Genomic DNA, 57671 nt, shown 5'->3' with positions numbered 1-57671 from the left:
TGATTAGGGTCCATATAGCTAGCTTCCACAGGACTCAGCTTGAAGAACGCATAATCAAATTTATCAATTTCTTCTAAAAAGCCGCCTTCTATAAACTCTTCTGCTCCCTTCCTTTGATCCACAACCGATAAATAATCGATGGCGTCTTGCTTACGTTGAGAGCCTAAGTTCCCGATACAGTCATCGCCTTGGACAATATGATCCCAATACTGTGACACAGATGAAGAACCAGGTAAGTCCAAAGAGAGCCCAATAATAGCCACGTCCTTGCTATGATTGTGATCCGTATCATCCGTAGGAATATGCTGTTGTTCAGAATCAGTAGGGCTCGCTAAAAATTCTGCCAAGTGAGCTATTGAGGGATGATCAAACAAATCGGTAACTGCAAGCTTAATCCCCAGCTGATTTTCAATTTTGTCTGTAATCTGAACCAGTTGTAGGGAATTGGCTCCTAAATCAAAATAGCTGTCTCTCGTATCAACCTCTTGCCTAAGTAATACCTCGCAGCAAATATCGTGAAGTACTTTTTCGATCTCAAACGAAAGTGTAGGCAATTTTTGATTTTTGTTTTCTTGCTCCATAATCCCTTTTAAAACTAATGAAGTCTCCTGATAATGTCCCGCTTCATACTGAGCCGCAAGCTTATACCTCTGCAACTTCCCACTGGTCGTTTTGGGCATTTGCTTAATAGGTATAATATCGTGAACCGCCCATCCTCCATGACGATACAAATGTTTTTTTAATTGAGTTGCAATTGGAGAAAATTTTTCTATCGTCTTTTTGGATACGACAAATACCACAATTTCCTCTGATTCCATCCCATTAACACGAACTCCACACGCCGCCACACGATTAAGTTCGACTCCTTCTACTTCCTCAGCGATACGCTCGATGTCATGAGGGTAAACGTTCTGTCCATTTACAAATATGATATCCTTTGCTCTCCCTGTGACGACTAATTGACCTTCACGGAAGAACCCCAGATCGCCAGTTCTCACCCATCCGTCTAGCGTCAAAAGTTTGGATGTCGAATTCTCGTTGTTATAGTATCCCTTTGTAACATTTTCACCTTTGATTTGTATATGCCCAATAACGCGATCTGCGACTTCCTCATCCTCGTCATTGCATATTCTGATTTCACAATAATCTAACGACTGACCGACTACAACAAATGGCAGAGCATTATGAAAAGTCTTGTCTACCTCCAAGACAGACTCTCCAATGTTTAAGTGCTTACGATCAACATAAACGGTTATATAGTCAGCATCAATTGGCGGGATAGCAACTCCAACCGATGCTTCTGCTAAACCATATGATGCTCGCATACTCGTTCTTTTTAATCCAAAAGGAGCTAATGTCTCAAGAAATGCGTCACATAATTCAGTAGAGATAGGTTCAGCACCATTGATGATGGTACGGATCTTGGACAGATTCCAGTTCATTGCTTTTTCGGGTTTGAAAAATTGCATGAAATACTTATATCCAAAGTTCGGCGAGGATATAATGCTTACTTGATGTTCACTAGCTTTTTTTATCCAAAGTACTGGCTGACGAATGAACAGCGAAGTCGGCATAATGTACTGATTCACTCCAGCAACTAATGGGGTAATATGATTGTAAATTAAACCCATATCATGGGTTAGAGGCATCCACTGCAAGAACGAATCTTGCTCTGTGACGACCGTCCTATTTATAATTCCACTTGTGTTATGAATGAGATTATGATGTGTAAGGATGACTCCCTTAGGATCACCTGTGGAACCGGAGGAAAACTGAATAAATGCTATATCCTCCAATTGAGGGGTGTGTATCTTTGCAAAGGATTGCTTAGGTTGTTCATGGTCTTGAAGAAGTAATTGATGACGATGGCGGATATTTTCGAATAGGTTATTCTGATTGGTTTTCAGGGTATATTTCTCAAGGTCTTTTAATATTTTGGGCTCGATGAGTAAAAAAGGATCGTTAAGAACATCCCAGATTTTAAAAAGCTTCATTCTATGCTCATCATTGTTACCGATGCTGACAGGTACCGGGATCATACCACCAAGAATGCAAGCCCAAAACGCTTTCACAAAATGACGATTATTTTCTATTTGAAATACGATTTCCTGTCCCTGCTTCACTCCTGCATTCTGAAGATTCTCCAGAAACGCTAGAGCTTCCCAATATAAATCTTTATAAGTAAGTGTTGTTTCGTTTTGATCCGACTCAATAAAGGTTATAAATTTATGGTCACTCTTTCCCCGTTCTGTAATAACATCAACCAGGGTTTTGAACCTATTTGTATACATGCTATTCCCCCCGTATATCGTAAGATTTATTAGCTTCCAGTTAATAAATTTACAATTTCCAACATCATTGATGAATCTTATTTAGATCATATTAAGAATCGTCTGTTGTTCTTGCTCGGGCACTTGCTTGGTAGTGAGAATAGTACGAATGAGCTCTAACACCTCTGTATTAACCGCATTATAAACGGTGTCATTTTTATGATTTTGAAGTTGATTGATCCTATTTCGGATCTGCTGACTAGGGTAAACAACTCCCTCCATATGTTGTTTGTAATCCCCGTTTCGATTTCGTGCAATAAGCGCTGCTGCAAAGCCTTCCTCCAGACGCTCAAGTGTAAATTTGCGTGTAGTTTGCTGCTTACTTAGCCACTTGTCCGCTTCTTTTAAAGAAGAACTGGTATTAATAGAAAAAGTAGAGATACTAGGATATCTTTCTTTCATTAGCTGTCCAAGTACTTTTCTCGGACCTAATTCTAGCGCAACAGTAATACCATTCTGGTATAAATAATCCATCGTATCTGTCCAACGTACAGGGCTTATCATTTGCTTGTACAGCAAGTCATAAATTGAGAATTCATCATGTGGTAAGGCTGTTACATTGGAAACAACCGGCCACCTTCCCTTGCGTAGCGGGATTTTTTTTAGTTCTGCGGCAAGCTTATCTGCTGCAGGCTTCATCAGAATACTGTGAAAAGGCCCGCTTACTGTTAAATAGTTAACCTTACTATGTTCTAGACGTTTGATTTTCTCCACTATTCGAGCCATAGGTTCTGTATATCCCGATAGCACGTACTGATTGTTTGAATTGTGACAGGCAATAGATATAACATCACGATCCGTAGATATCTCTTGACATAAGCTCTCCAGAATAGTAGCAGAAACATTCGCAACAGCAACCATAGTCCCTACCCCGTTGGCTGTAGCCTGCTGCATGAACATTCCTCGTTTTCTCACGATTTGAAGTCCATCTTGAAGGGAGAAAAAACCGCTGCACACCAATGCTGAGTATTCTCCTAAACTATGACCGGCCAACAGTTGAGGTTCCAGTTCCAGTATTTCTCTGCTAGCATAGTATGCAGCAAGACTGGCAGTAAGTAAGGCTGGTTGGGCATTCATGGTCTGAAGAAGCTCTTGGGAATCTCCTTCAAAGCAAAGTTTTGAGAGTTTTACACCTAAGATATCATCAGCTTCATCGAATAAACGCTTTACCACAGTAAAATTATCCCATAGTTCTTTACTCATTCCTACATATTGCGAACCCTGCCCAGGAAAAATAAAAGATACTTTATTCATCTGAAAACCTCTTCTCCAGTGAGCTTCCTGAATATGTGTACTTTTCAAATTTAACTTCTGTTGCAAGTTATAACCTTTATAGTATTAAAGCAGAAATTTATGATCGACATAATTAATGAAAAAAAGAATCATTTAAAAACAAATTAAATCATATGTAATTACCGTGCACTAGCATTTAATAAGCTTGTATTAATAATTTATCAATCGTTATTCAAACCCATGTTTTACTCCTTTTACGAATTAAAATAACGATTTATTTCAACAAAGTCAATGAATAAGTCAACCTTTGAATGTTACATTTTTGTAAATAAAAGGTCGCAAAATGTAGAAATTTGTTGATTATCATTAAATAAAGTCGTTTTCTTGAAAGAATAGCTTTTTTCATTATTTTCACTACATAAAAATAAATAAAATTAAATTATGCAATTGTTAAATATTTTTAAAAGATAAACAAATATACACACTTATTATATTATTGTATTTATCCAAATTATGATATTATACTCTTTTTTTAACCTTGCTCTTAAGCTCAGATTGCTCTATGTTTGAAAACATAAATTAAAGACACTACATGAGTCAGATGTCCTTTGCCCCATGAAATTGCTGCTTAAATTATAAATACTATGTAACAATTAAATAACTCTAATAGAATTTTAGAAATATGTGCACGAAAGAATCTACAGATTTTACCAACTGATGAGCTTCGCAGTCTTCCACTTCCGCTCGCTTAGTCTTGAAAAAGTCTGTAGATTTTATAGATACTCGTATTCACGTTGTGATCTCTCACTGCTCAAGACCTAGTTATAATCCTCCCAATAGCGATACTTCATTTCATTCTCACCTTTGGTGACGATGATCATGTTCTCGACATGCCCAGTTTCTTTATTTGTCCGGTAGATCATGGTACGGGTTTCTCCCTCATCGGGAACAGAGAACAGCACCTTGTCACTGATCATACCGCCACCAACGCCGACAACGTGTTCCCCCCAGCCGGAGGCTGCGCCCGAACCTGTTCCACTGACGCCAGTCCCGCGCGACAAAATAAGACCCATTCCATATCCGGTAACGGTCTGGGCCGTTTTACCTAGAGCGTGTTCTCCGGCTGATTGAGTATGCTTTTGGACCCAGTAATCGTATTGGTCCGTATTTTGCTCATAACTTATAATATTTCCTTTTTTATCTATAGATATATCTGTTTTGCTTCCGTCTTTACCTGTCAGTTCAGTGACGGCAACAAGGGAATCGGATGTGATCTTGGAGGTCTCTCCTGTATTGTAATCTGTGCGAGTAACCGAGTCCTCGTATTGCAGCCGCAGGACATTCATCTGGTCGTGGATTTTCTGCATGACTTGCTTGTCGCCGATGGTCTCCGCGTTTTTCAATAGTTCCTCATATTGATGATATTTTTCCGCGTCTGCCTGCTCCCACTCGTCTATATTTTTTGGTGAATTCACGATATCTTCAGCATGATTTCCAGCCTCTCCGCTGCCCGCCAGCGCTGCACTAGCGTTCATCGCTGCTGCCAAGGCTGACCAGAAGCCACGTGTGCTTCCAGCATCCGCATTTCTAAACTTCAAAGCAATGCTTTTCAGCTCAATTTCAATGGATTGAACCTTATTTAATATAGAAGAAAGCGTATATTTAGCTGTACGATAGTCATTATAAAAACGATTTCTCTCCATACCATCCCACTGGCTGTGAAGGCGGTTCATTGTGCTATCCAGACCGTTCAGCTGGTTATACAGTATGCCGTGGGCATTGGCAAATTGGGAGGCCACGTTATCCAGCTGCTCCGGTGTGACTTGGATTTTTGTCATGGTGATCACATCCCATCTTCGAAAATAGGAGATAGACATTAAAGTTTACAGTAATCCTTATTTCATATTGTAAGCTATAGAGGTCGGACATTCATGAGGATTTATACGTATTTGTGTATCCAGAAGCAGTTCCTTTGATATAATGAATCCATATGAGTTTATTTCGACAATATATTATTGAAAGTCAGGTGTAAGGACATGTCAGACAAAAAAATTATTTTTTTTGATATCGACGGTACATTACTGGACGATGAAAAGAAAATGCCGTTAACGGCAGAAAAAGCAGTCTTTGCTTTGAAAGAGCAAGGACATGAGGTAGCCATCGCAACAGGACGTGCTCCTTTTATGTTCAAGGATATCCGCGAGCAGTTAGAAATTGATTCCTACGTTAGCTTTAACGGGCAATATGTGGTGCTCCGTGGGGAAGTCGTCGCTACCAATCCGCTGAATCGAGAAGCCTTGCAAGCGATGACTGATCTGGCACTCACACATAATCATGCTCTCGTATATATGGATCATATGGACATGAAGGCCAATATTCCTAACGATGAGCTTGTGGAGAAATCGGTCCAAACGCTTAAGGCCAAGATTTCGGTTGGGTACGATCCGCTCTATTTCCAAGGGAGAGATATTTATCAGACGCTGTTGATGTGTGCAGCAGAAGAAGAGCCTTATTATGAAGCGGTATTCAAAGCATTTGACTTTGTACGCTGGCATCCAAGTTCGGTGGACGTTGTTCCTCACGCTGGCTCCAAAGCAAAGGGAATTCGCGAAATTACGTCCAGACTGGGCATTGCCGATGAGAATCAATACGCTTTTGGCGATGGATTAAACGATGTGGAGATGCTGACAACTATACATAACAGTGTCGCGATGGGGAACGGTTGTGATGAAGCCAAAGCCGCTGCTAAAATGGTCACAAAACGCGCAGATGAAGACGGTATTTTATACGGACTGCAAAAGCTTGGTTTGTTAAGCTAACAGAATTGTTTGACACGCTGAGCATGTTTCGGGAAAAATCAAGTCGGTTTAATGACTTAGATATGAGAAAATAGGAGGTTGTCGTTGGTATGGAAACGGAAGGCTTACGCAATGTCGAACAGCTAGCCCTGAAGAAGTATAAAATTTACAAGCAAAGCCTGCTCCGGTATTTGGCGCGTTCCATGCTGGCGAGTATGTTTATCGGATTCGGCGTTATTGTCGCCTTCAAGACGGGTAACTTTTTTTACATGGAGCATTCTCCATTCACTTATCCCATGGCGGCGCTCACCTTTGGGGCAGCCATCATTCTGATCGCGTACGGCGGCGGTGATTTGTTTACTGGCAACACCTTCTATTACACCTATGCTGCGCTCCGTAAAAAGCTGCGCTGGGGTCAGGTGCTTCGATTGTGGACTGCCAGCTATGGAGGTAACTTGTTAGGTGCGGGGGTATTCGCACTCCTTATATACCTGACAGGGCTGTTTGACTCCTCCAGCGTGAACAGCTTTCTGCTGAACGTAGTTGAGCATAAAATGGAAGCGCCCGCAATGCAGCTATTCTTCCGCGCTATTTTGTGTAATTGGCTGGTCTGCCTCGCCTTTTTTGTGCCGATGTTTATGAAGGAAAATGGCGCAAAGATGTTCGCTATGATGCTGTTTGTATTCTGCTTTTTCATTTCGGGATATGAGCATAGTGTAGCTAACATGTGTACTTTCGCCATTGCGCTCGTGCTGGACCATCCGGGTACGGTCTCTGTCGCTGGCGTCATCCATAATCTCGTTCCGGTTACGCTTGGGAATCTGGTGGGTGGCGTGCTGCTTATGGGGGTTATGTACTATTCGGTGAATCTCCCGTTTTTGGACGAGGAGGAACATTAAAAAAGAAGCCGTGGAACCTGAGTTCCATGGCTTCTTTGCATTCATTTTGAAAATAGCGTATGCAGTGTCTGCAGGTGCTTCTTTGCTGTTTATTCTGCTTGAGCAGGAAAATGAATAAATTCCTCCAACTCCTTGAACAGCTTTTTGGGATTGACGTTGTCAGGTACAACCAGAGTTAGCGGCTCATCCAGCTTGAGCACATACATGCCTAAAATGGATTTGGCATCTGCCATGCCGCTTTTGCCATGAATCCAGATGTCATACGTATAATTGGATACGATTTGATTGATCTTCTCAATATCCTTAACGTTTTTTACCTTGATCGGTGTCATCATTGCACAGCACTCCCCTGCGTTGAATTAGGGCTTACGAAACAAGCCTTAACATCACTTTACCCTATTTATAAAGAACGTTGCAAAATCTTAATTTAGAAAATAACATGCGGCGCGGAGCTAACCTTCCAGTAGCTGCCGACCTTTTCAAAATTCACGGTGATTTTCTCGTTTGGCTGTTTGGCTTCTGCCGGATAAGGCACGGTCAGCAGGTAGCTGCGCTTCACCGGAGTCATGGTTACCATTTTCGCCGTAGCCCGGCTAAACTCTAGCAAATTGCCGCCATCTGCATTCAACTGAGCTAGTCTGCCATTGACCTCAACAAAAAATTTACTGACAAATTGCTCACTGGCCTGTTTGGTATAGGCCTGCGTCAGATAGTTGATCAATTTGGTCTTCGTGCCGATGTCCTCGGACAAATAGCGGTAGCTTTTACCATTCAACTGGAACGCTTGGCCCAACGATTTGCCACCGCTGGTGGCATACTGATAACGAGACTGTGCCTCCAGCACAAGCGGAATCGCACTCTCATGGTTCAGCTTGTCCAGCTGGATTGGATTCACGCTGGTAGCCGTAGCTGCAGCTGGCGCCGAAGTGGACGGCTGCTGCGGCTTGGACGGCTTGGCAGTCGATGGTACGGACGGGACAGCCGCTGGCGCTACCGACGTAGATGGGCGCGGTGCTGGTGCAGACGGAGCTGCTGGTTTAGCCGTTTGGACGGAACCTGCTGCTGGGGCTGTTGTTGCTGGAACTGACGGCGCTTGCGCAGGAGCCGGCGTCGTAACAGACGCAGATGCTGCTGGTGCTGGCACCTGGGCCGGTACGGTAGCTGACGGAGCGGCGACGCTCGGTTGCGCCGCGTTCGCTGGAGCGGACACGGCGGGCGCAGCGGCGGCAACTTGTGCCGCGCTCAAAAGTGTGGCCGCAACACATAGTGCGGATAGTTTCGTATTTATTTTCATACTTCTATACACCTCCATAATCATATGTCTGCATAAACTGCACACGTCTCTATTATAAGAATTTTGTTTCTCGATTGGGTTGCTAAATTGTTTCTATTTGCCTTTTTTTGTTCATTCTGCGCGAAGTTTGTCCGTATTTGCCGGGAACGTAGGTTCTGACCGCTTCTCCTGCTTTTCCTCGATCTCTTCCAGGGATCGTGACATTTGCTTCATAGATTGGTCCAACTGCTCCAATCTACGGTTAAGGGTGACGAGAATGTATTTTAACAGAATCAGGCTTAATGCTGCAGGGAATCCGACATTAGTTACGAGCTCGATCATGCTTTCTGTCGTTAAAGAACTCACAGATTCCGCCTCCTTTTCCATACATAAATTACCTCGATAAGAACTAATGTTCCCATTATTATGGAAATCATACGTACTCTTCTATGCCCATAACAAAAAGAGCCCCGATTAGTCTGGAGCCCTATCTGATACTATTCATTTAACCTGCACTCACCCCACTATCGAGCTGCTGCACATCAAGGAGTGTATATGTTCGGCTGCTGGGGCTTGGACATCCCTTCTCCCAAATAAAATCCGGTGTGCGGTGGCTGATTATAGGCTACGTTCTGCCAGGCCACACTCAGGCGATACACCGGATCATGCATAAGCGTGTAAAAGCGGTGTTCTGACTCATAAGGTGTTGTATAGATACGAAGCGCCGAATTATCACTTTTGCGCCAAATGACTTCCTCCCGCCAGTCACCGAACAGATCAGCCTGCAGCGACGGCGTTCCTTTGGTCCCGTTATTGGAACTCGTCCCTGTGGCCGTAAGCAAGTTGGAAGTCGTCGAGTTCGTATAGTTCCACTTGTCGATTTTACCAGCGCTTGAGGAGGTATGATCCAGCAGTTCACGGAGGAGATCCCCATCCCACCAAATTCCGAAGTTAATGGAGGACGGCATCGTGTTGGTAATGAGCTCTCCCTTGGCTGAACGTAACTCGATGCCCGGTGCCCACTGTTCGTTTCCTTTGGTACGCGGATCAATGTCTGCCGACATGCCTCGTCCGGTATCCTTGCCTGTTTTTACGCCCCATAAAATGTTGCCATTACGCGGATCATACATGGCGGCTCCGTAAGTGGCATTTTTGTCCTCGTTCACCTTGAACACTTCATAACCTGAACGGTCCGGGTCCAAATCGCCTACATGAAGTGCATCGCCGTGCCCCATCCCCGTGTTAGCCAGCTTCGCCCCGTTATCGTCTACAACCAGCGAGCCATACACGATCTCATCCTTATCATCTCCATCCACATCTGCCACGCTCAAACTGTGATTCCCCTGTCCAGCCGTCCCGGCGTTGGTGGAGCTATTGCTGTCAAAGGTCCAGCGGCGGCTTAGATTGCCGTTCCGCCAATCATATGCGACTAGAACGGTGCGCGTGTAGTAACCACGTGCCATCACTATGCTGGGTCTTACGCCATCCAGATAAGCAACCCCGGCGAGAAAACGATCCACACGGTTACCATAGTTATCTCCCCAGCTGGACACCGTTCCGCGCGGAGGTACATAGTCAATCGTGCTAAGAGCCTTGCCTGTATCACCTGAGAACACAGTTAGAAACTCGGGACCTTTCAAAATATATCCACTCGTGTTGCGATGATCAGCCGATGCGTCGCCAATCTTTACTCCTGTACCATCTACCGTGCCGTCTGCTGTCTTGCATACAACCTCTGCTTTACCATCTCCATCAAAATCATAGACGAGAAATTGCGTATAGTGTGCACCAGCCCGAATATTCCGTCCCAGATCAATTCGCCATTTGCGTGTTCCATCCAGCTCATATCCGTCCAAAAATACATTTCCCGTATAACCGGATTGCGAATTATCCTTAGAATTGGAAGGGTCCCATTTCAACACAATCTCATACTCGCCATCCCCATCGAGATCCCCCACACTGGCATCATTGGCATTGTACGTGTAGTTCACATGATCCGGGGTTGTGCCTCCTGCAGGCTGCTGGATGGGAACGTCCAGATAGTTGTTGTTCCATACCTTTACCGCTGGAGAAGCGGCCTGCTCTGCTCCATTGACCACGGCACGAACGGTATACGAAGATGATGTCGTACCTGCCTTGTCCAGAAAGTTGGTTCTCGATGTAATCGGCGCATCATTCACCTTGCTTGACCCTCTGTACAGATTGAAGCCAACCGAACCCGCTTCCGTACCCAATAAACGCCAGCTCACCAGTATCCCCTCTGGTACCTTCACTGCGACAGTTCCCCTGTTCAGCTTCTCCATTTGCCTCGTAGACGCAGCTGAGATTGGGCTATCCATTGGAGTGACCACTCCACACAACATGACACCGAGACAGAGCAACACAGTATGCCGAAATTTTTTGTTCATCTGATCATTAGCTCCTTTCATGGTTTGTATTTTCAATAAATTTATTTTATATGACTGATAAGTTATGGTTGTTTAAATCTTATGATAGCGCTTACATCATTGTAAAGGGACGATTCCGTCCTTTTTGTTCAAAAATCCGGGCTAATGCTTTAAAAATCAGAGGTCCATGAATAATCGTTCTTCGTCAGCTATGCTTTGGATATCCTCTGAGCTAATACTGATATATTGATAGCCTTCTGCCTGTTGTTTTTTCAATGCCAGTTCCTTCATAAAACGTGGGCTGCCCTCTCCGGCATCCTCATCGTACACAAGCAATAAACCGTCTGTTTTGCGGAAAAGGAGTTCATCCCGTGCCTTGAGTTGCCATATTCCCTGATACGGCTGGCGGCTAACCACTCCCACATAGTCAACTTCGGCACAAATCTGCTGAAAATATTCCTTTTTATCCTCTTTCCATTTTTCCTCCATATTTTGATAAGCCATCATAATAGAGCATTTTAAGTGAGGATATTGCTCCTTTAATGCAATGACGACCTCGCAAGCCCACAAGTCCACCCCGTATTGACCAGGGGTAATTACCCATTCCAGCCCTTCTTCGATCAGGGGAATCAGTCTGCCTGCAATCGCCTTTTTAATGTATGGAATACCTTCGTGCTTTTGACTAAAAATATTCAGCTCATGGGCACGATAGCCAGAAACGAGCAAGTTTTTCATCATCTCATCGTCCTTCTGAAATTATCATAAAGATTATTGTAAAAACGAACCTCTGCCCTATGGGCTTAACAAGGTTCGTTTTTGGGAAGCTGGTGTTAATTTAGCATTGCTTTTTGGTGCTTAATATTTTTATTACCTCCGCATATCACGCCTTGGACGAGTTTACACGCCGATCTTGAATTCTAACATTGCTGCTCAATATACCAGCATCGCTACTTACTTTGAACGATGGGTAACTTGGATCTGCCTCAAGCCGCATTTGGCTATCGAACTGCTGCTCCTGCTGCCGATCTACCCAAAAAGAATACGAATCGGACTGAATTGCTGTGTCGGTTGCATTCGGTGCATCGATCACCAAAACGGTAAGTACGCCGTTGCATCCACAATCCTCTGTATCATAAAACAACTTGAACATGCCTGGCCGTCCTGAAAGGACCATTGCTAGCCTTTCAACCGACAAGGAATCCAACTCTAAATGTATACTCATGAAATGAATTCTCTCCTTTGTAATTGAAGTGTTTGGATATATTAGGACTCTACAACTTCAAAAAGTCTAAATATAAACTATATTTTCATTATAATCATCTAAAAACTTTAAGTACAAGGAGATCATTAATGATCGCATTTACAAAAGGATACACTGCACCTAGCTTGGCAGCAGGTATTGCCTCTCTCCTGTTAGGTATGGTTCCTAGTGAAAAAGAAGCTCTCAAAAGTAGGATTATTAATGGTTAGTGGGAGATGGGATATCTTCAAGACTTTTTGGAGGACAACCGAGGGAAATATGATTTGATTGATGTCAAATTTTTATTTATTAAATATGAAACAGAGGGAGTCGCTCTCTTACTTGTCGATCAGTCAGTCTACTTGCTACAGATACCCCGGCTGGTTAAAACCAGCCTTTAGTTTCAACCATGTATTAAAAAGGGCTCTCCTGGATTTCTCCAGAACCCCCTACTTCTCAATCAATCAGCATTGCAGCTTCAAATGTAGCGTTCGTTTTTTTGAATGAAAACAATTCAAAATTCTGATATGATATCCACTACCTGCCGGGATACCATCAAAAGATCTACTGTACCAGGTACTAGAATCTTTTTCAGAACTGTTTCCAGATACCTTCTGTGGAACACTCCATTCTTTCCATCCATTCCATACATCTTGCACAATCTCATATCTATTAACAGCTTTTACGTCACTAATACCTGTGTCTTGCCATCCTTTGATTGTCGCCGAATGGGATGAACCAACAGAAAATGCGTCGCCCCCAATTAGTACAGTTCCATATTGAACCCCACTAAGTCTATAATAGTCTACAGCCGCATTTGTAGAAATTTCAGATGGATTCAGTGCTTTAACGGTTGCAGGATTGCCATCACCAAGAACTAACTTCCACTCTTCACCATCTTTGATTACTTTCAAATTTTGTTTTTCCCCATCCTCTTTGACTGTAACTGCTACACTCGAATTGGACTCTTTTTGGGCACCAACAACTTCAATTTTGTCAAAATCAGTTCTATTACTGCATCCGAAAAATTCTTTTCGTGCATAGCAGTTAAGTATTTTGTGACAACTTTTTGAGCCTCTTGCTCGGATTGATCGACAGCAGTTTCGGATGTAGCTTGATCTTTTGTTAAAGCTTCAGAAGCAGAAACCGAAACTGAAGTATCAGCCGACGGAACAACAGGTGCAGCGGATACAGAAGTACCTAATGCAGCCACCATTGTAAGTGTAGCAAGTAGCGTAAACCATTTTTCTTCATTCAAAATTCCCTCTTACCATTATTTTTTGATCTTTAGAAATTTAGGAAAACAGTTATACATCGTTTAGGGTCTTAATAAGGAGGAAATAAAAATGGAATTTTTAATCTTAGTACCACAGTTTTTAATCCAGGTGTTTACTATTTTCATCGCTTTAGTGATATAGATACATTTTTCATATGTATTGTATGCCTCCATAATGTCGTAGACTCTCGAATGGTCATTGTTTTCTTCTTTACGCCCTCTGCTAACCATCCCATGATATATCCCCCGATATGTTTTTTATTGTGGTTTTATAACCTTAAAAGCCCCCTCTTGTATTAACAGAGAAGGCTTTTAAGCGCTAACAGATGTTTTTGATTACTTATCGTTTTCCACATTTGCAAGTTTTCTTGATTTTTTTCACTTTCTTCACAACGCTGCTTTTACCACTATTTTTGCGCGAGCTGTTGTTGTTTCCGTTATGGTCTACTCTGCATTCCTCGCAAAGATCCCAGTGGTCACCATACCAGCAAGCTCTGCGACATCTTCTGTGACATCTGTGTTCTGGAGAGTTATATTGCGTTATTTTCTTTTTTACTGGACGACGTGTATTAGCCAATTGGATTCACCTCCCCTCATGCTCTATTACATGCTAAGAGGATGAAAAATGCTTGTACTAATAACAGAAGACAAATCAATCAAAATTGATAACGGATCGCTACTTCAATTGCATTGAGGACACGAGGGAAGTTAACAGAGGCAAAAACGATTTGGTTACAAATATAGGAAAACTACATCATAAAAAATACCTGGCATAAGCATAAGTAAGTAAAATTTTTGGAACTGTATATCTAGTCTAGCGTCTTTTCAATTTTCAAAATCGGCAAACTCGATAAAATAAGTATCCGATTGTCCCCCAAAAAAAAGACAGCAGCAGCCTTGGACGAGAAAATAAAGTCCTAGACTACCGCTGTTTGATTAAACAAACGTTTCCCTTTAGCTTAATGCCAAAAGGAGTAGAGACCGCGACGGAAAACTACTCCTTGGAGTGTTGAACTTTCATTCAAGGATACTATAATTCTCGCTCATCGAAGTCTTAATCTTTTGTTACAATTCTTCCACTCTTGTGTTAGCCGGAAAATATGACCCGGTGGATTGATGGGAAACGTTGAAAAGCAAGCTACTGCCAAGCATCACTCATGCATAACTACACATCTTTCTCCATTAGAAGCATCCCAACCAAATCTGTATGGAAATCTCTAATTTTTTACCAAGCAATCCTTATAAACTAATTTCGCAAAAGTAAGTCTGCCAAATATTGTAAGATACATGCAGTGAAAACCTTCAGCTTTTCTGTTCGAAGTTTTTTTGCCTCCCCCCAATATACACAATTAAGGTGTATGCCTTCCCACATATTGATAAGTACCTTTCGGGTATGCAATCCACTCATTCTGCTGATTAAAAACGGGCGATCCGCATGTTATACCTTGTTTACGAACAAATGTCCCACCTTGAGGAAACAATTGATCCTGCGAATGAGGCTCTCCAAGCACATCTACCACAGTTCCATGATATTTTAGTACATATGCGACCGTATTAAATTCGCTTGGGTTATAAAAATGACCCTCTTGATTAAAATAGGAAACATTTGTAACATCTATAAAATCGTAAAAGATGCTGTTTATGATCAGATACGGTATTAATGGGTTAACCGGATATAGCGCTATGCTGGACACGTTCATGCGGTTCGTATTTTTCATGAATTGGTGAACCTCCAGCTCATATCCTTCTATTTTATGAGAGAAGTCACATTCTCGGTTGTAAAACAATTGCAGCACGATGCGACCGTCTCCACCATCGACATATTGTGAAAAGAACAAAAAAAATGCCTCCTGTGGTTCCTAATGAACCTGAAATATAGTCGCTCTGCCAGGCGGTACCACTAAATACAACGTGAACGTCCAGCTTTGTAACATCTAATTAGATCAAAGTTGAGCTATAAGTAGAGCCAGTGACTGTATAGGTGAAAAACACGCTCGCTCTACCACCTTTCCCATCCTCTGCTGTCACAAACACCTGTGTGCTTCCTGCTGATTTGGGCTTTAACGTAAGCTGTTGACTTGCTACTTCTGCTTTTACTACGTTTACATCTGAAGTGATCGCACGATACGATAGCTCATCCTGATCAGCACCAAAAAATACATTTTTTAAATCTACTAGTGTATCTTCAGAACCTACAATGCCATATTGATCGGGAGGAACTGTGGCTGTAACAGGTACATGGTTAGGTGTGGGTGTTGGATTCGTTATAGAACTGCCACATTCCTCATGACTCACCGGAGCACCCGGGTGGAAAGCTCCCGTTGGGTCCTCAGTCATTAGACCTGCCGCACGCACCGCCTCTATATAAGGAAGGGCCCAACTCCCCTGTGTGTCATTAAAAGTTACTGCTTTCGCCGTTACGGCAAGCTTAAGTACATTAGCCAGCAAAGCGGCCATTTCCTTACCCGTCAGTGGTTGATCTGGCTGAAATGAGCCATCTGGATAACCGGTGATCAGCCCTTGCTTCACAGCCTCCTGTACCACCTGCAACGCTTGGGATGACATATTGGATTGATCGGTAAAAGATACTGTATTCGCTTTACTCACAATTACTGACGTGTCCCCTTTCTTTTCCACATGAACAAAGCTGTGGTCTTCATGCCATACCTGCCAGCAACGTCACAATTAGCGCCTTCTGCCATTCTTTATTGGTTCTTGATCACCAGTTTTTCCTCGTTCACGGTTCATTCTTTTGTTAGTGAAAAGATCTTATCATCCGCTTCTGAACCGATTCTGAACAACATTAAAATTTTATTTATTCACAATTGAAAATTGATAGAGAAAAAAAGAGCACTTAGCCAATTAGGGCTAAGCACTCTAAAATTTTTATAAACATTGATGTAGAGACCGTATCAGGAAGTTGTAGGCTCCCATTGAAAGGTAGCTGCTGACTTGGATGGAAGGGTTGATTTGAAAACGTGATTTCCCTGCCGAACCTTAAAGGTCTTGGTGTTCTCTCCCGTATTGGCGGCAATCAGGACCAGCGTACCGTCGGGGTTACGATAAGCGACTGTTTCGATACTTCCACTATAGTGGGTAGAATCAATACGTACCGCACCTGGACGAACAAATTTGCTGGCATGTCCAATCGCATAGTATTCTACATTTTTTGTAACGGCACCGCTTAACGGGTCGATGGTCACTACACCTCTGCAGTTGGTACATCCACCATTGGCCGGACCGCCGGATGGATCAAGTGCAATATTCCAAAAGAGGACGTTTTGCGACCAGTTTCGAGGTGCACCAATAATCAGCTTGGACATATCCCAGCTTAAATCATCTCCAAAGCCTGGGCTCCATGCTCCTCCGCTGCATTCTGTCATATAAACAGGCTTATCCGGAAAAGCATCGTGCACGTCTGTCATCGCTGTCGGCTCTCCTTGGTAGCAATGAAAGGCTGTTCCGTGCGTATAGCTTCGAGCCTGTTCGTCTCCCAGCACGGTCTTGGCATATTCACTCCCTGTATCCCAGTTATGGTCAAAGGCAATAATGTGGGTAGACAAATCGTTTCGACTTAAAGCAGGGCCTAAGTATTGCTTGATAAATTTCGCCTGCTCCACTGCTCCCATACTCATGCTGGGATACTTGGACGTGGTGAATTCCGGTTCATTTTGAATGGAAATCGCCTGAATTGGGACTCCCTCGTTCGCAAAGGCTTGTATATAACGAACAAAATAGTCAGCATACGCCTGATAGACACGCGGATCGGTATAATCCAAATACCAGCCGTTATATATCTGCTCACCATATTTCATCCAGGGCGGGGCCGTCCAAGGAGTCCCCATAATCCGTAGATCCTGGTTTCTTCTCAGAATTTGCTTCAGCACATCGATCACATCCCGATCCTTGGCAATGGAAAAATGATTTAGCTCATAGTCCTTGCCGGTTGCCACATCATCGTAAGTATAGCTGCTAGGTTGTCCCTGTTCATCCACTGAATAATCTGATGCTCCAATGGTATGGCGAATATAGCTTAATTGAATGCCGCCAGCTGTAAACAAATCATTGAGCAACTGGTCACGTTGATTGGCAGACATGCCATGATTCATCAGATATGCGGACGAACCGGACACGGCTGCACCAAACCCTTCCATCGTCTGGTAACGAATATTGGGTCTAATCTCAACCGTCAGTGTATCCGCACTCGCTGCAGCTTCGTTACTGTCGTCTATTCTCCATGGAATTGGGGCTTGTTGTGTTAGACGATTCGCGGGGTCCGGTGTGGTTAGCCACATACTGACATTCTTTTCGCCTGCCGTGTTCACACCATTCTGCATAGCCAGACTGACCAGAATAGCACCAATCAAGATGATAGCTGCAACTATAAGCAGCAAGAAGTCAGAACGTCGTTGTTTTTGGAGTTTCTTCATCTATATCCTCCTCTCTCTATAATCATCCTGTCTCCATCGTTCCTACTATTACAGCTTTCACTAGGTTTTCCCTTTGCATACCTATTAGATCCTATTAGAATGGTTACCTACTTATAGCAAAAAGAGAGCCGGTGCTAGTGCCCGTGCTCTCTTGAAATTTAACCACTTTAAAAGGAATATAACGGGATTACTTTTTTGCCTTTTCTGTAGAGGTTGCCGGAATCGTAACACTTCCTGTCAGTCTTGTATCCTGAGAGGAGCTGCCTACATAAATCGGAACTTCACCAGATGGCATAACCCATGCTTTGGATTTTTCATCCCAATAAGAGAGAGCTTTCGGGTCAAGCTCAATGCGGACTTTCTTCTCTTGGCCCGGCTTTAATTCCACCTTGGCCCAACCTGCCAGTTGACGGGATGGGGTCTCTACATTGGTCGGGAGCTTACCGCTGTATACCTGTACAACCTCAGCTCCAGCTTTTTTCCCAGTGTTTTTCAATTTAAGCGAAACCTCGACTGAACTTGTACGATCGGATTTCTTTCCACTCGCATGCTGTTTTACCTTCAAATCACTATATCCGAAAGTCGTGTAGGATAAACCGTGTCCAAAGGAGAACGCAGGTTGGATACCCGATTTTTCATATCCACGGTAGCCTACAAAAATACCATCTGAATAGTCACCCACTCCATTGATTCCCGGAAATTTCTCCGGTGAGGATACAGGTGTAGACTGCTCGTTAACCGGGAAGGTTACCGGTAGCTTGCCAGAAGGATTTACATCCCCAAACAAGACGCGCGCTATGGCATTCCCTTGCTCTTGACCAGCAAACCATGCCTGTACGATCGCAGGAACTTTGTCCTGCCAGGTGTCCATTTGCACAGCTCTGCCGCTCATTTGTACCACAATGGTTTTCGGATTGGCAGCGGCAACCGCACGGATCAGCCGATCCTGATTGTTCGGCAGCTCCATATCGGAACGCTCCACATAGCCTTCACTCTCATACGTACGCGTGACCACAATCGCAACATCCGATCTTTTGGCCAGCTTTACAGCATTGTCAATCAGCTTGTCTGTCGTATCTGCTGGAGGCTCCCAGCCCAGACGAACCATACCGCCAGAATCGCGACCATTTGTCGGATAATCGGCACGATATTCAATACGTATCTTATGTTTTTCCCCCGCTTTGAACGAGATGTTTTTCTTCGTTGTTTCCAGCTTCGTACCCTGATTATCTACAAATAGCTTGTCATCAATATACAACTTGCTTGATCCCAAACTGGTTAATGACAATGCATAGTCACCATCCTTGGGAGCTGCAATAGCCCCTGTCCAGCGTGCAGATATCAAACCGTTCAGGGTCGTTGGTGTATTGGGAACTTTAGGGGACTTCGCATTGAAACCCTGATAATTATAAAAGCCAAGGTTCATATTGACTTGATCATCATTGCGCACAAGAACCGGATTGCCTTCCATCTTGTTATTCGTCCAGTATTCGCCTCGCAGTCCCTGCTCAGCATCGCCATAAGTCGCATATCCAACACTGATATTCTCTTTCTGATCGGATGTGGTCAGCAACGATGACGGAACAGCTGATGGACCTGGCATAATGTCCCCCGCAGAAATAGGATCCGTGCCCGGTGCATACTGGACGGTAACTCCTTTGCCTACACGATTACGAATGCCCTCCAGCGGACTCACCGTGTACGTCGGGTTCACCAACGAACTGCCTCCGCCTGCCACGGTGCCGTTATCTGCATCTGGACCAATCACAGCAATGGATTTGAGTTTATCTTGAGACAACGGTAATACGTTGTTTTTATTTTGAAGCAGCACCATACTTTCCTCAGCCAATTGACGGGCTGTTTTACCATGGTCACGGGCATCAATTTGATTATTTTGAGCCGGGTGATCAAACAAACCTTTACTGAACATCTGCACCAGAATACGCTTAGCCTTATCATCAATCGTTTGTTCACTTACTTTACCAGTCTTGACCGCATCCAGCAGCTGATCTCCCCATTTACCATAAGGGGTTCCCGGTGTTTCCAGGTCCAAGCCGCTATTTGCCGATTCGACTGTACTCAGATTCGCGCCATAATCACTCATCACGAAGCCCTTGAATTGCATTTCCTTTTTCAAAAGGTCTGTCAGGATGGTCTTGTTCTCACATGCCGATTCGCCGTTGACCTTGTTAAAGGAGCACATAGCTCCGCCCAAATCTGCCTTGGCAATAGCCTCCTCAAACGGGCGTATGTAAATTTCATGCAGCGCACGGTCACTGACTTTGACATTTGTCGTGAAACGCTCCGTCTCCTGATTATTCATAAGGTAATGTTTCGCAGTCGCCAAAACAGGATGGCTTTGTACACCTTTGACATAAGCGGTCACCATTTGCGATTGCAGTAGCGGGTCCTCGCCCATAGATTCAAAGTTTCTCGATCCCCATGGAATACGGGCAATATCCATCCCCGGTCCAAGCACCACATTATGAGTTGTATTAAAAGCCTCGTCTCCAATCAAATCTCCATACTGTTTGGCAGCCTGAGTATCCCACGTTGCAGCCAGTGCAATAGGGGCCGGCAACGCAGTTGATTGCTTGTCCTGCACATCCGGATTGGCGATCCGCACACCCGCAGGTCCATCTGCCATCTTTAACGCTGGAATACCCAACCGTTCCATCGAATTATTATAAAATCCATAATAATTGTTGACCTTACCAGTCACCAGATCTATTTTTTCTTCCAGCGTCATTTCTTGTAACAGCAATGCTGTCCGTTTCTCAGCCGACATGGACGTGTTCATCCAAGGCCGATCTGTCCGGCTTCCTGCCGCTCCTGCAATATGCATAGGTCCGATCACAACAGCCGCAATGACTGTCATCATCACCATACGGAACACCCATGTTGATTTTACTTTCACGTTTGTAATTCCTCCTTGATGTTTGGTCATGAGGTGAATGCCTATTCAACGCTCACAGGCTTGCAAAGGCTCTCGACCCTGCGAGCTCCAACAAAAATCCAGAGCCACGGGGTAAGCAAGCAAATCAGCAAAAGCCGCAATGGCTCAAGTGACACGTTTACCACCCTACCGCACATTTTCGGAAATTTCATTGAAAGTTTTTGGAAGGAGAACACTAGGACCTTCATTCTTTCTCATAAAAAGAGAACGCTAACAATTCAGTTAACCGATCACAAGATTACACTTTTGTAACTTTTTAATGACGTATTTTTAACTATTTATAATCATAAAAAATGATTCATATGTCCCACACTTTGACATGCTTCTATGGTCTTTTTTAGCGTGCGACCAAAGCCTCTATTTAGGAAATTGGGAATACTTATGTATAAAAAAAGTTTGGGTAACAAAAAAATCCAGGAACCTGAACGGTCCCTGGAAGCACTGTGGATTCAATGTGATTATTCAAACGGATACCGAAGTCCCCACTGTGAACGAATCTGATCCATCAATTTCATAATTCCTAATGATTCATCCAAAGAAATAGTAGAGCTTTCGAGCAAACCTTCGTTCAAGCAGCGCCCAACTTCTTCTGCCTCAAAAGCATAGCCTGTAGAGGAACGATCATCCTGAAAGTTTTGCGCCTCTTCACCGTCCACAACTAAAGTAGCCGATGTACCATTCAGGAACGACGGAATGTGAATATAGCCCTTGGTTCCATGGATATAAGCTTCATTCGTCAGTCCGAGACGAACTGCCCCATTAAGCATAGCTGTACGTCCTTTTCCATAATCCAACATGATTGAAAATGTCTCATCAACGCCAGTTTCCCCGATATAAGCAGTACTCCATACATGCTCTGGTTCAGGGCCAAAGATCATCGAAGCAAAAGAAACGGGGTAAATTCCCGCATCTAATAATGCCCCTCCGCCCAGCTCGGGATTCAATAATCTTCCCTCTGGGTTCCAATCTATGCGAAAACCGAATTCCGCCTTCACCAACTTCACTTCACCAATACGTCCCGCATGTAGCCACTCCTGCACTTGGCGTATCGGAGGCAAAAAACGCGTCCACATGGCTTCCATCAGGAATAGCTTATGGTCACGGGCGTAACGGATTAGTTCCTCCAACTCTTTGCTGTTGACGGTGAAGGGTTTCTCACACAAGACGGCTTTGCCCGCTCGTAGAGCTGCTAGAACATTTTCTTTATGAAAAGGATGAGGAGTCCCTATGTAAATAGCATCGACCTCGGAATCTTGCACTAATTCCTCATAGCTACCATAAGCCTGTGCCATTTGATGCTTGGCTGCAAATTCGGTAGCGCTTTCAATGTTGCGTGATCCAACGGCGTATCCTTCTCCATTCGTAACATGTTGCAGATCGGCAACAAACTGATCTGAGATCCATCCCGTACCGACAATTCCCCATTTAATCTTTTTGCTCATACTTGTATCCCTCCCAGTTGTATAGTTAACATTGGCTTACACGGTCTTCTTCATTCTAGCAAACACCTGTCCTAAACAAAAGGAATTCCTGCTCGGCGGCAGTTTGTATTGCAGCTCGGCAGGAAGGCAGCGAGGCGAGCACGAAGTCAGTTTTGAGCAGGAATTTCCTTTAGGATCGTCTTGGTTCAGGCCATTTATTGAATGGTGTATTTGTAAAACTTTTTATCTACTTTCATAACTGGAAAGCCCATTGGCAATTCATCAAGAGCTATACTAACAAATCCATTCTTCTCATAAAAACGATGAGCGGCTACGAATTGCGGTGTTGTTCCAAGATAGATTCCCTCAACAGACCGTTCCTTGGCCCATCCTATGGCATGCTGAAGTAATTGATTTGAAACATTAAAGGCTTTGCCTCTATAGTTTTGTTTTACAAACATCTTTCTGAGCGCCGTCTTATGGTTTTCGATATCTAGTAAGGCAACCGTCCCTACTACGATTCCTTCATGAAGAGCCACCCAGAAGTTGCCGTTACCATGCTGATAAAAGTTTTTAATATCAAGCAGATCAGGCTGATCTTCTTTAGTGATGACGATATTATATTCGTTCTGTTGAATATGTAAAATTAAATCGACAACTTGCGATTGATACTCGGTTGCGTACTCTTTTAAAAGGATGCTATTTACCATCGCTGTATTCTCCTATTATCGTCAATTGTGATGTCGTAAGCTTCCCTTCAAAACCAGGAACAACTTTTTACGCATATCTCCTTATTCGAGCTCGATTCATACCTGATATTAAATAACTCAACCTCCGCAGCTAAACTTAGCTTCCACTTGCACAGTCGATGATTTGAAGCCTTGTCTAGATGCGAACGTTGAGTTAATTATGATTTTCTTTATATTACAATTTCTATTCTACGCTTGAAGCTGTTCAAGAATTTGTGGGTCCTTGATTTTCTGATCATCAGCCAGCAACGCTATTTTGGATAGAATCTCGGCTGTTCTTGGATCCTCATCCAGAAACGGCAGGAAGATGCGACCACGATGCTGCGAATGCACCGGAATAATGTGCAGTGCTCCCTTGGCTTGCTTGTAGACCCCACCGCTTCCGAGGTGCACCGCATACTCGCCAAGATTCCCATCTATACGTGCGTAATTCCCATCTAAGCGTACATTGCTAATTTTCAGCAGACGAAGGGATTCCTGTACAATGACCTTACGCATTTCAACGGTTGTCAGACTAGCCTCTGGATCAACGCCGCCTACATGAGCAACACTGACGACCAGATCCACGTCCCGCATAACTTCAGAGAACAGAACAGGTGGAACCTCCTCCAAAGGCACGCTCTTATATGTTGTCCGATCAAAGAACTGCACGGTCTCCAGTGTAGGAGCCTCAGTATCCGCTGGTGAGAACCAATCGGCCATGGCATACAGGTTCGCAATCAGATTCTCGGCATAGTACACCTTCTGGAGTCCGTCTTCATAGCTGACTGTCCATTGGCGACTTTTTAGTAAGGATACCGTTTTATTCGGCTGTACCTGATGTCCCGCATACCGACGGGAAACTGTCGCGTTGGCACGTTCATCAGCATTCAGCAGATACAGCTCACGGAACACCTGCTTAAATGGCTGGCGTATCTGGCGGTCGAATAAGTCCTTCTGGAATTCGCTCCAACGACCACTTTCGTACAAATGAAGTGGATGTGCAATAACCAACTTATCCTCTTCTCCAATAGTATGCTGTTCAGCAGAAGGAGCAGTCAACACCAACGTATCCCCATTAAAATAACCGAGGTGATCACCAGCTTTGAAAACCAGTGTCCTCACCAGCGGAGCAAGCACAGGATTGCCTAACAATCCTCTTAATTCCTTCACCATAAAGGTCGTACCAGACTCCATAGAGCGTTCCAATTCTTTGCGAGCTCTGCGATATTGGTCTACCAGATCTCCTTTAAGCTCTTTCAACGCCGTAACATACTCATCCTTCTTGAAACGAGCCGGAATGGATTTCAGCGTCTTCCCTTTGCTGACAATTTCAATATCTGCCGTTCCTTCATCATCAATGACCAGTTGTATCGTTGTAGCCTCATCTAAGGCATGGGGCTCAAAATAAGAGCGGAGATCATCCAGCTTGCGAGCTTCCATGTCCCAGACGAGACGGGTTACGTCATCATAACCTGCATTACGTGCCAAATTCCCGAGCGCAATCCGTGAAACCAGTGCCTCACTAGCCTTACGCTGTGCCCCGAATTTCTTGCTTTGTTCCAGAAACTTCTGGATAAAATCATAACGTTCGCGGACATCTGGTTCAGGCGGCTCGGCAAGTGGAATCAAACTGTAGGTCAACAAATGGTCTTTGTTTCGCTTGTCTTCCACTGATTTTTCCATTTCACTTCGTTTCAGCTTACCCAACGTCGCATCCGCAAACAATTGGGATCGACGATGATTGGCTCCAGCCGAAATATACTTGGCACAGTCGTACAGCAGATCAAATCGTTCCTCGCCCAGCGTCTCATAGGCCTCATGAAACCAGTGAATATCAAAGGCACCATCATTAAAATCCTGCGGAGCTATCGGTGAATAATGAGCTACAATCGTTTCCTTCTCAGCCGAAAAGCCTTCATTGATATGCGCATGGAAGTACCATGCTGCACTGCGAAGTCCTTCCCACCCGAGATAGCCTGCTACAATCTCAATCCATTGTGGGGCATACATTGCCGCCTCCAACAAACGTTTATCTGTAATTTTAGTTTTCTTCAGCTTCTCCTTGAGTAATGCAGCATCCTCGCCATCACTTGGATAACATGCCTTGAGCAAGTGGCTGAACGATTCTTTTTTGGTAATACGATCACCGTAGCCATACACATAACCACGCACGAACGTTTCCTTGTCGAGCCCCTCCAGAATACGGATAAAATAATCCATGCCTTCAATCCGGCTCAGACCCATCACCTTTGACGTGGCTTCGGTAGGCAAATCGCCTCGAACCAATTCAACCTCCAGCAGTCGATCAATAACCGTACGACGTATCTCCAAAAATTCTGGCTTGCTGGAAATCCATGTATTACGAGCATTGGTTAAGGTGCTCATATGCCTTCTGCTTTCACTACCGGCCAGCAGCTCCCGATACACTTCACCTACACTGATCAGTCCTTTTTCATAGGCTTTGAAGTGATCCTCCAGATCCAGCGGAGAATAAAAACGATTTTCCATGCCTGGCCATTCTGCGTAGTTCACAAAGGTATGGAAAAAGCGCTTAAAGGACTCATTATCATGGACTCGCCCTTTCTCCAATGCCAACCACGGGCCGGACAATAAATGAAACATTCCCATATCCTCTACAGGTCTATCCTTAGGCATACTTTGCATTAGTGAATTGAAGGCAAGGTCGATTACGTCAAATGTTTCGGAACCGGCTGTGTCCATAAAATAAGCATTAATTAATGTGCTTACCTGATCGGAATAGGTCAGCTCTGCCATCCACTTTTGAACCTCGTTAATCCGCTCTAAAGGATACATTTGTTCGGCGAAGTCTTTACGCCATCCTTCTAGCAGCTTTTGCTTGCTTTGTTCTGAATAGCCAAAGTTAAATGAGAAATATCGATAGTAGCGATCCAACGTTCGGTCCATTGGCTCCAATCGATCATAAAAAACAAGCTCCAGCAGATCACGCGCTTCTATGCCGCTTTCCTGCAAATAACGTTCCCATTCCTCATAAAGAGGATATAAAGACAGCCTGGAATCTACTTCTTCATCGACCTGAACCAGTCGTAGAGGGCGAAGATTCGTCCCAATAAGCAATGTATCTTTGTAGCCTGAATAATACTCCGCAGTATATTCCACATCACGATGATGATGAACAAGCTCATCCAGTCCACTCAAGAACTGCTTTAGCTTCTCCAATGGACTAGCAAAAACATCGGCCATTCGGAAATCACCCAGATCAACCTTCTCTTCCAACCAAGCTTCCTTGACATTCGGATCGTACAAGCCAAAGCCGTTTGTCCCTGTATAAGCATCCTCCTGTCCCAGCTTGGACAGCAGTTGCTCCTCTTTGGCGGTGGGTTGCTGAATGATATCCGCTAAAGCCCGCAGATTTTCATACTGCTGGGCACGATCCGGGTCTGCATATATCTTTGTCAATATTTCCAGTCCACCCAATCGTTGCAGTTCCGCCTTCGCACGAAGCAAGCGTTCCAATGAGCCAGCGAGCGGATCTTCCGATTGTGAAAGCAACACACCAATGACACTTTGTCGCAACGAGCCTGTCTTGAGCTTTAATAAAGCTTCCATTTGCTGCATTTCTGGTTCCGACAGCGTCAGCTTGCGCGCCTTGGCCACAGCGAACTCACGGATACTCATACTTTTGTCAGACAAGCTGGAAAAAATAAAATCACGCTGTACCGCATCCTCAGGGTTCTGCACAAAATGATTCAATATCTCGCCGCGCAGATTAGGGCTAATCTGATCCTTTAAGGCTATAATTTCCCCAATCCAGGAAGCATCCATATCATAACCAGCGAGATACAGCATTTTTTGAATAGGTGCATCCGAGCGGTGATACAGGTTTACATAATCCAGCACCTTGGAAGGCTCGGTAGACTCACTCTTTTTCATATGTACAAACAGGTTATGAAGTCGTTCAAAATCCTTACGACGCTCCTCTTTGCTATCCAGCAAAGGAGTGCGCGCCACTTTAACGATTCGATCCGCGACCGTCCCGCCTTCTACCCATTCATAAAAATAATCAGTTGTATAGTTCGTCAGTATCCAATAGCGAAGCTCCGGGTCCGTCTCATCCAGATATTCTCTCGCAATTCCGAGGCGCAGATCCTTGTTTTTAGTATTAGACAGTACATACTGTGCTACAATCTTCTGGTATGCTGCTCCCTGCTCCATAAGTTGGCGAACCTGTCCATATAAATCACGTTCCTCATGTACTGCCGTAGCCCACAAGCTCATATACAGTTCGTTAGCATTTGAACTGGTCAGCCATTCCTGGCGCAGTTCAGTGCGAGTTAATGCTTCATATGCCTGCTCGATCAGCTGGCGAACGACCCGCTGATTGGCAGATTCCAAGCCCATGCCCGTCCACACTGCAAGTGCCCGCACTACCGAACTGTATCGAATGAAGCCTTGGTCGATGATCACCTTTAACAGATAAATGAGAGCCTGAGGAGTTCCTTCATCCATTTGCTCCACAATGCTTTGGCGTAATCCCTCTTGAAGCCTGGCCGCTGCCAGCAGCTCGCCAATCATGTGATAATTCTCATCTTGATGGCTTAGCAGCATGCCTTTAATCATATTGCGCGTAAGTAGCGCCGCCTGATTATCCCCATAAATAATAGCTTTTAGCGCCTCTAGCACCTGTGAATTGCCGTTGTCTAGCTCGTAAGCAATCCATTCCCCAATCGTTTCCTGAATCCGGTAATCCCTGCCTGGTTCGTAATCCTTTTTCGTTAAATAATCCATTATAGAGAATCCGATACAGTCCATTCGGATCAACTGCACCATTTTTTTATAAACCCGGGAAGTATGAGCGGTAATATCCGAAGTGCGAAACGGTCTGCGCTCATACCCAGTGCTGTAAGGATATTCGGTCACATGCTCGGTTAGATGTGCAAACACATCGCCAGCTGTTTGTCCAATTAGAGAACGCAACACTTCTGCCAGTGGCTTGAACAGCGGTTCTCCGCTTTCTGCCGCCCGTTCTTTCAGTATTTGCTGACATTTGATAAATGGCTCCTCAACCTCTTGTATGTAATGAAGCTTACCCAGTTCCACAACATACTGAGCCAACTCCTGCTGTTGTCCACCCAGTTGCGCCGCGCGCTCTTTCAGTGTGGCGAAATATTCTTGCTCATTGTTCTCCTGATGCATATTTCGTCTCCTCCTCTACCATAGGCCTCCAGCCAACATTGTGAAGCGTATAAATACAATCTCATCCCCTGCATGAAGTGACAAAGGAGCGTCCAGTTCAATCGCTTCCTCATCACATACAAAAACCCTGTATAAACCATCCTCAAAGGCCTGCATTGCCGTGTTCACGGCAGCCTCAATATTAGGAACACCATCATTATATATGGAACCGAATCCAACTTTGCCTGTCTCGCCTTGTGCCTGAATTTCCTCTTCCGTGAGGAACGGAATCAGCGCGACACTCTCCTGCTTTTCCCGTAGCTTTTGAACATTCAGGGCAACGGTTGCTGTAATCAAATCTCGCAATGTTTCTGGAGTAGGGCTCAGCTCTATTTCCTGTTGTGCGAGTGCGGGTTTACGCTTTCCCAAACTTTTTACAGTTACAAACAGCTTCATATTGTTTCCCTTCCTTTTTATTGACGCTTTTGAACCGTTGTCAGCTGAATTTCTCGACCCTCCTACAAACATCGTTAACAAAACATAAAACGAATGTTTGTTCGTATATTTATTTTAATAGGTTCCTTATCATTACTCTATCACCCTTTATGACCAAAATTCACAGTGCTGTAATACACTAAAATCTTAAAAAATAAGACTTTGTACCCTGATTTCGATGAATTTTACCCATATTAAGGATGAAAAAGAAAAAGACCTGCACAAGGGAGACCATCTGCTCTTCACAGACTGCACTCCATTATACAGGTCAAATATCATCAAAAATAATGTTTCAATACTTATTTATTTAAAATGCTGGAACAACGCTATCCTTGTAATTGTCCTCAAAAAATTTGCGTACTTCCGGTCCGGTCATTCGTTTTGCTAGCTTTTGAATGGCATCGGAATCTGCATTATCCTTACGCGCTACCAAATTAATGGCAAAGTGCGTATCATCTTTTTCGGTAATCAGCGCGTCCTTCTTCGGTGTCAGACCGAGCGGCTTGGCATATGCGGGATACATGGCAGCCATGTCCACATCATCCAGCGACCGCGCCAGCATCAACAAATCCACTTCTTTAAACACAAACTTTTTCTTATTCTCAATAATATCAGCCTGTGTAGCATTATAGCCTACACCTTCTTTAAGCTTGATTAGACCGTTTTGCTCCATCATTACCAAAGAACGTCCGGTATTGGCCGGATCATTGGCAATGGCAATCGTCGCACCTTCGGGCAGGTCTTTAATGTTCTTGTATTTTTTGGAGTACGCGCCATAAATGGCGTTGTAAATCGGTTTTACCGCTACCAAATCAGATTTGTTGCTTTCATTATATTGTTGCATAAACGGAGCATGCTGAAAGAAGTTAGCATCCACTTCACGGCTTGCCAATGCGTTGTTCGGTTGGATATTGTCTGACAGCACAACAATTTCCAGATTGACTCCGTCCTGTTTAAGCAGTGGCTTCACGATATCCAGCACATCTGTCATCGGTGGGATCAGCGTGGCTACTTTCAAGGTCACTTCTTTTTGGGATGTTGCTTCTTTAGTTGTTGTTTCTTGTGTAGCCTGCTTCTGACCACCGCATCCGGCAACCAGCAGCATAACCACTGCAAATAGTGTAAGTAATTTCAAGTTCGTTTTCATGTTGTTTTTCCGACTCATTCGATGATGAACCTCCAAATTAGTTGTGATTGGGAAGATAAAAAATGAGTTACAGTGGGAGGTCGAGCCGCTTCGCGTGCAGATTGTTCTTCCGATCGCTGTTGAAATGGGATTCTCTCATTTAAAGTGATGATAGGTTAGAATCCCATTTCAAAGGCGAACGCTAACGCTTCTCCAGAACAATTCTGCCCGCTCCGCTTTTGAGATACTGTAAGGTCATTTTTATTTCCCATAGTGGGTGTTGCAAGTGAATTGCCATACAATCTGCCGTTTACCGCTTGTCGATCCGGCGGGATATGGTGCTTCCGGTGAACTGGATCGTTTGTACGAAAATAATCATAACGACGATGGTGAACGCCATCAAGCCTGTTTCAAACCGCTGGTAACCATAGCGAATGGCAAAATCGCCTACTCCGCCGCCGCCCACTATGCCCATCACCGTGGAGTAGGAGATGAAGCTAATGGTGGACGTGGTCAAACCCAGTACAAGTCCGGAACGGGCTTCCACGTATAGAAATTTAAAAATAAGCTGGAGGGTGGATGCTCCCATAGACGTAGCGGCTTCAATCACACCCTTGGGCACCTCAAGCAACGATTGTTCCACCAGTCTCGAATAATAGGCGATAGCTACCACTGACAAGGGAACCGTAGCTGCCATCGTGCCCAGCGCCGTGCCTACCACCAAACGTGTAAATGGAATCATAAACACCACGAGCAGCAAAAACGGAAACGAGCGGATAACATTGACCAGACTGTTCAGTATGGTGAAGAGCAGTCGATTTTCATATTTTTGCCCTTTACCACACAAATATAAAATCGTTCCTGCCGGAAGCCCTAACAGTACAGCTGCTGCGATAGAAATCCCCACCATGATAAACGTCTCCCCGATGGCTTTCCATATCTCTGACTGATACTGTGCAATGATGTTCAACATGTCATTCATCAGCTTCACCTGCTTCCAAGGTTGAACCTACCATAGGGTCAGCTACATGTTTCGTTGAAAGTAATTTCCCGTCCCGCATTTCGGATACACGGGTACAAATATCGCGTACCACGTCCATATCGTGTGTGACGATTACAATCGTAACTCCCAGTTCACGGTTGATCTCCCTTAACACGCCCAGAATATCAGCGGTCGTCTGCGGGTCAAGGGCTGAGGTCGGCTCATCACAAAGCAGCACCGCAGGGCGATTCGCCAATGCTCTGGCAATCGCCACACGTTGCTTTTGGCCTCCGCTCAGTTGTGCCGGATACTGTTCTGCCTTATCCGCTAAACCAACGAATTGCAGGCATTCGCGCACGCGTTCCGCTCGCTCTTTTTTCGCGACACCTGCCAGCTCCAACGGCATTGCTACATTTCCACTTACCGTCCGATTATGAACAAGATGATAATGCTGAAAAATCATCCCTATGGATCGCCGCGCTTCACGGAGACGTTTTTCCGGCATGCGAGTCAGATCTTCCCCGTTCACAACCACGTTTCCCTCATCCGGCCTTTCCAATACATTCATCAACCGGAGCAACGTAGACTTGCCGGCACCGCTGGCACCTATGATACCGTGAATTTCCCCTTCCTCCACTTGAAGAGACACGGATTGAACCGCATGAAATGGGCCGCTTGAGGTGGTATAATGCTTGTTTACCTGATGCAGCGTAATCATGAAACTTGGCCTCCTGATGATCCATTACTGCGGGAAAATGTAATAAGCCCGCCAGCCCAGGCGGGTCTGTACGAGCCGTCAATTCCCATTGCATTAATATACCACAGAGCAGAAATCGGGCAAAGCCTTTTGACAACAATTAACGTACATCCCATACCCCCACATAAGGAAAGCAGGTACCAAGTCCCCAAGCTAGCATCAGCAGCACCACAAAATACAAAATAAATATAATATCTACAGCCGAATAGCCGATCGCATAATAATACGTACGCTTGGTTTCATTAGCAAAGCCCTTGGCTTCCATGGCTATAGCAATGCGCTGCGCACGCCGGATACTTTGAGCGAGCAGCGGAATTGCGTACCTGCGCAGCGTGGCATACATATTCCATTTGGACACATGCTGGTGCAAACCTCGAATACGGTGGGCATGTCTCAAAGCCTGAAATTCCTCCAGCATCATCGGCATCAACCGCATAGCTGCCAAAAAGCTGTACGCATACTTGGGAGGGAGCTTCCATTGCTGCATCAGTGAATAAAAAAGGCTCACCGGACGAGTCGTTAAACCAAACAGCAACCCTGCTGCGGCCATACTCAGTGCACGAAAACCCAGATGCATCCCTCGGAAAAAGCTTTCCTGCGTAATATGGATCAGGCCCCATGTCCACCAGGTCGTCACTCCCTTGCCAAACATCATCATGCCTGTTGAGGTTGAAATAAACACCAATATAAAGGGAGATCCGTACAGCAGCAGCCGCTTCCATGGATGGCCTGACCAGACAAGCAACAGCAGCATAGTACATGTAACATTAAACATAACGTTCGGATCATGGATGACTATAACGATCACAAACAGCAGGGAAAACATCACTAGCTTTAGGCCCGGATTCACACGATGCAGCCATGTTTCATGATGAGGAAAGGACAGGCTCATACCGTAGCTCTCCTTTCTGAATCCGCCATATATCGGTACAATATCGACGGACAATTTCCGGGTCATGCGTAACCATCACAATGGCCGTGCCTGCCGCTCTCAGCTGTTCCAACATATCCAGCATGACAAAGGTATTACGCGCATCCTGCCCAAAAGTCGGTTCGTCCAGCAGCAGCACTTTCGGCTCACGGATCATAGCCGTAGCAATACTCAACCGCCTTTTTTGGCCCAGCGAGAGCTGATACGGATGGCGTTCATCCAGTCGCTCCAATCCGAACTGCATAAGCATTCGATCCACTCGTTCCCTGCACTGTTCAGCGGTAAACAAACTCTTGGGTAACGAATACTCCAGTTCACTTCGCACGGTGTTTGCTACAAATTGCAGCTCTGGATTTTGAAACGCGAACCCAATGCGCTCAGCCAGTTGCTCCGTATTGCCTGCCTCAGCTCCGCACACGCGATAACGCCCCTGCGTGTGAAGTAAGCGCATCATAGAGAGCAGAAGCGAGCTTTTGCCAGCCCCGTTTTCACCGACCACACCAATCCAGTCGCCAGGCTTCACCTGCGCTTGCTCCACATAAATGACTGAGCTCCCTCCCCGAAGTCCGCTAAAATGTTCCAACTCCAGCAAATTTGTTGTACATGCTGAAGTGGACGGACTATCCGCAAGCAACGCATCATTCTGCTGCGTCATAGAATCATTCCAACGTGGTGAAGACGATTCATCCCATACTCCCGGATACCACACGCCATACTCGGATAATGCTTGTCGGTGTATATGAAATACTTCTTCCGCCCTTCCGTCCGCAATAATCTCCCCTTGAGCAGAAAGCACCACAATCCGATCCACATCCTGGACAATTTCATTAATTTTATGCTCTACAATCACCAGCGTCTGGTCTGCCGAAATGTTGCGAATGGTATCCCACACCTGTGTAGTACCTTCCTCGTCCAACAAGGCTGTCGGCTCATCCAGAAAAAGCACTTCCGGCTCCATAGCCAGCACCGATGCAATCGCCAGCCGCTGTTTCATTCCTTGTGACATGCTGGCAATGGGCAGATGTATATCATCCGTTGGAAGACCAACCTGCATTAGCAGCTCGCGAATACGGGATGGCATCTGCTCCCTTGGAACCTGCTTATTTTCCAATACAAAAGCCAGTTCCTCGTCTGCATATGACATACAAAATTGTGTGTCGGGATCTTGAAATACAATACCAGAGAGACTCGGGATCACGGCAGCATCGTATTTCATAGGCACTTCTATCGTGCGTGGAATCAGACCGCTCAGCACCTGAAGCAGCGTTGATTTGCCGCATCCGCTCGGCCCCAGTAGCAGCAGCTTTTCCCCTTTGCGAACAGATAAGGACATATTGTGAAAAAGCAGCTCTTGCTCACCGGGGAATTTCAACCGAAGACGGGTGATCGAAGCCACCACATCTTCGTTGGTCGGACTCATCAATCCAGCCCCTTATAATCTTGTTCCGTTGCCGGTCTCAAACTTCGCGTAACGCCGGTTACTTCCAATGCCTTAGCCAGATAGAAAGCGAATATTCCAGCAATCACAATACTGCCAATCATCCGAAATCCAATATACAAAACATAGTTCCAGGTCGATAGCTGATCAATATACCCATAGCTGAAGTCTAAAATCAGAGAAGTGACAGCCGCTCCTGCCGCAGCTAGTGAAGCAACCCACAGGTTGGCGTTCCGATACAGAAAAATCGCAAAGAACAGCTCCGCTCCCAAGCCTTGCAGCAAACCGTAGTACAAGGTGGACATGCCCCATTCACTTCCCAAAAAAGCACTGACGGTTGCCGCGGCCACCTCTGCCAAAATCGCGACTCCCGGTTTGCGAATGATAAGATAAGCGAACGTGCCAGCCATAAACCACATGCCATACATCAGTTGCTCGGCGTGCAGACCGAATGGTTTCATCAAATCATAGGCAGGTCCCCATATTTTGTAGACCAGCCCGAATACCACGGAGATTACAATCGTGACCAAAATATCAGTCAGCTTCAGCCCTTTGGACGCTCTTACATTCGTATTCATTGTTGATACGCTCCCCTTTTTCTTTAAAATAGGCCATTTGGCCATAAAAAAAAGCCTGTCCGGAGCTGAATCTCCAGGCAAGCTTTATGCGCAGTCATAAAATGATCACCATACATTATCAGTTGTCGACATATCTCATATAGCACAGCATTCTACTGCACTGAAACCAAGCCAAAGTCAGGTACAGAACAAGACACGCTTGTCCGTCTGCAACTTTTTACAGACTGTAGCTCATTAACTTGATATAGGATATGAAACGTATCCATCGACTAGCCGCCGCTAATCGGCGGTATTCCTGTTTCTTGTAAGGTGTTCTAGGTTTCTCTACGCTGGCATTACCCAGATCAGATTTCACGGTCGGCGGCAAGGGCCACCCTCTCAGCCTGACTATCTCAAGCTCCCGACAATGCTTTTTAATTCACTATAATATATACCACATCCATGGCTTTGACAATCCTATAATCCGAAGAAACGTTTGGCCGTTTCCGTCGTCGCAATTTCGATCTCCATCATGCTGCGGCCTGTGCACTCGGCAATCGTAGCGGCGATGTGAGCGAGATACACCGGCTCATTACGCCCTTCTTTGGGCTTCACGGGCAAATTACGCGGGGTCAAAAATGGAGCGTCCGTTTCAATCATCAACCGGTCCAATGGAATATCCCTGACCAGCTCCCGCAGATGCTTGCCGCGCCGTTCATCACAGATCCAGCCCGTAATACCGATATACAGTCCCATCTCCACATACGTATGCAATTCCTGTGCAGTACCGGTAAAACAATGCACCACCGCTTTATCAACAAGCCCCTGATGCTCTCGCAACATAGCGACAAAGTCCTCATGCGCATCTCGTTCATGCAGGAATAAAGGCATATGCAGCTCCCCCGCCAGTTGAATCTGCTCTCCAAACCATCGGCGCTGTACATCACGCGGAGAAAAATCACGGTTATAATCCAACCCGCATTCCCCTATGGATACGACCTGCGGCTGAGCCGCAAGTTGGCGGAGCTGCTGAATTGTATCGGTGCTGCAACTTTTGGCATCATGGGGATGCACGCCAGCCGTCGTGTACAGTTTACCCGGATAACAAGCCGCATACTGAGCAGCCTCCCGACTACTGCGGACACTGGTTCCAGTAATAATCAACGGTGTAATTCCTACAGCCGCTGCTCTCTCTACCACCTGTTCCCGATCTGCATGAAACGAACGGTGCATCAAGTTCACACCAATATCAATTAACGGTGTACTCCTATCCATCTCAATCCCTCCTTCGCAAACTACAATCTCGGATCAATCGGCTCCGATTCCAGAGATAGCGCAGCAAGGACGCATTCATGAATACGATCCACCGTATCCTTGCGGACAAAACGTTCTACGCCCTCCATACCAAGCGCTCCTTCCATCAGGGCATGACGCTCCTTTTTGTTCGTTCGGCGCTGCTTCAGACGCTTTAAATTCTCAGGGGCAAGATAATCCATACCGTAAATGATATGCAAATACTTCCGGCCTCTCACCTTGATTGCAGGCTGAATCATCTTGTCCCGATTTTTCATCAAAAAGCGTTCCGGCTTGATCACAATGCCCTCATGACCATCCTCTGTCATCTCGTTCCACCAGCGGATAACCTCTTCCTCGCTTGCTTCGTCCGTGATGACCCGATACTCTGTCTCCATAAACAGCGAGGACAGTCCTGCTAGCTCCCGGTTGTGCTCCATATGCCAAAGATGAGATTGGTCAAAAAACGTCCGGCCGCTGTGGGCCAGTGTATGAAACGGTGCAATACGAATTTCATCCAGCCCGTCTACATCCCAGCAATATTTTTGAAAAGCTTCTTGGAACGTTACGGCATTGCCATATTTCCGTTCCATTTCCTCTAGCCAGTCTCCAACCTCCCGGCCTGCAACCTCCGCCTGCTTCAGCTTGTCTACCAGCTTACTGCGATCCAGCAGAGCTGCCTCACCCACATGCGCATACTGTGCAGCAATCAGTTCCCGAGCCTTGAGATTCCACGGTACTATTTCCGCATCCAGCAACACGAAATCCGTCTGATTCCGCTCAAAATACCTGGCAGTCTGTAGATCGGCATTCAGCTTTTCCAGGACCTGCTTCGCAAGGCCTGGTCCAAAGAAAGGGCGGCCGCTGCGGCTGTAGATCGTGCCTAATGTCGGGTATCCTACATATTCGACAGCAGCCTGTTCGTTTTTGAATAATAGCAAAATCGCCCGGCTACCCATATGCTTTTTCTCCGCTACCATCGTTTGTACGCCTTGACCACGATAATAAGCCAGCGCCTCACGCGGATGCTCCAGATATCCTTCTTCTGCGGAAACCGTGGGAGCAGGACTCATAGTTGGTGGAATGTACACCAGTTCCTCCATCGGTACTGTCACATGTGACACGGTATCTATAGCGGATTTGACCCATTCTCCTTGTACTCGCACTTCGCCATACGATTCCGTTAGTACGCTGTAACCAGCGATGAGCTTACGTAAATTCGGCGGGGAAAACCGTTTTTTCTGCCACCTGACAAGTGGGCTATCGGGGTCATTCGCATAATTCTCATGAGCCGGAACGCTGACAAATTCCTTTTCCGGATAACGATAAGCGGTCAGCATACCGCCAAATACCACACCCTGATCAATATTCACCGTCTGGTTCACAATCGTAGGCTGCGGTCTCGGATCATGTCCCCATACTACTATTTCTCCCGATTCATGGTCTACGAACCAATCTTTGCGGATTGGTTTTCCGTCTGCATCCTGACCATCCGTATCTCCATAACGACAGTAATCAGAAATACGTGCCGACTGTTTGCCAATAAAATGATCCTTAATCCCCGCATGAGTCACAACCAGGTGTCGCAACCCATTTCTGCCGAAAATTAGATGAGAGGGCGCATTTAGCAGAAAATCCCTCAGCTCGCCTCTAAGCTGTTCCGCTGCTGCCTTGCCCACCTTTTGTTCATATTGAACCAGTTCCTCTGCGAATCGTTCATCTCCATGATTGAGAGTTACTTTTCTTCCATCAAGATAACGACCGATTTTCCAGCCATGATTGCTATCAATCATGTAGGCGAGTCCGGCATCCACGTGCTTTTTCCAAAACTGCACCGCTAGTAACGATTCTGGGCCACGGCTCATCACATCCCCAACGGATACCAGTCTTCTGCCTTCTGGATGATGGTATAGTCCTTCCGTATCTTCCATATATCCGAGCCGCTCTAACACCTCCAGCATCTCCCGGTAGCACCCGTGGATGTCACCAATGATATCAATGCCTGCACCTATATCATGAAACAGCGGCTGAGCACGGCGGGCGAAGTTAAGCTTTTCTACATCCTTGAGGACATAACAAGCGTTAAAACCTTCTTCCCGAATACCGCGCAGGTTCCGCTTTAACAGCTGTGCCTGCTGCTTGACCCGTTGGCGACCACGCGGATGCGCCCTACCTGCATCACGTTCCAGCAGCACAGATTCGGGTACATCCAGCACCAGAGCCATCACAGGTACATGCGCCTTGGCTGCCAGCTGTACATATTTCTGGCGATCCTCAGCATACAGATGGGTGGCATCCACAACCGTCAGCTTATTCAGACGACAGCGCATAGCCAGAATGGTATCCATCGCCTCAAACGCCTTGGCTGACATTTGCTGGTACTCATAAAACAGCACGTCCGATTCCAGCCTTGGAAGTCCGCTCCAGTCTATAAATTCCGTATCTCCGACCAGCTGGCGAAAATGATCTGAGGATACCACTTCCGTTTTCAATAGAATCCCTTCGCTCACCAACCTGTCCAGTAAAGTGGTTTTGCCACTATTCGAGGCCCCTACCAACACAACCAGTCCAGCATGCGGTAGATTAATCGTTCGTTCGGATGAAATGCTCATGAATTCTTCGGCTCCTTTCTGCGCGTAAATACAGCCATTTGGGTCGGTTGTCCAAAGCCTTCGACCTCTTCTCCGATCCCTTCCAGCGCTAATGAATAGGGAGCTTCCTCAATCCATTGCTCGCATCGTTCACGAAACTCGCTTCTGCTCCATTCAAAACGGTGATCGCCATGCCGCAGCTCTTGCTGATCCATACGATACACCTCATTATATTCTCGATTGGGAGTCGTCACGATCAGCACACCCGGCTGATATTCTGTCACAATCGTATCCATCACCCGGTTCAGACGATGCTCATCCACATGCTCAATGACCTCACACAGGATCATCACATCTTTTCCCCGCAATTGTTCATCATAATAAAAGAGAGAGCCCATCATAGGTGTAGGGCGAATTGCATCGGCATGCCTTTCCAGCTTGGCAAAACGCTCCACAGCCCTCACCTGTGCATATGCAGACGGCTCCACAGCCCAAATCTCTTCAATGCCCTTGATTCGAGCCATCCGAGCCGAAAGCTTCCCTTCCCCAGATCCAAAATCTACGATTTTCTGTCTTCGGGGCAGCTTGCGAATCACATCCATAATGGCTTGATACCGCAGCTCATTTAGCCGCATTACAGGCTGTTGCTTTCCTTCCTCCAGTGACTGATCTTGCTGCTGATCCTGTTCGTGATTATGGTTTTGTTCTTGGACAGCATGTTTTTCAGTCTGTGTAGCAGCAGAATCAGATTGCTCAAATTGCTCAATCAGATTGGTAAAATGAAGCGTGCGTCGAATGATGAGCTCGCGCATCGGATGCTCTTGCAGCCAGCCTTCACCGTAACGTTTCAGCTTATCAAACTCTTCTTCGCTAATATAGTAGTGCTTATAATTATCCAACACTGGAATCAACAGCAATAACTGACGCAGCGCATATTGCACCGTCTGATGACCACTTAGCGTGACATATCTGACGGTGCTTCGATTTTTCAGCTGAAAAGAATAATCCGCTTTCCCTCGTTCGATGGTCACTTGATAGCCCAGCGGCGCAAATAGTCCCTCCACCACAGCATCTGGCAAATCTGACGCAACAGGCCCAAACGATAACTCCAGCGCAAAAGGATGCGTCACCCACGCTGTATAGTCTTCCTTGGGTTTGCCGTTCAGGGCTGTGCCAAGCGCGCCGCGAATATAGGTACAGAACAAGCTGCTGGTTACAAACTCCCGGTCATTAATATATTGTGTAATGTCATAGCTATCTGGACTGTTTTTGACCAAATCTATTGAATCTGGTGAAGCCTGAATGGCGATTTCTGCCTCTTCCTCTGTAAAAGTGGTGTACACCATGCGTACACGTGCACCCTTTTCCGTGCGATCATACGTATTGTAAGGGTTCTTGGCGAGCAAATGCGAAATCATCCCGGCATTGTTTCCGGTTGCTTTTAGCGTGATGTGCATACTCCACTTCTCCTTCCCTGCTTATGTTTTCCATACTTCATTCACCGCAGCGCGGAACATCTCGTCCAATTGCTGATCCCGTCCGCCCTCCATATGCTGAAGCAAAGGCGCCTTCTGTTCAAAATAAGCAATTTGCTGTTCAATAAAGTCATTCACCACCGAAAGCTGCGGCTCCATATCCAGCTCCTCACCCGCTTTTTTACGCTCCAGCAAATGCTCGATCACCTGATAAAGTTCGGTACCTACCGGAATGAATTCCGCTAGCAAGTCTACGAATTTGATAGGAGGCATACTGTTGTAACGTTCAATCCAGCCACAGGCCAGCAGCGGACGCAGCACGTAAAAATATTTTTTAATTTTCACCTGTTCACTTTGCAAATAGTCCCGATAGTTTCCCCGTGCCATATTCAGATAGTGATACATACAGGACTTCGGAGAGAAGGTTAACGGCGAGATTGCACGGATCTGATCGGCCACTGAATATTGCTCCAGATAGGGAATCGGAGATTGCAGCCATTCCAGCAAAGGCGGATTGGATTTGCGAAATAAATGGAGCGCCTTTTTCAAATCCCAACCGTTTATATCCAGCATATTGCTGATTGGCCGCTCAATCACATCCCGCTTATCAAAAATAGATAAATACCATTCTATGGGTCTTACATAAATAAATCGTACATCATAGTCACTGTCCTGTGAAGGAAACCCCCATGCCCGACTGCCTGATTCACAGGCGTACACAATGCGCACCTGCTCTTCCTGCTCCAACGCGCGCAGCTCACGCAAAATCGTGTCGCGCATTTCCGGTTGAATGAAACCCTGCCCATGCTTCACATCTGTCATGTTGTTCCCTCCCTTATCCTTAAAGTATTTCCCGAATCTGTTCTCTGATCGACTCCTCCGTTTCAGCTTCCGATAAGCAGCGAAGGCGCTCTATCGTTGCCTCTCCCAACATCTCAGAAGGCCATTCCTTGAGTACATGAAGCGCTGCACGGCGATTGGAGGTCACCGGGCTCCAAAGTCCGGTAGCAACTAGCTTTTGTCCCATTCCTTCGTAAGAAGACAATAGTTGCAGCAGCATCCCTAGACATTGATGCGCTTCATACTCCGGTCCAAAGCCCGGTACATCAGCAGGACCGGAAGCTATCTCTCCCAGAGGCAAGTGCTTTTCTGCAAAAGCCACCAGCTTATATGCCCGCTGTTCATCCTCTGTCTTGCTAAGTTCAAAGTAAAGATTAGGCTTGACTGGGTGTTTGCTTAATTGATCAAATAGCACGGGCCATACATCTAGTGCTAGCATTCGAGCTGCGCGAATGGCACAGTGAAGATGCGGTGAATCTGCATGATGTAGTTCCTGCTCTACCAGCTTCATCCACTGCGGATCGTCCATCATCTGCTGGCATATCGACGCGTAACGTTTACGTAATTCCGGCGTCCATTCATGCTCATAACGTGCCTCCCATGAATCGTCTTCTTCATCGAGGAAGTCCGCAATATCCATGATGATCGTAAGATGCTTCACAGTCGTACACATAGTCTTAGCATGACGAAGGTAGTTGCCTATGACCATAGTGGCATGCTCATAATCGTCTATACTTTCCGCAGGTCCGCCTGCTGCCAGCAAAGCCGACAGTATATCGCCTGCTCCGTCAAACAACTCCCGATCAATATGCGGTACAGCGATGGCTGTATGCAGCTCGCCTTTATGAGCGCATTCATAAGCAAGGTACTCATACATGACATTGTTACGGAATCCTTCCCGTAATAACCAATCACGTATTTCCTGCCGCGCCGGCTCCAGTCGTTCCACGACGTGAATACGTCCCCAACCATGTACCTGTAAGGCTAAATTATACAACTGCTCATTGGCCTGATCCGAAATATTACGGATAGCTACAGCCGCATATAGCGTGAATTCATCATGCTTGGCTAGCGTTAAAATAAGCTCGTGGTGCTGCTCTGTCTCCAGCAATCCGAGCAGCGCAATACCGACCTTCACCACATTGCGATGTGCTCCGTGTTCGGCCAGCCAACGCGCTTCCTCATACAATCGATCCGGCTGAATTGCTGGATGTTCGCGCACCGCATCTAGCAGCGGATCAATCAGGCTGAGCGCATTTTCCTCCATCAAGCGTACATATGTCTCACGTCTTGTTTTCATCCCTGGCTTGCGGCATTGTCTGGACAACAAGTGTGCTAGCTCCTTAATTTTCTCAGTCTCTCCATCTCCGCCAGCGCCGTGATGCCCAAACGCTCCATCCAGCCCCCCTGCCACCCAACGCATCGTATGACCTGCCCAGTATTCTTCATCATCCGGCAAATGATCATCCGTAAGCCTTCCCTGAGGGTCCAGTCCCTGCTTAATCGTTTCATAAATCGAAAGCTTACCTACCCATGGATATAACACTTCATTTTTGAATCGTCCAAACATGTTGCATCACCCTTCTGTTATGTATTGCTTCTTACTTATCGTGCTACCTTATATCCCTATAATCCTTTATTTTGGAAGTCATGAACATGGTGAAAGTATTACAAAGATGAATAAATTACCTTTTTCCTGCATCCCTTCCCTGTTAGAATAAAGGGATACTTGTTTTCGGAGAACGGCTACAGAAACGGGGAATGCATCATGGCGAGAGAGAGTTTTGATAAAGAAATTCAATTCCTGCGTATGCTCACACTAACCAGCGGCGCTTATAATCGGCAGCAATTTGCAGACAGACTTGGCATTTCGGTACATACCTTTGATAAGACGATCCGGCGCCTCAAGGAAATCGTCCAATCCGTACAACAGCAGCTTCCTGCGGAACAGGGACATGATTTTAATGAGATGCTGCGCTTTAATTATTACGAATCCGCTGACCCATTATTGTTATTCCTGTTTCGGGCCAAATCGCTCAAGGAATCGGAAAGCGTCCGCTTATCCCTTCTGCTGACAGCGCTGCAATCACAGCCTATGACCACCATGGAACTGCTGGACGCTTGCTGCAATGGGCTGCCTTCCGACAGTGCACTGCCGGATGAAAAAACAATCCGTTCTGATCTGAAATATCTGGTCGAAGTCGGCGTAGTTCGTAAGGAGCCTGGCGGCAGACCCTATCGCTATGCTGTCCGTAACGATCTGGTGACAGAACTGACGGACGAGGAATTACTGGACTTATATGATTTTGTGGACATTATGGCCAACACTCAGCTCCCCTCTGTGCAGGGATATCTGTTGCGAGATCATCTTAAAAAGGCCATGCGCCGTCAGCTCGGAGATCGGGAGATGGCAGAGCCTTTTTTATATAAATACCATTATTATTCACGCATTCTGGACGAAGCCCATATTCATCCGCTTCTGCATGCCATTCGGCAACGCCGCTGCGTAAACTTTTTATATTTTTCGGCATCCAAACGAAGCATGTACGGGTCACAGAACACCAACCCACGATTTGAAAAAGAGACTGAAGGCCGTGAACATACCATTCTGCCCTTGCAAGTCATCTATGATCATCAATATGGACGTTGGTACGTGCTTGGTCATGTGGGCGGCAAAGGAATCATGAAGTTTCGTATGGAGGGCATGACCCAATTGGTGGAGGGCAAGCCTGTCCCAGAACAGCTTTATGCCGACCTGTTAGCCGTGTTGGAGGAAAAAATGCGATACAGCTGGCTTGTTGATACGGGTCGTCCCGTGAAGGTAAGGGTACGTTTTTTTAATCCCGAAGGGGCAAAACGCAACTTTATTCGGGAACGTGTGCTGTCACAAGGACAATGGGGTACGATTACGGAGGAAGAAAGTGAATCCTTTATCTATGAAATCACAGTGAATGGAATCACTGAGATTAAACCGTGGATTCGCAGCTTCGGATCAAGCTGTGAGGTATTGGAGCCCCAGCGGCTGCGTAAGGAATTCAGACAGGAATGGAAGGAGCTGCAAGCCTATTATGAGCCTGTTCGAGAAAATATTTAACTATCAGATCGTCTCACGACTGGATGAATCGGGCGCTTTTGCTACCACATCGCAGGAAAGAGTCTGGCTTAAGTCCATGCTTGCAGACTCGGCAGCGACAGAGGCTTTTACCCCCTCTACACTTGATAAGCTTCGGCAATTACTTGCAGATGACGAGCCTCTGGAGGCTGATGGCAGCCTGCGCGAAAAAGCAGGGGTCCCTGCTGCTTCGGTTTATCATCCACTCCTGCGTGAATTGCGTTCCATTCTGCGATCCCGTTCAGGCATCTGTATGACCTACAAACTGCGCAACGGACGCCTGCATGAGCGAATGTTCGGATTCCCATATAAGCTGGAGTTTTCCATGGTCAAAAAAGAATGGAGTCTGCTGTGGTATAATCGCCGCCACCGCGCATTTATGTCCACCAAACTGTCCAACATCGTAACCGTTACGGAGGATGAGATCCGACCTGAAGAAGCCGAGACGTTTACCCAACGAATACTCGGTATACTGGAGTCACGCAAAGAACAGGGCATCATCGAAATTATTCCTATATATAACGGTGAAATGTCTCGTATTTTATATGCTTTTTCCTGTTTTGAAAAGGAGGTCGAATATGATCAGGAAGCAGATACCTATCGTATTACGCTCACTTTCCAGGCAGACGAATGTGAATATGTGTTATCCAAAATCCGCTTCCTCGGCAAACGTGTCAAGGTCGTTCAAGGCTCTCGATTAATATCGCGAATGAAGGAAACAACTGCCAAGGCCCTCGCACGATACGAAGAGGAATAGCTGCTGAAGAAATATAGGATGAATCCACGTAAAGGCCCTCCCTCCGTCTGCTAATGAGACGAAAGGAGGGCCTGTTAAACGAGTTATGGCAAGGCTTGTCCGCGTGCACTGACATACAATTGATACCATTCCTCACGGGTCATCAGCTCGCTCTGGCGTTCTGCATCCTGACATGCTTTGATTCGTTCAGGATTGGCGCTGCCAATGACAGGCTGAATCCGTGCCGGATGCTTCATCAGCCAGCCCAGGACGATCGCTTCACGTGTCGTCCCCTTTTCAGAAGCCAGCTTCTGCACCAGTTCTGCCGTCTTACGGATATGCTCAGGCTCTCCTTCCAGAGAACCTCCGCTAAAACGTCCATGCGCCAGCGGTCCCCAAGCCTGGAGCTGAATATCCTCAGTTTGGCAATATTCCAGCAATCCTTCGCCAAAATGTACATTCGTCCCTGCCTGCTGGTTCACGTGTACGGTCTGATCTATAAAATGCAGATGTGCCAGGCTCATCTCCAGCTGATTAACAATCAGCGGCTCCGTTAGGCTACGCTCCAGAAAACAAATTTGGCTTACATTCATATTGGAAACGCCAAAATGCCGTACTTTGCCGGATGTCCTAAGCTCGCTGAACACCTTCGCTACTTCTTCCGGCTCTACCAGCGGATCGGGACGGTGCAGCAGCAGGATGTCTAAATACTCAGTACCCAGACGCTTCAAGATACCATCTACGGACTCCATAATATGATCATATGAGAAATCAAAACGGCCTGGGAGCGTGCCATCCGGCAAAAAAATGCCGCATTTGGACTGAATTACGATTTGTTCACGCAATCCGGGCTGTCCCTTTAAAATCCGACCGAAAATTTCTTCCGCTTTTCCCATACGATAGATATCCGCATGATCAAACATCGTAATCCCGATGGATTGTGCAGCTTCTACAGCTCTCTCCGCTTCAACGACATGCTCCTGTGTATACGGTGCATGGCTCCATTCTCCACCAAAAGGCATGCAGCCAAGTACCAGCCGACTATCGGAGATTCCACGTTTCTGTAAAGGCATAATTTTCATGCTGCTCCTCCTTGAACCCTCAAAGTATTCCTTGCTTCATCAACATTCGAATAGTTCGTCAAACCGCAAAAATCAGACGGAAAACATGTCGTTTCCCGTCTGATTTTATTTTAGTTACTTATTAGACAGCCCTTCTTATATGTAATAATCAATAGCCAACTTCAGCAGATAAAGCGCGAGCAAATGCAGCGGATAAAACAAATAGAAGAAGGTTCGTGGGCCTTTTCCCCTCTCTCCGTTATATCGGGATAGCAAAGGGAGTGCAAAAATACAGGCCCCGCCGATCGCAAACGGATAAAGATATTCGTTCATTGTGCTGGCGTTGATGCCCATGATGCTGAGCGAATCGGGAACAGCCCATATAATGATGACTCCGAAAATGAACATAAGCGCAATTATTGCAATAATCCATCCGTTGTAAATCTTCTGTTGTTTGCGAGCCACATAGAAAGCCAGAACCAGGAACACTCCAATCACACTCCAGTCTCCCAAAAGAGAGACTACGCAAAGAGCCGAAATAGCCAAGTATTTAAGCACAGGATTGGTCGTGTTGTCATAGAACCATATTGCCAGTAGGCCCATCAACAACGTTAGCATGATGTTTCCCGAAGTATACCAATCTTTAAATACCAATCCGTAAGGCACCACACTGGCTAGCCCGGTTAGAGCAAGGCGCATTGTATATTTTTTGAAGCTTCTGGTATGGATATATCCTTCGGCTACAAAAAAAGCCATGATAGGCAATGTAATTCTGCCTACCACCTGAAAGCCCAAAAAATCGGCAAAAAATAGCCCTCCAATATGATCAATTAGCATTGCCAATACTGCAATTAATTTTAAACTGGTGGCATCAATGCCTTTCACCTCTGCTTGAACGGATAATCTTTGTTCCATATTCCTCCCCTTTTCTTCCCGAAGAACTATGCCCTCCGTATCTATTCTATTCGTAAACAGGTCTGTTCAGGAGGCTCCGGTCTCCCATCTTATCTAAGAGGTGCTTCAACAATTGGCGGGAAACGGGAATAATGCGCCTTGCTTCTCCGGAATTCTGATTGGTTTGAAAAATGATCTCCTTCTTGCTCTTATCTATAGATTCCACCTTCATCAGGTTTACGATAAATGCCCGATGACACCGGAACAACCTTGGGTCCTTAGCCTCAATATCTTTCAGATCGCCGTAAAACTCAAGAGTTCTGTTTTCGGAAACCAGACGGATTTTGTGGGGAACACCGGTTGTTTCAAAGTAATAAATGCTGGAGAAGGAAATTTGAAATTTCGTAAATTTATTGTCGAGTATAAACCAATCATTGACATCCAACACAGGCTTTCTTTGATGGGCAACAACAAGAACTTCTCTGACCTTTTTTTCCATTTCATCCTGAGTAGCATCCTTGATAATGAAATCAAGAGCTGCTACCTTATATTGGAAGGTAAGCGGAGACAGATGACCGTGGGTAGTTACAAAGACAATATGCCCATACATATCATATTTTCTGATTTCCTGGGCAACTTCCAGTCCCTTCATCTGACAACCAGAGATTTCAATATCAAGGAAATACAAGTTATTCGCACAAGCTTTAGATTCAAAAAGCAGGAGATCCGGCTTACTGGTGGCAATGAGATTGCTGCAGCAGATGCCAAGTTCCTCGCAGCTTTTACGGACCATCTTTTCCATTATGCGCTGCTGGATAAACTGATCTTCCAGAATAAAAATATTCATGATGTCGCTCTCTTTATAATTAATGTTTGCGTGAAAAAATCCGGTTCCTTTTTGGTATCCAAAGTTACATACTTGTTGCTGCGCAGCACCTTTGCTATATTGTACAAGCCAAGACCTCGATTGTCCGCTTTCGTTGAAAAGTTCCGTTTGTAGAGATCATTCACCTTAATCCCGTCAAGTGCAGAATGATTATAAGAGTTTCGTATCGTCACCGTCTGAATATCGTCTTCATGGATCAGCACAATATTTATGGACGGATTGCAGGTCTCTAGTGCCGCATCGATTGCATTGTCCAGGAAACAAGAGATTACTCTGCAAAGGTCTATAATATCCATATACATTTCACTGATACCGCTATCAATTTCCAGTTTTACGTCAACTCCACGCTTCTTTGCCACCAGCACCTTGGATGTAATAATACTCTTGAGCTCACTCACGTCCAGATTAATCAGGTTATCCAGACTATAGGAATATCCGTTCAACTGTGAGGCAGTAGGTTGGATAGAACTCTCATATATCCGCTTGATCATCGCCAAATCCCCAGTTCTGATCCCCTCGTCCAGCATTAACAGGATATTGGTATAGTCATGTCTGAAGCCGCGGATGTCTTCGTACATTTTTTCAATCTCCATAATATAAGCCTCCAGCTGCAGGTATTGTTCCGTCTTGTTCTTCTCTAGCTCACGTTCACGCAGGAAGCGATACAGCCAATTGATCGTCATCAGGAAGATGGAGGTCAAGCCGATCAGCATCAACACAATCTTTAATCTGCTTGGATACGGATTGTTGCTTTCACACTCCGAATAGATAATCAGTCCTAGTCCGATGATCCCCAAGACTAAGATTAAAGAAGCTCCGACGATAAGCTTAATCCGATATATCTTCAAAAGCCTGACCGCCGGAGTAGGAAACAAATAAGACACAAGCTTTCGGAGCGCCAAGTAGATCAGCGGAGGTGAACAAGCGGTTAGGAAGGGCGCCGTCCATTTGTTTTTATATTCATAAGGAACCGCATAGCTGATTACCGTTATGAAATAACCCAGCAGTGTCGTAATGAAGATGGTAAGGATGGCGTAGAAGCCTATGACCCACAAGGATTCATATTTGTCGGTCAACCACCCGTATAATGCCAGTAGCACAAATAGAAATAGGTAAACAATCAGTCCGAAGTTATTCAGAGCTGTTATTCCGATAAAATAATACATGACTAAAAACAGCAGCAGCTTATAATTCATACGGAAAACGCTTAGACCATTGCCGCTGACCATATGATATATTACAAGATAGCTGGTGTATTGCAAAAAATAAATGCCGGATGTAATCATTTTTTGTTCAATTTCCAAACTTTTGGGTTGACTGGTTCATAGAACAACCCGAAACAAATCCCTCCTCCTTCACCTCTTTTACTCATATGCTCCAGTAGCTTAGCCTTGAGTCTCTGAGTATGGTTATTTCTGTATTCTTTAATATTCTTGATATTGTTCATAATTGGCATAACTCCTTCTCATTATGGAATAGAATACTGGTGTGATGACAACTGCTTCAAGAAACAGCCCAAATATTAACCAAGGATAAAAATCTAGTGCGATGGCCATGAAAACAAACACTATACTTAAAAAGATAGCTTGTAATCTGCATGCTCTTCTGAACTTCGGATCTACCAATGGATTGCACTCCGTATCGGCCGGAGCGTATCTGACAATCAGAATGATAGAAAGCAGACAGAGCGTCGCCAAAAAAAAGCGGTTCCATTCTACTTCCTTTAAGAGCCAGGGAACAAACACAAAGGTCAGTAGACTGACCCAGGTGCAATGATGCGACTTGCGAGCATGCCAGCCAAAGGACTTTCGCCGGACCACTGTATAGGAAAGCAGCATCGCAGCCGTTTCGGCTAATACACCGAGCAAACAGGCACTGATCAATACAAGAAGTATTTTTTCTGTGCCAGCCAGTATGTTCTCCAGATAATAAAGCACATAAGCACGCTTCTCCGCTTCCAATTCTTCGTCTTGAAAGTATTTATCAACGATCCACGTTGACAATTGATGATACAACGCCACCGCCCCTCCCTAACTTAATTGTGCGGGAAGCTGGAATTGAACATAATCACGATATTTATCATGCCAACTCATTAATTCGTGATGCGTGCCTACCCCCGTTACTTCTCCTTTATCCAAAAAGATTATCTGGTCCGCTTTGTAGATGGTTGACAAACGATGAGCGATAACAATGGTCATTTTATTCTTGGAGAGAAGCTTGATTACATCATGGACGAGCTGCTCTGACTCGCTATCCAGGTTGGCGGTAGCTTCATCAAACAGCAGAATCTCATGGTCTGAAAGCAAGCATCTGGCAATCTGGATTCGCTGCTTCTGTCCCCCCGATAATTTGACTCCCCTTTCTCCAACAAAGGTATCCAAACCATCCGGTAATTGATAAATTACCTCCTTCAAGCCTACTGTATCAAGAGCCGCATAAATCTCATGGTCATCCGCGTCTCTGTTTAGGCCATATACCAGATTGTCTCTCACTGATCCTACCAGTAAGTCACTATCCTGCATAACATAGGATATTTTGCGACGCCATTCTTCTGTCCTAATCTTATCCAAATATACATTATTGTAATAGATTTCTCCATTATATTCTGAGTAAAATTTCTCTATTAAAGAAAATATTGTTGTTTTTCCCGAGCCGGAAGGCCCTACGATCGCTGTAGTGGTACAGCCTCTGAAGGTTAACTCCACGTTGGATAATACCGGTTGGCCCTGGTTGTACGAGAAAGAAACATTGGCAAAATGCAGGATATCCGAATTCTGATCATGACTTTTCATGTCCGGCACACTGCCTAACTTTTCTTGCTTCTCATCTCGCTGGTTATATATGGTATAAATTTCCTTACTTGCTCCCTTGGCCTTTTGATACTGCGAGAAAAAACTGCTGAGCTGGGTCAGAGGCGAAACCATTGTAAACAAATAAAAGATCATGGATACCAGAGTACCTGTAGTGATATGTCCAGCGGCAATGCCGGCGCTTCCATACCAAAACATTCCTACCAAAGCTAGCATGATGATAATTGTGACAATCGGCTCAATGACAGCTGACAATATTCCCTCTTTGATGTTCAAGCGAAAGATACGTCCAAGTATCTCCCGAGTATATTTCATTTCAAGCTTTTCCGACGTCGTCGCTTTAATGAATCTGATGTTATAGAGAATTTTGGATAACTCACCGGAAAAGTCTGCGGCTGCATCCTGTGCCTCAACCGCTACCCTATTCATCCTTCTTCCAATGGGATAGATTAGTAGCGCCGTTATAGGAATCAGAGCAACGAGTACACTCATTAATCTCCAATCCAACACAAATAACATGATGATGCAACCAGTGACCATCAGGACATCAGCCAGAATAGAAGGCAGAGTGATAGCTAGAAAATTACTTACAATAGCAAGGTCGTTCGTCATTCTGCTGATGATTTTGCCGTTCTCGTTGTTATCAAAATAATTAACCGGCAAATGGATAATTTTTTCCCAAATTTTCAGTCGCAGTTCCTGAAAAAACTTGCTCCCCACATATCTGAGGAGCAGAGAAGACACGGCGTTTAAAATCCCTCCGGCCAGAAACAGCGAAATAAGCACAGCTGCGGTCTGGATCGTCAGCTCCATAGCTGAGATCTTATCGACAAGCTTGCCTGTCATGATCGGCAATACTAATGAAAAAGCGGCGGAAATCAGTGTAAATACGATGCTCCAAGCAAGCGCAAGCTTGGGCCATCTCGCAATTTTGATTAACTTCAGCAAGGAATGGGCCGTTTGTTTTTCTTCACCGATCTTTTTATATGCCGTGCTCTCCATATTCAATTCCATTATGGCTTAATCACCTATTTCTCTTTGTGATTTTCGTATTCTAGCAAAAACTTCATTGCCATTGTATAGACACCTGCGGCTATCGCTACCATGACAATATAGGAGAGCGACAGCTTGGTTCCTATCCAGTCCGTTTGGTTGCTTAACTGGAACAGTAAGAAGCACACGGCGCTTCCGGCAAGAAACTCCAAAGAGTAGGAGAATTTCCGCCCTCTCTTCAACCTATCTAGTATAATATCCACTATAATTACAGCGGATGTAAGCATAAAAGAAATTTTATACAGCATAATCTTATCTTCAGCAACAATCTGCTGATCCTCAAAACTTGCAAAGTATCTGGCCAAAATTGTACCGATTACTAGGTATAATACGACAACTAGCACATTTATTCCGACACATTCGGCTGTGCTGTAGGTAATAGTCCCTTCGCTTCGTTGAACCAGGGTCGCTGCCAAGCTTGAAATAAACAGGACCAGAAACCAAATATAAAAATATGCATCCAGTTGAAAAGAGAGAAAATCGGTAATCAGTCCCACCATGACTGTAATAATTTCTTTTAATAAAATGAACATTACCGTCTCCTCCTGTTAGCTAAATACCAGCATCTGCTTCCATGTACTCAAGTTCTCATTATCACAGGTCAGCAGTGTCAGCAATACACCTGCACATCCATCGAGCAGCCCAACTTTATCGAGAGATAACGGATCATCGACGCTTCCCTCAAGGTCTATAAAAGGTACTCCCTCACCAGTATTTCGATATGATAACAAACGATGCAAAAATTCATCCTTAAACGGCATGGCTGCCGCACGGCTGAAATGGTGCTGAATCAGGACCAAGCCTGCATAGCCGTGACAGATCGTCGGTGAAATTACCTTTCTTAGCGAATCTGGTCTGGAGTAGACGGTATTGAACAATTGCAGAGCCTGCTGCTGCAGTGCTTTGTCCTCCAGGGCCAATCCCAGCCGGAACATAGCCACAGAAGCTCCCGGTGTGCCGTAACACCATGCATCTCTGTGATAACCTGGATTCCGACTAGTCTCTGCGGATTCATCCGGTGTGAACATATTAGGTATGACAAGGGTGCCGTTCCACTCCCTGATACTTCCGTGTAGAAAAGTCTTGGCAACTTCCAGTACTTCTCTCAATCCAGTTAACGGGTAGCGGCGGAGATGTGCAACGGCCAGCAGATTAATGGCTCCTGTAATTCCGTGCGCCATGCCAAGATTATAATAAATGGTCTGTTCGGGAAGTTCCTCGAAATGTCTCAGCTTGCCTACAGCATCCGTAATCAGTTGAAGTATCTTAAGGAGCACTGCATCCAGCTTCCCAACGTATCTGTCCTGGCGTTCCTTAACCTCCATTAATGTAGCTGCAATCCCCGTCCAGCCTGAAATCAAATCCAAGTCGCTATCCTCAATCAAAGAGTCTTCCAATTTCCCTCTTGTCTCCTCATAGAACTCCCCGTAGCTGCTAAGAAACATATCCAGCGTCTGCGAGAGCACATTTGTATATCTTGTTGAACCTCTTGAACACTCGTTGAACAGATAAATAACGCCTGCTAATCCGGTATACAGTGACAATGAATGGAACGGTATATTACCGATTAAACGCACAATCTCCTGATTGTACTTGAAAGCAAGCGCAGCCCACCCTTCCCCCGGGTAAACTTCATCTAGCTTATCCAGAAGAAGGCTGATCCCGGGGTATCCTGAAGCCAGCGATATCAGCTCCATTTCAGGGTAATCATGCATGGCGTGCTTCTTGATTAGCAGGGTTACAGTATCTATATCTTTGTAAATTTCTGCGCTTTGCCTGACTATTTCAGATAAATTTCCCGGGACTTGTTTGACCGCCATAAGCTCCTCCTCAATAGGCAACATGATATTTGCTTACCTGTAAATAATCTTCCAAACTGAAGTAGCATAGGTGTAGGGCAAGCTCTTCTTTTTCCCGGTCCAGGCCGAACACTCTGTTGCAGAACATGTGCATGATGCTGAACATAATATCATCGTAGTAATTGGTTCTGTCGTCAGCTTCCCGGATAGCCGTGAAATATGCAGCGTATTGCCGCAACCTGTCGTCTTTATCGCTTGCTGGCATGGATATGGAACGGGTCTGTTGAATCCTTTGGAATAGCGCTTCTTTGTGTTCCCGGTACTCCTGTCTGAATTTCTTTGGATCAATAATCGCAGCCATAGCCTTCAATTGATCTTCTACCAGCGGATACGCGCAGTTCACAACCTCAAAAAGTCCGGTGCAGCAAAATAACATCTGATCGGTTGCATTAATTGACCTCTTCCCTGCATAATAGCCTGAAACTAGATAAGAATCGATAGCAAATAACCTCTCCGCTTGTTCAATGAAGGCTGTGCCGCCATACCGCAAAATTTCAGGCCGGTAAGGAACAACCGAATAGGAACTAACCAATCCGGACGAGGTTACAGTATTCAGGAAATCAAAAACATAGTTCAAGGCCGTGAAACGCTGATGCTCTACGCTTCCCGACATTTTGCACCTTAGCCTGATATGCGGCTCCTTATCTGCATACTGGACAAAAAAAACCTGGTCAATGAAGTACTCGGCGCTATTGTCCATGAATGTCTTAAATGCACTGCCCAGCAAATCGGTTAGCAGTTCCTGATTGTAATATACCTGCAGGGATATCCAATCCGAACCTGGATAATAAACAGCATTCACCGAAGAACTCAGCACTTTATTTAAGCTTTTATCGGTAGCCTGTGCAGACAATCTGTCTATCGGCAAGTACTGAAACATCGGGCTTTTGCAAAAAAATACGCACTCCTCCATATACCGGTTAACGGAAGCGAACAATTCTTTCTCCGTCTCCATAATAACAGCCGCCTTGCCTTCCGGATTCCGCGTATATTCTTTGTGCAAAAGCTTTCGATGATGATGGCGATCCAAATCCAGCAATAGCTTATTGTCCAGCTCCACCAAATATACATATCGCGGAATGTTATACTTTATGATCCAATCCTCCAAAAAGGCCAAAAACTGTTCTTCGCTCTGGAGCCGTTTATCCGCATATAATGTCCATTTTTTAGGGCAGATGATGATATTTTTATAGGTTACTCTCGGTGTAAAAGAAGAATCATAGAGATACTCCTCCAGATGGGACCATCCGGTCTGATACTGCAGATTAATATCATTCAGAAACCGGATCAGATAAGGAGCCAGCTCTGTATTGTACATGCTACTGAGTTTTGGAAATACCAGTTCGCCTGTTTCCCTGTGCTTTAGATAAAAGTATCCCGAATCCTCCACACCTACCAATAATTGGGAAATATCCAAATTCCGATTCTCGGGGAACGTGGCCATATCCATGGATTGATCCGGTGTTGGGCCTGCCGTCATAATATTAGTTATTTTGGGGCTGAATGGGTAAAATGAGATTTCAGCGGCGCTCTCCCCTGCTTTCTGATCCTTCGGGTTCCTGACAAAACGGAAGATTTCATCACGGCTATCTTTGTCAAACATGTAGGCAAATCTTCCGAAGCTCTGACACGCTTCCAATGATCCGGCTCTGTTGTTTAAATAAAACGTAACTTCACCTTGTTCATTCTCCATGCACGAATAATACAAATCGAACGAGACATGGACATTCTCCAGACTCAATTCAGACAGCTGTTGGATTTTGGCCTCGTCAAGCACGATATCCGAATGATTGGCAAGCGCTTCAGTCTGCCACTCAGCAATTAGCGCCTTGAGCTGTCGGAACCTGCCTTCATCCTTATGCCTGTGCTTATCTCCATTCTGGTAGTGGCTCTTGTACTCTTCAGGTTTGCCGAGCCCCAACGTCTTACTGAACAACTGCAATAAAGGCACTTCTTCATATACTCCGTACTTCTCAGTAAATTGCTGACGATAGTCGGAAAGTGTATCCTCTTTCCTGTACGTAGAAAGCATGCTCAATATTGAAGCTACTTGGGCCAACGCTTGCCTATCGCTGTCCGATAAGTGAATTTCATTTGCTTGATTCAGCCTTACGTCTATTTTGACCAAGTCGCCCTGATACTCGGGAAGGATAAGCTGGACTAGTTTTCGGACAGCCTCAATGCCTTCGCGTTTGACCGCAGCAACTGTGATGTCCTGAATGGCATGTCCAACTCTCTCCAAAATATCTGCGTAATATGCTGCCTTGGGAGCAGCGAGCATCTTTAGTGTACGGATCAGATGCTCCAAAGGAGCGCTATCCCGAGGATTGGGAATCATCTCACTTACCAAAAAGCCTTGTTCTATCAATTGCTGCAAAAAATCTGTGCTGATCGTGTCATCCACGCCGAAGGCATCTTTTATAGCTTGCATAAGCTGCAGAAAAGTCTGCTGCTCTTTATCAAGGATCTTCATGATGAAATCTATGACCGGGGTTTTGAGAATAGATATATTTTCAGTGCTTCGTTCCTCCTGATCTGCTGCAAACAGAGTCTGATAAGAGATGACGAGCCTGTGATGGTCAATGTAAGAGGTGTTATTTACACTCAGTCTCAATTCATTGCGGACATCCGCATCCCCATGGAAAAGCCCTATTAAGCGGTAAATTAGGCTATAATCCGGAGTTGCCCAGACGACATGTTCTCCGGCGCCTCCCGTGTTTCCAAACCGGGAAATGCCTACTCCCGCGAACAGTCCAAACGGTGTTGGTCTACAAATTGCCCGCGAAATGAACTTGCTTAGACTAAGGATAAGATTCCGCTTTTTTTTGGACTTCAATGTTCTGCCTTGTTCCAGGCTTTGCAGTGCAGCGTAGGTCGAGGGGCTGGAGACATAAATGGAATCCATCAACCCCTGCTTCTGAACGAACCGTACAAGTCTTTCAAGATATTCATCATCGTCTAGTTGTTCATGATCAAATATCCGCGTATAATACTCCATGCCAAGCAACGTCTTCCGGTACATGTAATTTTCCGAGATTTCAAAGTTTTCCAACATGCAATCAACCTCTCATCTGTCTTAAAGCACGAATTGAACCGGCAAGGCTTACTTCATAATAATTCCGCTGAACATCAATCGGTCTCGCGCCTTGACGGAGCAGACACTCCATTTCTCTGCGCCCGGCATTCATCCCCTGCGCGATAAGCTCTCCGCTAAGAGAGGCAACAACTCCGCTGAATAAGGCGCTGGCAATACTCGTACCGATACCTACTGTGTATGCTTTGTCAAATCCCAGCACTTCGTATAAATAATCCTCTGTGTCGAAGCTTGATTTGGCAACCATTACCCAATCATTGTTGTAATTGATTTCATACTCATCACCACTAGGCGCAAAAAATTGGCCGCTGAGCGTATTACTGAACCCGGAGATATCCCCGTTCTTATTAGTTGATCCAATTGGGTATACTCCCTTTAAATTCGCAGGCACTCTGTACTCCTGCGTAATATCGCGTCCATCGTTTCCTGCGGAACAGACTACCCAGATGCCTTGCGCATTAGCGCAGTCAACCAAAGCCTGAAACCGATTGAACTCGAATAAGTCGACCTCATATTCTGTACGATAGCTGATGTTGATAATTGGATATCCTTTAGCAATACCCTCTTCCAGCGCTCTATACAACCATTCAAGCTTGCTTATTCCTTTTTTGTCCGTAATTTTGTAGACAACAACCCGAGCGAAAGGGCATATCCCCTTCAATATATATTTGCCGGTAACAGAGCTAACCATTTTTGTACCATGCCCGACGTAATCGCTTAGACAAGGCTCATAAGGTACAAATGACTTGCATTCTGCCTCAACTAGATTACCTTGGATCTCTGAGTGGGATTTATCGACGCCTGTATCAATAAACAGGATAGTAAGCGGCTGACCAACAGTTGCACCACAACTAAAATGATCGGTCAGCCGGGCTACATGCCAATTATATATATTAGGTTTTATCATGCAATCTCCATAATGTAAGTAGGGGTAGCCCATTTCACTACCCCTGACTTACGAATCGCTTATGAATTATTTACAATTGGAACAAGAACCGGTACAGATACAGGTAAGAGTTTTACATACTGCTTTGGATACCTTAATGGTTGTCTTGATGATTGAAGCTTGTGGGCTAAGCTCACTGGCCTCATAGCTCTTTCTTAAATCAAGGTCAAACATTTGATCTACTTTCATTTTCCTCTTCCTCTCTAAATTAAATTCTAATAAACATGATTTCAGTGGTACCCCTTAATCATGTTTATTGTGAGTGACTGTATGTCATATCTTGCTGTCGATGAATAAAGAATATATCTAATTCTCCCGTTTTTTAAACTTTATTCCTAAAAGGTATTCCAAACCTCCTAAATTGCAGTCATTTTGCTTCCCATGCGGCATGACAAAAAAAATACCGACACAGAGCGGAACGATTGACGCTTAGAGCATGACGGATGCTTGCAAGAATCCGGTATGTTCCTATACAGGTGTCTCGTATAAGTCGGCTGAAGAAGAGATGCTTAGCAAAAAGCGCTCGCCCTATGTTTACGATACGCTGGATCTTGTGGACGAACTGCGATTTTTTTCAAACAGGACATGACTGTAAAGGAATTGACCG

General features: G+C 45.3%; 45 protein-coding genes and 1 riboswitch (1 of these 46 cut by a window edge). Of the genes, 4 read left to right on the top strand and 41 right to left on the bottom strand.

The genetic code is table 11. From position 1 onward, the window contains the following. The 3 genes from ACH59B_RS05020 to ACH59B_RS05010 all read right to left on the bottom strand — a co-directional run. Window positions 1–2291: the beginning of an amino acid adenylation domain-containing protein gene (locus ACH59B_RS05020; protein ID WP_404303436.1), read on the bottom strand. Its footprint begins 13459 nt before the window's first position; 2291 of the gene's 15750 nt are visible here — the first part of the coding sequence; its start codon is at window positions 2289–2291; its stop codon lies beyond the left edge, outside the window. A gap of 81 nt (window positions 2292–2372) precedes the next feature. Further along, a complete protein-coding gene (fabD, locus tag ACH59B_RS05015; RefSeq protein WP_103042208.1) occupies window positions 2373–3584 on the bottom strand; it encodes an ACP S-malonyltransferase in 1212 nt (403 codons plus the stop codon). A gap of 797 nt (window positions 3585–4381) precedes the next feature. Further along, the gene (locus ACH59B_RS05010; RefSeq protein ID WP_103042207.1) at window positions 4382–5401 is read right to left on the bottom strand and encodes a WXG100 family type VII secretion target; all 1020 of its coding nucleotides are present in this window, start codon (window positions 5399–5401) and stop codon (window positions 4382–4384) included. A 198-nt stretch (window positions 5402–5599) separates the two neighbouring features. Between ACH59B_RS05010 and ACH59B_RS05005 the strand changes: the two genes are divergently transcribed. Further along, window positions 5600–6382: a Cof-type HAD-IIB family hydrolase gene (locus ACH59B_RS05005; protein ID WP_404303433.1), complete on the top strand. Its 783-nt coding sequence runs from the start codon at window positions 5600–5602 to the stop codon at window positions 6380–6382. An 89-nt stretch (window positions 6383–6471) separates the two neighbouring features. Next, a complete protein-coding gene (locus ACH59B_RS05000; protein WP_016819917.1) occupies window positions 6472–7260 on the top strand; it encodes a formate/nitrite transporter family protein in 789 nt (262 codons plus the stop codon). Window positions 7261–7349: 89 nt separating this feature from the next. On the opposite strand, the gene ACH59B_RS04995 is transcribed toward ACH59B_RS05000, so the two are convergent. The 27 genes from ACH59B_RS04995 to ACH59B_RS04865 all read right to left on the bottom strand — a co-directional run bounded on the left by ACH59B_RS04995 (window position 7350) and on the right by ACH59B_RS04865 (window position 42183). Further along, window positions 7350–7595 carry an HPr family phosphocarrier protein gene (locus ACH59B_RS04995; RefSeq protein WP_016819915.1) on the bottom strand — a complete coding sequence of 82 codons (246 nt, stop codon included), beginning with the start codon at window positions 7593–7595 and terminating at the stop codon, window positions 7350–7352. Between the two features lie 92 nt (window positions 7596–7687). After that, window positions 7688–8554 (bottom strand): DL-endopeptidase inhibitor IseA family protein, encoded by an 867-nt coding sequence (locus ACH59B_RS04990; protein ID WP_404303430.1) that lies wholly within the window; start codon window positions 8552–8554, stop codon window positions 7688–7690. 111 nt (window positions 8555–8665) lie between these two features. Next, the gene (locus ACH59B_RS04985) at window positions 8666–8899 is read right to left on the bottom strand and encodes a hypothetical protein (protein ID WP_103042204.1); all 234 of its coding nucleotides are present in this window, start codon (window positions 8897–8899) and stop codon (window positions 8666–8668) included. A 176-nt stretch (window positions 8900–9075) separates the two neighbouring features. Beyond that, a complete protein-coding gene (locus ACH59B_RS04980) occupies window positions 9076–10872 on the bottom strand; it encodes a rhamnogalacturonan lyase (RefSeq protein WP_103042649.1) in 1797 nt (598 codons plus the stop codon). 225 nt (window positions 10873–11097) lie between these two features. Further along, window positions 11098–11655, bottom strand: a complete 558-nt coding sequence (locus ACH59B_RS04975) for an SLOG family protein (protein ID WP_025364125.1) — start codon at window positions 11653–11655, stop codon at window positions 11098–11100. Between the two features lie 145 nt (window positions 11656–11800). After that, a complete protein-coding gene (locus ACH59B_RS04970) occupies window positions 11801–12142 on the bottom strand; it encodes an iron-sulfur cluster biosynthesis family protein (protein WP_025364124.1) in 342 nt (113 codons plus the stop codon). A 482-nt stretch (window positions 12143–12624) separates the two neighbouring features. Further along, window positions 12625–13074: a hypothetical protein gene (locus tag ACH59B_RS04965; protein WP_025364123.1), complete on the bottom strand. Its 450-nt coding sequence runs from the start codon at window positions 13072–13074 to the stop codon at window positions 12625–12627. A 35-nt stretch (window positions 13075–13109) separates the two neighbouring features. Next, complete coding sequence (locus tag ACH59B_RS04960) at window positions 13110–13418, bottom strand: hypothetical protein (RefSeq protein WP_225164846.1); 309 nt, start codon at window positions 13416–13418, stop codon at window positions 13110–13112. A 1367-nt stretch (window positions 13419–14785) separates the two neighbouring features. After that, window positions 14786–15274, bottom strand: coding sequence for a hypothetical protein (locus ACH59B_RS04955; RefSeq protein WP_025364121.1), 489 nt, complete (start codon window positions 15272–15274; stop codon window positions 14786–14788). Between the two features lie 100 nt (window positions 15275–15374). After that, window positions 15375–16043, bottom strand: a complete 669-nt coding sequence (locus ACH59B_RS04950; RefSeq protein ID WP_025364120.1) for an S-layer homology domain-containing protein — start codon at window positions 16041–16043, stop codon at window positions 15375–15377. Window positions 16044–16348: 305 nt separating this feature from the next. Then, window positions 16349–17866 (bottom strand): glycoside hydrolase family 30 beta sandwich domain-containing protein, encoded by a 1518-nt coding sequence (locus ACH59B_RS04945; RefSeq protein WP_025364119.1) that lies wholly within the window; start codon window positions 17864–17866, stop codon window positions 16349–16351. 187 nt (window positions 17867–18053) lie between these two features. Then, window positions 18054–20783, bottom strand: a complete 2730-nt coding sequence (locus ACH59B_RS04940; protein ID WP_025364118.1) for a beta-glucosidase — start codon at window positions 20781–20783, stop codon at window positions 18054–18056. Between the two features lie 497 nt (window positions 20784–21280). Next, window positions 21281–22264, bottom strand: a complete 984-nt coding sequence (locus ACH59B_RS04935) for a Gfo/Idh/MocA family protein (protein ID WP_025364117.1) — start codon at window positions 22262–22264, stop codon at window positions 21281–21283. A gap of 194 nt (window positions 22265–22458) precedes the next feature. Beyond that, window positions 22459–22953, bottom strand: coding sequence for a GNAT family N-acetyltransferase (locus ACH59B_RS04930; RefSeq protein ID WP_102998713.1), 495 nt, complete (start codon window positions 22951–22953; stop codon window positions 22459–22461). Between the two features lie 228 nt (window positions 22954–23181). Next, complete coding sequence (locus ACH59B_RS04925) at window positions 23182–28149, bottom strand: DUF4132 domain-containing protein (protein ID WP_404303425.1); 4968 nt, start codon at window positions 28147–28149, stop codon at window positions 23182–23184. A 15-nt stretch (window positions 28150–28164) separates the two neighbouring features. After that, the gene (locus ACH59B_RS04920; RefSeq protein ID WP_017426280.1) at window positions 28165–28584 is read right to left on the bottom strand and encodes a hypothetical protein; all 420 of its coding nucleotides are present in this window, start codon (window positions 28582–28584) and stop codon (window positions 28165–28167) included. A gap of 346 nt (window positions 28585–28930) precedes the next feature. Next, window positions 28931–29788, bottom strand: coding sequence for a MetQ/NlpA family ABC transporter substrate-binding protein (locus ACH59B_RS04915; protein WP_016819898.1), 858 nt, complete (start codon window positions 29786–29788; stop codon window positions 28931–28933). A gap of 271 nt (window positions 29789–30059) precedes the next feature. After that, window positions 30060–30731: a methionine ABC transporter permease gene (locus ACH59B_RS04910; RefSeq protein ID WP_016819897.1), complete on the bottom strand. Its 672-nt coding sequence runs from the start codon at window positions 30729–30731 to the stop codon at window positions 30060–30062. Then, window positions 30724–31449 (bottom strand): methionine ABC transporter ATP-binding protein, encoded by a 726-nt coding sequence (locus tag ACH59B_RS04905; protein WP_017426279.1) that lies wholly within the window; start codon window positions 31447–31449, stop codon window positions 30724–30726. Before ACH59B_RS04905 ends, ACH59B_RS04910 begins: the two co-directional genes overlap by 8 nt. A 139-nt stretch (window positions 31450–31588) precedes the next feature. Continuing rightward, window positions 31589–32380, bottom strand: a complete 792-nt coding sequence (locus ACH59B_RS04900) for an energy-coupling factor transporter transmembrane protein EcfT (protein ID WP_240753557.1) — start codon at window positions 32378–32380, stop codon at window positions 31589–31591. Further along, window positions 32355–33839, bottom strand: a complete 1485-nt coding sequence (locus ACH59B_RS04895) for an ABC transporter ATP-binding protein (protein WP_240753556.1) — start codon at window positions 33837–33839, stop codon at window positions 32355–32357. Before ACH59B_RS04895 ends, ACH59B_RS04900 begins: the two co-directional genes overlap by 26 nt. Then, window positions 33839–34435, bottom strand: coding sequence for an ECF transporter S component (locus ACH59B_RS04890; protein WP_016819893.1), 597 nt, complete (start codon window positions 34433–34435; stop codon window positions 33839–33841). Before ACH59B_RS04890 ends, ACH59B_RS04895 begins: the two co-directional genes overlap by 1 nt. A gap of 304 nt (window positions 34436–34739) precedes the next feature. Beyond that, window positions 34740–34849, bottom strand: a riboswitch (TPP riboswitch). 42 nt (window positions 34850–34891) lie between these two features. Then, complete coding sequence (locus tag ACH59B_RS04885) at window positions 34892–35689, bottom strand: TatD family hydrolase (RefSeq protein ID WP_044787130.1); 798 nt, start codon at window positions 35687–35689, stop codon at window positions 34892–34894. Between the two features lie 20 nt (window positions 35690–35709). Continuing rightward, window positions 35710–38319: a polynucleotide kinase-phosphatase gene (locus tag ACH59B_RS04880; RefSeq protein ID WP_044787131.1), complete on the bottom strand. Its 2610-nt coding sequence runs from the start codon at window positions 38317–38319 to the stop codon at window positions 35710–35712. Beyond that, the gene (locus ACH59B_RS04875; RefSeq protein WP_044787132.1) at window positions 38316–39755 is read right to left on the bottom strand and encodes a 3' terminal RNA ribose 2'-O-methyltransferase Hen1; all 1440 of its coding nucleotides are present in this window, start codon (window positions 39753–39755) and stop codon (window positions 38316–38318) included. The genes ACH59B_RS04880 and ACH59B_RS04875 overlap by 4 nt, the downstream gene beginning before the upstream one ends. A 21-nt stretch (window positions 39756–39776) precedes the next feature. Beyond that, the gene (locus tag ACH59B_RS04870) at window positions 39777–40595 is read right to left on the bottom strand and encodes a nucleotidyltransferase domain-containing protein (RefSeq protein ID WP_044787133.1); all 819 of its coding nucleotides are present in this window, start codon (window positions 40593–40595) and stop codon (window positions 39777–39779) included. A 19-nt stretch (window positions 40596–40614) separates the two neighbouring features. Beyond that, window positions 40615–42183 carry a hypothetical protein gene (locus ACH59B_RS04865; protein ID WP_044787134.1) on the bottom strand — a complete coding sequence of 523 codons (1569 nt, stop codon included), beginning with the start codon at window positions 42181–42183 and terminating at the stop codon, window positions 40615–40617. A 198-nt stretch (window positions 42184–42381) separates the two neighbouring features. On the opposite strand from ACH59B_RS04865, the gene ACH59B_RS04860 reads away from it, so the two are divergent. Together ACH59B_RS04860 and ACH59B_RS04855 are read left to right on the top strand one after the other, a co-directional pair. Continuing rightward, window positions 42382–43707, top strand: coding sequence for a YafY family protein (locus ACH59B_RS04860; protein WP_038978103.1), 1326 nt, complete (start codon window positions 42382–42384; stop codon window positions 43705–43707). Next, complete coding sequence (locus ACH59B_RS04855) at window positions 43682–44482, top strand: WYL domain-containing protein (RefSeq protein ID WP_017426270.1); 801 nt, start codon at window positions 43682–43684, stop codon at window positions 44480–44482. Before ACH59B_RS04860 ends, ACH59B_RS04855 begins: the two co-directional genes overlap by 26 nt. A gap of 83 nt (window positions 44483–44565) precedes the next feature. Here the strand turns inward: ACH59B_RS04855 and ACH59B_RS04850 are convergent, their stop codons facing one another. From ACH59B_RS04850 to ACH59B_RS04800, 11 genes are all read right to left on the bottom strand, one after another. Beyond that, window positions 44566–45543 (bottom strand): aldo/keto reductase family oxidoreductase, encoded by a 978-nt coding sequence (locus ACH59B_RS04850; RefSeq protein ID WP_017426269.1) that lies wholly within the window; start codon window positions 45541–45543, stop codon window positions 44566–44568. 135 nt (window positions 45544–45678) lie between these two features. Beyond that, a complete protein-coding gene (locus ACH59B_RS04845) occupies window positions 45679–46437 on the bottom strand; it encodes a TraX family protein (RefSeq protein ID WP_017426268.1) in 759 nt (252 codons plus the stop codon). A gap of 46 nt (window positions 46438–46483) precedes the next feature. Beyond that, window positions 46484–47263, bottom strand: a complete 780-nt coding sequence (locus ACH59B_RS04840; RefSeq protein WP_017426267.1) for a LytTR family DNA-binding domain-containing protein — start codon at window positions 47261–47263, stop codon at window positions 46484–46486. Beyond that, on the bottom strand, window positions 47260–48498 hold the full coding sequence (locus tag ACH59B_RS04835) for a sensor histidine kinase (protein ID WP_230877401.1): 1239 nt from the start codon (window positions 48496–48498) through the stop codon (window positions 47260–47262). Before ACH59B_RS04835 ends, ACH59B_RS04840 begins: the two co-directional genes overlap by 4 nt. A gap of 228 nt (window positions 48499–48726) precedes the next feature. Then, window positions 48727–49323, bottom strand: coding sequence for an accessory gene regulator AgrB (locus ACH59B_RS04830; protein ID WP_231124952.1), 597 nt, complete (start codon window positions 49321–49323; stop codon window positions 48727–48729). 9 nt (window positions 49324–49332) lie between these two features. After that, window positions 49333–51126 (bottom strand): ABC transporter ATP-binding protein, encoded by a 1794-nt coding sequence (locus tag ACH59B_RS04825; protein WP_017426264.1) that lies wholly within the window; start codon window positions 51124–51126, stop codon window positions 49333–49335. A gap of 14 nt (window positions 51127–51140) precedes the next feature. Further along, window positions 51141–51698, bottom strand: coding sequence for a DUF5823 family protein (locus tag ACH59B_RS04820; RefSeq protein ID WP_017426263.1), 558 nt, complete (start codon window positions 51696–51698; stop codon window positions 51141–51143). Between the two features lie 15 nt (window positions 51699–51713). After that, on the bottom strand, window positions 51714–52985 hold the full coding sequence (locus ACH59B_RS04815; RefSeq protein WP_017426262.1) for a lanthionine synthetase C family protein: 1272 nt from the start codon (window positions 52983–52985) through the stop codon (window positions 51714–51716). 10 nt (window positions 52986–52995) lie between these two features. Continuing rightward, on the bottom strand, window positions 52996–56079 hold the full coding sequence (locus tag ACH59B_RS04810; RefSeq protein ID WP_019686237.1) for a lantibiotic dehydratase: 3084 nt from the start codon (window positions 56077–56079) through the stop codon (window positions 52996–52998). Between the two features lie 4 nt (window positions 56080–56083). Continuing rightward, a complete protein-coding gene (locus ACH59B_RS04805; RefSeq protein ID WP_228552540.1) occupies window positions 56084–57025 on the bottom strand; it encodes a S8 family serine peptidase in 942 nt (313 codons plus the stop codon). 66 nt (window positions 57026–57091) lie between these two features. Further along, window positions 57092–57238 (bottom strand): FDLD family class I lanthipeptide, encoded by a 147-nt coding sequence (locus ACH59B_RS04800; protein ID WP_226888859.1) that lies wholly within the window; start codon window positions 57236–57238, stop codon window positions 57092–57094. Window positions 57239–57671: the final 433 nt, after the last annotated feature.

The sequence above is a fragment of the Paenibacillus sp. DP01 genome, assembly GCF_044784315.1.
Classification (GTDB): Bacteria; Bacillota; Bacilli; order Paenibacillales; family Paenibacillaceae; genus Paenibacillus; species Paenibacillus polymyxa.
Note: the sequence above shows the minus strand (reverse complement) of the source record. Positions and strands in the feature narration are given on the sequence as shown.

Coding starts and splice junctions, on each gene's coding strand:
- fabD (WP_103042208.1), bottom strand. CDS start 3,584: ATGAATAAAGTATCTTTTATTTTTCCTGGGCAGGGTTCGCAATATGTA.
- ACH59B_RS05010 (WP_103042207.1), bottom strand. CDS start 5,401: ATGACAAAAATCCAAGTCACACCGGAGCAGCTGGATAACGTGGCCTCC.
- ACH59B_RS05005 (WP_404303433.1), top strand. CDS start 5,600: ATGTCAGACAAAAAAATTATTTTTTTTGATATCGACGGTACATTACTG.
- ACH59B_RS05000 (WP_016819917.1), top strand. CDS start 6,472: ATGGAAACGGAAGGCTTACGCAATGTCGAACAGCTAGCCCTGAAGAAG.
- ACH59B_RS04995 (WP_016819915.1), bottom strand. CDS start 7,595: ATGATGACACCGATCAAGGTAAAAAACGTTAAGGATATTGAGAAGATC.
- ACH59B_RS04990 (WP_404303430.1), bottom strand. CDS start 8,554: ATGAAAATAAATACGAAACTATCCGCACTATGTGTTGCGGCCACACTT.
- ACH59B_RS04980 (WP_103042649.1), bottom strand. CDS start 10,872: ATGGATAGCCCAATCTCAGCTGCGTCTACGAGGCAAATGGAGAAGCTG.
- ACH59B_RS04975 (WP_025364125.1), bottom strand. CDS start 11,655: ATGAAAAACTTGCTCGTTTCTGGCTATCGTGCCCATGAGCTGAATATT.
- ACH59B_RS04970 (WP_025364124.1), bottom strand. CDS start 12,142: ATGAGTATACATTTAGAGTTGGATTCCTTGTCGGTTGAAAGGCTAGCA.
- ACH59B_RS04945 (WP_025364119.1), bottom strand. CDS start 17,866: ATGAAGAAACTCCAAAAACAACGACGTTCTGACTTCTTGCTGCTTATA.
- ACH59B_RS04935 (WP_025364117.1), bottom strand. CDS start 22,264: ATGAGCAAAAAGATTAAATGGGGAATTGTCGGTACGGGATGGATCTCA.
- ACH59B_RS04930 (WP_102998713.1), bottom strand. CDS start 22,953: ATGGTAAATAGCATCCTTTTAAAAGAGTACGCAACCGAGTATCAATCG.
- ACH59B_RS04925 (WP_404303425.1), bottom strand. CDS start 28,149: ATGCATCAGGAGAACAATGAGCAAGAATATTTCGCCACACTGAAAGAG.
- ACH59B_RS04920 (WP_017426280.1), bottom strand. CDS start 28,584: ATGAAGCTGTTTGTAACTGTAAAAAGTTTGGGAAAGCGTAAACCCGCA.
- ACH59B_RS04915 (WP_016819898.1), bottom strand. CDS start 29,788: ATGAGTCGGAAAAACAACATGAAAACGAACTTGAAATTACTTACACTA.
- ACH59B_RS04910 (WP_016819897.1), bottom strand. CDS start 30,731: ATGAATGACATGTTGAACATCATTGCACAGTATCAGTCAGAGATATGG.
- ACH59B_RS04905 (WP_017426279.1), bottom strand. CDS start 31,449: ATGATTACGCTGCATCAGGTAAACAAGCATTATACCACCTCAAGCGGC.
- ACH59B_RS04900 (WP_240753557.1), bottom strand. CDS start 32,380: ATGAGCCTGTCCTTTCCTCATCATGAAACATGGCTGCATCGTGTGAAT.
- ACH59B_RS04895 (WP_240753556.1), bottom strand. CDS start 33,839: ATGAGTCCGACCAACGAAGATGTGGTGGCTTCGATCACCCGTCTTCGG.
- ACH59B_RS04890 (WP_016819893.1), bottom strand. CDS start 34,435: ATGAATACGAATGTAAGAGCGTCCAAAGGGCTGAAGCTGACTGATATT.
- ACH59B_RS04885 (WP_044787130.1), bottom strand. CDS start 35,689: ATGGATAGGAGTACACCGTTAATTGATATTGGTGTGAACTTGATGCAC.
- ACH59B_RS04880 (WP_044787131.1), bottom strand. CDS start 38,319: ATGAGCATTTCATCCGAACGAACGATTAATCTACCGCATGCTGGACTG.
- ACH59B_RS04875 (WP_044787132.1), bottom strand. CDS start 39,755: ATGCACATCACGCTAAAAGCAACCGGAAACAATGCCGGGATGATTTCG.
- ACH59B_RS04870 (WP_044787133.1), bottom strand. CDS start 40,595: ATGACAGATGTGAAGCATGGGCAGGGTTTCATTCAACCGGAAATGCGC.
- ACH59B_RS04865 (WP_044787134.1), bottom strand. CDS start 42,183: ATGTTTGGACGATTCAAAAATGAAGTGTTATATCCATGGGTAGGTAAG.
- ACH59B_RS04860 (WP_038978103.1), top strand. CDS start 42,382: ATGGCGAGAGAGAGTTTTGATAAAGAAATTCAATTCCTGCGTATGCTC.
- ACH59B_RS04855 (WP_017426270.1), top strand. CDS start 43,682: ATGAGCCTGTTCGAGAAAATATTTAACTATCAGATCGTCTCACGACTG.
- ACH59B_RS04850 (WP_017426269.1), bottom strand. CDS start 45,543: ATGAAAATTATGCCTTTACAGAAACGTGGAATCTCCGATAGTCGGCTG.
- ACH59B_RS04845 (WP_017426268.1), bottom strand. CDS start 46,437: ATGGAACAAAGATTATCCGTTCAAGCAGAGGTGAAAGGCATTGATGCC.
- ACH59B_RS04840 (WP_017426267.1), bottom strand. CDS start 47,263: ATGAATATTTTTATTCTGGAAGATCAGTTTATCCAGCAGCGCATAATG.
- ACH59B_RS04835 (WP_230877401.1), bottom strand. CDS start 48,498: ATGAATTATAAGCTGCTGCTGTTTTTAGTCATGTATTATTTTATCGGA.
- ACH59B_RS04825 (WP_017426264.1), bottom strand. CDS start 51,126: ATGGAATTGAATATGGAGAGCACGGCATATAAAAAGATCGGTGAAGAA.
- ACH59B_RS04820 (WP_017426263.1), bottom strand. CDS start 51,698: ATGTTCATTTTATTAAAAGAAATTATTACAGTCATGGTGGGACTGATT.
- ACH59B_RS04815 (WP_017426262.1), bottom strand. CDS start 52,985: ATGGCGGTCAAACAAGTCCCGGGAAATTTATCTGAAATAGTCAGGCAA.
- ACH59B_RS04810 (WP_019686237.1), bottom strand. CDS start 56,079: ATGTTGGAAAACTTTGAAATCTCGGAAAATTACATGTACCGGAAGACG.
- ACH59B_RS04805 (WP_228552540.1), bottom strand. CDS start 57,025: ATGATAAAACCTAATATATATAATTGGCATGTAGCCCGGCTGACCGAT.
- ACH59B_RS04800 (WP_226888859.1), bottom strand. CDS start 57,238: ATGTTTGACCTTGATTTAAGAAAGAGCTATGAGGCCAGTGAGCTTAGC.